At 66.0% G+C, this 43,872-nt stretch carries 49 protein-coding genes (1 of these 49 only partly in view); 32 read left to right on the top strand and 17 right to left on the bottom strand.

What is annotated here, in order from left to right; all coding sequences use genetic code 11:
• Both ACPEH1_RS10965 and ACPEH1_RS10960 read left to right on the top strand, forming a co-directional pair.
• Positions 1-1,085, top strand: a 1,085-nt coding sequence (locus tag ACPEH1_RS10965) for a transketolase-like TK C-terminal-containing protein (RefSeq protein ID WP_423715770.1), incomplete at its 5' end; no start/stop codon positions are given.
• Between the two features lie 170 nt (positions 1,086-1,255).
• A complete protein-coding gene (locus ACPEH1_RS10960) occupies positions 1,256-2,371 on the top strand; it encodes a phospholipase D-like domain-containing protein (RefSeq protein WP_423715769.1) in 1,116 nt (371 codons plus the stop codon).
• A 5-nt stretch (positions 2,372-2,376) separates the two neighbouring features.
• On the opposite strand, the gene ACPEH1_RS10955 is transcribed toward ACPEH1_RS10960, so the two are convergent.
• From ACPEH1_RS10955 to ACPEH1_RS10945, 3 genes are all read right to left on the bottom strand, one after another.
• Positions 2,377-4,053 (bottom strand): N-6 DNA methylase, encoded by a 1,677-nt coding sequence (locus ACPEH1_RS10955; RefSeq protein ID WP_423715768.1) that lies wholly within the window; start codon positions 4,051-4,053, stop codon positions 2,377-2,379.
• Positions 4,054-4,493: 440 nt separating this feature from the next.
• Positions 4,494-5,111 carry an HNH endonuclease gene (locus ACPEH1_RS10950; protein WP_423715767.1) on the bottom strand — a complete coding sequence of 206 codons (618 nt, stop codon included), beginning with the start codon at positions 5,109-5,111 and terminating at the stop codon, positions 4,494-4,496.
• Positions 5,112-5,362: 251 nt separating this feature from the next.
• The gene (locus ACPEH1_RS10945) at positions 5,363-5,569 is read right to left on the bottom strand and encodes a hypothetical protein (RefSeq protein ID WP_017356931.1); all 207 of its coding nucleotides are present in this window, start codon (positions 5,567-5,569) and stop codon (positions 5,363-5,365) included.
• A 333-nt stretch (positions 5,570-5,902) separates the two neighbouring features.
• Between ACPEH1_RS10945 and ACPEH1_RS10940 the strand changes: the two genes are divergently transcribed.
• From ACPEH1_RS10940 to ACPEH1_RS10885, 12 genes are all read left to right on the top strand, one after another.
• Positions 5,903-6,217 (top strand): SymE family type I addiction module toxin, encoded by a 315-nt coding sequence (locus ACPEH1_RS10940; protein WP_153164971.1) that lies wholly within the window; start codon positions 5,903-5,905, stop codon positions 6,215-6,217.
• Positions 6,218-6,417: 200 nt separating this feature from the next.
• Entirely contained in the window at positions 6,418-6,744 is a 327-nt protein-coding gene (locus tag ACPEH1_RS10935; protein ID WP_262072049.1) for a hypothetical protein, read from the top strand.
• A gap of 204 nt (positions 6,745-6,948) precedes the next feature.
• Positions 6,949-7,314 carry a hypothetical protein gene (locus tag ACPEH1_RS10930; RefSeq protein WP_423715766.1) on the top strand — a complete coding sequence of 122 codons (366 nt, stop codon included), beginning with the start codon at positions 6,949-6,951 and terminating at the stop codon, positions 7,312-7,314.
• Positions 7,314-8,018 (top strand): Tox-REase-5 domain-containing protein, encoded by a 705-nt coding sequence (locus ACPEH1_RS10925; protein ID WP_423715765.1) that lies wholly within the window; start codon positions 7,314-7,316, stop codon positions 8,016-8,018. Before ACPEH1_RS10930 ends, ACPEH1_RS10925 begins: the two co-directional genes overlap by 1 nt.
• The gene (locus ACPEH1_RS10920; protein WP_423715764.1) at positions 8,015-8,749 is read left to right on the top strand and encodes a hypothetical protein; all 735 of its coding nucleotides are present in this window, start codon (positions 8,015-8,017) and stop codon (positions 8,747-8,749) included. Before ACPEH1_RS10925 ends, ACPEH1_RS10920 begins: the two co-directional genes overlap by 4 nt.
• A 52-nt stretch (positions 8,750-8,801) precedes the next feature.
• Positions 8,802-9,491 (top strand): hypothetical protein, encoded by a 690-nt coding sequence (locus ACPEH1_RS10915; RefSeq protein WP_423715763.1) that lies wholly within the window; start codon positions 8,802-8,804, stop codon positions 9,489-9,491.
• Between the two features lie 180 nt (positions 9,492-9,671).
• A complete protein-coding gene (locus tag ACPEH1_RS10910) occupies positions 9,672-10,235 on the top strand; it encodes a hypothetical protein (RefSeq protein ID WP_423715762.1) in 564 nt (187 codons plus the stop codon).
• Positions 10,235-10,423 carry a hypothetical protein gene (locus ACPEH1_RS10905; RefSeq protein WP_423715761.1) on the top strand — a complete coding sequence of 63 codons (189 nt, stop codon included), beginning with the start codon at positions 10,235-10,237 and terminating at the stop codon, positions 10,421-10,423. The genes ACPEH1_RS10910 and ACPEH1_RS10905 overlap by 1 nt, the downstream gene beginning before the upstream one ends.
• A gap of 8 nt (positions 10,424-10,431) precedes the next feature.
• Complete coding sequence (locus tag ACPEH1_RS10900) at positions 10,432-11,154, top strand: hypothetical protein (RefSeq protein ID WP_423715760.1); 723 nt, start codon at positions 10,432-10,434, stop codon at positions 11,152-11,154.
• Positions 11,155-11,245: 91 nt separating this feature from the next.
• The gene (locus tag ACPEH1_RS10895; RefSeq protein WP_423715759.1) at positions 11,246-11,983 is read left to right on the top strand and encodes a hypothetical protein; all 738 of its coding nucleotides are present in this window, start codon (positions 11,246-11,248) and stop codon (positions 11,981-11,983) included.
• Between the two features lie 91 nt (positions 11,984-12,074).
• Complete coding sequence (locus ACPEH1_RS10890; RefSeq protein WP_423715758.1) at positions 12,075-12,809, top strand: hypothetical protein; 735 nt, start codon at positions 12,075-12,077, stop codon at positions 12,807-12,809.
• A gap of 269 nt (positions 12,810-13,078) precedes the next feature.
• Positions 13,079-14,221, top strand: a complete 1,143-nt coding sequence (locus ACPEH1_RS10885; RefSeq protein ID WP_136003474.1) for a YncE family protein — start codon at positions 13,079-13,081, stop codon at positions 14,219-14,221.
• A gap of 46 nt (positions 14,222-14,267) precedes the next feature.
• Here ACPEH1_RS10885 and ACPEH1_RS10880 read toward each other — a convergent pair whose 3' ends face one another.
• The 4 genes from ACPEH1_RS10880 to ACPEH1_RS10865 form a co-directional block, all read right to left on the bottom strand.
• Positions 14,268-14,741: a hypothetical protein gene (locus tag ACPEH1_RS10880; protein ID WP_153164960.1), complete on the bottom strand. Its 474-nt coding sequence runs from the start codon at positions 14,739-14,741 to the stop codon at positions 14,268-14,270.
• A 67-nt stretch (positions 14,742-14,808) separates the two neighbouring features.
• Positions 14,809-15,240, bottom strand: a complete 432-nt coding sequence (locus tag ACPEH1_RS10875; protein WP_136003478.1) for a DUF4123 domain-containing protein — start codon at positions 15,238-15,240, stop codon at positions 14,809-14,811.
• Entirely contained in the window at positions 15,237-15,638 is a 402-nt protein-coding gene (locus ACPEH1_RS10870; protein WP_229296518.1) for a PAAR domain-containing protein, read from the bottom strand. The genes ACPEH1_RS10875 and ACPEH1_RS10870 overlap by 4 nt, the downstream gene beginning before the upstream one ends.
• A gap of 170 nt (positions 15,639-15,808) precedes the next feature.
• The gene (locus ACPEH1_RS10865) at positions 15,809-16,000 is read right to left on the bottom strand and encodes a hypothetical protein (protein ID WP_262072057.1); all 192 of its coding nucleotides are present in this window, start codon (positions 15,998-16,000) and stop codon (positions 15,809-15,811) included.
• A gap of 152 nt (positions 16,001-16,152) precedes the next feature.
• Between ACPEH1_RS10865 and ACPEH1_RS10860 the strand changes: the two genes are divergently transcribed.
• Entirely contained in the window at positions 16,153-16,731 is a 579-nt protein-coding gene (locus ACPEH1_RS10860) for a hypothetical protein (RefSeq protein WP_136003483.1), read from the top strand.
• Positions 16,732-16,743: 12 nt separating this feature from the next.
• On the opposite strand, the gene ACPEH1_RS10855 is transcribed toward ACPEH1_RS10860, so the two are convergent.
• Positions 16,744-17,616 (bottom strand): class I SAM-dependent methyltransferase, encoded by an 873-nt coding sequence (locus ACPEH1_RS10855; RefSeq protein WP_423715772.1) that lies wholly within the window; start codon positions 17,614-17,616, stop codon positions 16,744-16,746.
• 228 nt (positions 17,617-17,844) lie between these two features.
• Between ACPEH1_RS10855 and ACPEH1_RS10850 the strand changes: the two genes are divergently transcribed.
• Positions 17,845-18,606, top strand: coding sequence for a hypothetical protein (locus ACPEH1_RS10850; protein ID WP_312710710.1), 762 nt, complete (start codon positions 17,845-17,847; stop codon positions 18,604-18,606).
• Here the strand turns inward: ACPEH1_RS10850 and ACPEH1_RS10845 are convergent.
• Positions 18,594-19,046: a hypothetical protein gene (locus tag ACPEH1_RS10845; protein ID WP_312710708.1), complete on the bottom strand. Its 453-nt coding sequence runs from the start codon at positions 19,044-19,046 to the stop codon at positions 18,594-18,596. The genes ACPEH1_RS10850 and ACPEH1_RS10845 overlap by 13 nt on opposite strands.
• Before the next feature lie 127 nt (positions 19,047-19,173).
• Between ACPEH1_RS10845 and ACPEH1_RS10840 the strand changes: the two genes are divergently transcribed.
• A complete protein-coding gene (locus ACPEH1_RS10840; RefSeq protein WP_136003489.1) occupies positions 19,174-19,743 on the top strand; it encodes an REP-associated tyrosine transposase in 570 nt (189 codons plus the stop codon).
• Positions 19,744-19,939: 196 nt separating this feature from the next.
• Here ACPEH1_RS10840 and ACPEH1_RS10835 read toward each other — a convergent pair whose 3' ends face one another.
• Complete coding sequence (locus ACPEH1_RS10835) at positions 19,940-20,341, bottom strand: hypothetical protein (protein WP_423715771.1); 402 nt, start codon at positions 20,339-20,341, stop codon at positions 19,940-19,942.
• 175 nt (positions 20,342-20,516) lie between these two features.
• Between ACPEH1_RS10835 and ACPEH1_RS10830 the strand changes: the two genes are divergently transcribed.
• Positions 20,517-20,840, top strand: a complete 324-nt coding sequence (locus ACPEH1_RS10830; RefSeq protein WP_423715757.1) for a hypothetical protein — start codon at positions 20,517-20,519, stop codon at positions 20,838-20,840.
• Between the two features lie 48 nt (positions 20,841-20,888).
• On the opposite strand, the gene ACPEH1_RS10825 is transcribed toward ACPEH1_RS10830, so the two are convergent.
• The gene (locus ACPEH1_RS10825) at positions 20,889-21,260 is read right to left on the bottom strand and encodes a MerC family mercury resistance protein (protein WP_017355668.1); all 372 of its coding nucleotides are present in this window, start codon (positions 21,258-21,260) and stop codon (positions 20,889-20,891) included.
• 67 nt (positions 21,261-21,327) lie between these two features.
• Between ACPEH1_RS10825 and ACPEH1_RS10820 the strand changes: the two genes are divergently transcribed.
• Entirely contained in the window at positions 21,328-22,659 is a 1,332-nt protein-coding gene (locus tag ACPEH1_RS10820) for a GTP-binding protein (RefSeq protein WP_423715756.1), read from the top strand.
• Between the two features lie 12 nt (positions 22,660-22,671).
• Here ACPEH1_RS10820 and ACPEH1_RS10815 read toward each other — a convergent pair whose 3' ends face one another.
• Positions 22,672-24,282: an ATP-binding cassette domain-containing protein gene (locus tag ACPEH1_RS10815; protein ID WP_423715755.1), complete on the bottom strand. Its 1,611-nt coding sequence runs from the start codon at positions 24,280-24,282 to the stop codon at positions 22,672-22,674.
• 175 nt (positions 24,283-24,457) lie between these two features.
• Complete coding sequence (locus ACPEH1_RS10810; RefSeq protein WP_423715754.1) at positions 24,458-25,360, bottom strand: LysR family transcriptional regulator; 903 nt, start codon at positions 25,358-25,360, stop codon at positions 24,458-24,460.
• 219 nt (positions 25,361-25,579) lie between these two features.
• Here ACPEH1_RS10810 and ACPEH1_RS10805 point away from each other — a divergent pair, with 219 nt between their 5' ends.
• The 3 genes from ACPEH1_RS10805 (at position 25,580) to ACPEH1_RS10795 (ending at position 29,007) form a co-directional block, all read left to right on the top strand.
• Positions 25,580-26,773 (top strand): serine hydrolase domain-containing protein, encoded by a 1,194-nt coding sequence (locus ACPEH1_RS10805; RefSeq protein ID WP_153164952.1) that lies wholly within the window; start codon positions 25,580-25,582, stop codon positions 26,771-26,773.
• A complete protein-coding gene (locus ACPEH1_RS10800) occupies positions 26,770-27,969 on the top strand; it encodes an MFS transporter (RefSeq protein WP_153164951.1) in 1,200 nt (399 codons plus the stop codon). Before ACPEH1_RS10805 ends, ACPEH1_RS10800 begins: the two co-directional genes overlap by 4 nt.
• 108 nt (positions 27,970-28,077) lie before the next feature.
• A complete protein-coding gene (locus ACPEH1_RS10795; protein ID WP_017355661.1) occupies positions 28,078-29,007 on the top strand; it encodes a polysaccharide deacetylase family protein in 930 nt (309 codons plus the stop codon).
• A gap of 13 nt (positions 29,008-29,020) precedes the next feature.
• On the opposite strand, the gene ACPEH1_RS10790 is transcribed toward ACPEH1_RS10795, so the two are convergent.
• Complete coding sequence (locus ACPEH1_RS10790; RefSeq protein ID WP_423715753.1) at positions 29,021-30,622, bottom strand: EAL domain-containing protein; 1,602 nt, start codon at positions 30,620-30,622, stop codon at positions 29,021-29,023.
• A gap of 496 nt (positions 30,623-31,118) precedes the next feature.
• On the opposite strand from ACPEH1_RS10790, the gene ACPEH1_RS10785 reads away from it, so the two are divergent.
• Positions 31,119-31,892, top strand: coding sequence for a lytic transglycosylase domain-containing protein (locus tag ACPEH1_RS10785; RefSeq protein WP_136003500.1), 774 nt, complete (start codon positions 31,119-31,121; stop codon positions 31,890-31,892).
• 23 nt (positions 31,893-31,915) lie between these two features.
• On the opposite strand, the gene ACPEH1_RS10780 is transcribed toward ACPEH1_RS10785, so the two are convergent.
• Entirely contained in the window at positions 31,916-33,439 is a 1,524-nt protein-coding gene (locus ACPEH1_RS10780; protein ID WP_423715752.1) for a hypothetical protein, read from the bottom strand.
• A gap of 149 nt (positions 33,440-33,588) precedes the next feature.
• Between ACPEH1_RS10780 and ACPEH1_RS10775 the strand changes: the two genes are divergently transcribed.
• The gene (locus tag ACPEH1_RS10775; protein ID WP_287248151.1) at positions 33,589-35,667 is read left to right on the top strand and encodes an NHL repeat-containing protein; all 2,079 of its coding nucleotides are present in this window, start codon (positions 33,589-33,591) and stop codon (positions 35,665-35,667) included.
• A gap of 9 nt (positions 35,668-35,676) precedes the next feature.
• Here ACPEH1_RS10775 and ACPEH1_RS10770 read toward each other — a convergent pair whose 3' ends face one another.
• Positions 35,677-36,051: a YciI family protein gene (locus ACPEH1_RS10770; RefSeq protein WP_017357123.1), complete on the bottom strand. Its 375-nt coding sequence runs from the start codon at positions 36,049-36,051 to the stop codon at positions 35,677-35,679.
• 325 nt (positions 36,052-36,376) lie between these two features.
• On the opposite strand from ACPEH1_RS10770, the gene ACPEH1_RS10765 reads away from it, so the two are divergent.
• From ACPEH1_RS10765 to ACPEH1_RS10730, 8 genes are all read left to right on the top strand, one after another.
• Positions 36,377-36,796: a YciI family protein gene (locus tag ACPEH1_RS10765; RefSeq protein WP_026070933.1), complete on the top strand. Its 420-nt coding sequence runs from the start codon at positions 36,377-36,379 to the stop codon at positions 36,794-36,796.
• A 30-nt stretch (positions 36,797-36,826) separates the two neighbouring features.
• On the top strand, positions 36,827-37,249 hold the full coding sequence (locus ACPEH1_RS10760) for a VOC family protein (RefSeq protein ID WP_017357121.1): 423 nt from the start codon (positions 36,827-36,829) through the stop codon (positions 37,247-37,249).
• Positions 37,250-37,271: 22 nt separating this feature from the next.
• The gene (locus ACPEH1_RS10755) at positions 37,272-37,679 is read left to right on the top strand and encodes a VOC family protein (RefSeq protein ID WP_017357120.1); all 408 of its coding nucleotides are present in this window, start codon (positions 37,272-37,274) and stop codon (positions 37,677-37,679) included.
• A 49-nt stretch (positions 37,680-37,728) separates the two neighbouring features.
• A complete protein-coding gene (locus tag ACPEH1_RS10750) occupies positions 37,729-38,982 on the top strand; it encodes an RNA polymerase sigma factor (RefSeq protein ID WP_136003505.1) in 1,254 nt (417 codons plus the stop codon).
• A gap of 70 nt (positions 38,983-39,052) precedes the next feature.
• Positions 39,053-40,702 (top strand): M28 family metallopeptidase, encoded by a 1,650-nt coding sequence (locus tag ACPEH1_RS10745; protein ID WP_423715751.1) that lies wholly within the window; start codon positions 39,053-39,055, stop codon positions 40,700-40,702.
• A gap of 196 nt (positions 40,703-40,898) precedes the next feature.
• Positions 40,899-42,158, top strand: coding sequence for a sensor histidine kinase (locus tag ACPEH1_RS10740; protein WP_136003508.1), 1,260 nt, complete (start codon positions 40,899-40,901; stop codon positions 42,156-42,158).
• Positions 42,148-42,921, top strand: a complete 774-nt coding sequence (locus ACPEH1_RS10735; RefSeq protein ID WP_017356522.1) for a LytR/AlgR family response regulator transcription factor — start codon at positions 42,148-42,150, stop codon at positions 42,919-42,921. The genes ACPEH1_RS10740 and ACPEH1_RS10735 overlap by 11 nt, the downstream gene beginning before the upstream one ends.
• 26 nt (positions 42,922-42,947) lie before the next feature.
• A complete protein-coding gene (locus ACPEH1_RS10730; protein ID WP_017356521.1) occupies positions 42,948-43,292 on the top strand; it encodes a hypothetical protein in 345 nt (114 codons plus the stop codon).
• Between the two features lie 39 nt (positions 43,293-43,331).
• Here ACPEH1_RS10730 and ACPEH1_RS10725 read toward each other — a convergent pair whose 3' ends face one another.
• Positions 43,332-43,872: the 3' portion of a hypothetical protein gene (locus ACPEH1_RS10725; protein WP_313241833.1), read on the bottom strand. It continues 74 nt past the right edge of the window; 541 of the gene's 615 nt are visible here — the last part of the coding sequence; its start codon lies off the right edge, out of view; it ends in the stop codon at positions 43,332-43,334.

Here is a 43,872-nt window from a genome sequence, read left to right as displayed (position 1 = left end):
AAGGCCTGTTCCGCCAGATCGGCATCTACGCCCCGTTCGGCCAGAAGTACAAGCCGGTCGACGCCGACCAGCTCATGTTCTACCGCGAAGACCAGAGCGGCCAGGTGCTGCAGCAGGGCATCAGCGAGCCGGGCGCCATCAGCTCCTGGATGGCGGCCGGTACCAGCTACTCGGTCTCCAACGTGCCGATGCTGCCGTTCTACATCTACTACTCGATGTTCGGCTTCCAGCGCGTGGGCGACATCGCCTGGCAGGCAGCGGACATGCGTACCCGTGGCTTCCTGCTCGGCGGCACCGCCGGCCGCACCACGCTGAACGGTGAAGGCCTGCAGCACGAAGACGGCCACAGCCACCTGTTCGCCGGCGGCATCCCCAACGTTCGCAGCTACGACCCGACCTTCGGTTACGAAGTGACGGTGATCCTCCAGCACGGCACCAAGGCCATGATGGAAGACCAGATCGATGAGTACTACTACATCACCCTGATGAACGAAAACTACACCCACCCGGAAATGCCGGAAGGTGCAGCGGAGTCCATCGTCAAGGGCATGTACCTGCTCACCGACGCCGGCAAGCCCAAGAAGGGCGAGCTGCGCGTGCAGCTGCTGGGGTCGGGCACCATCCTGCGCGAAGCCATTGAAGCGGCCGCGCTGCTGGAGAAGGATTTCGGCGTCACCGCCGACATCTGGAGCTGCCCGAGCTTCAACGAACTGCGCCGCGATGGTTTCGACGCCGAGCGTTGGAACCGCCTGCACCCGGAAGCCGACCAGCGCGTGCCGTTCGTGACGCAGCTGCTGGAAGGCCGCCAGGGCCCGGCCATTGCCGCCACCGACTACGTGCGCGCCTACGCCGACCAGATCCGCGCCTTCGTGCCGATGTCCTACACCGCCCTGGGCACCGACGGCTTCGGCCGCTCGGATACCCGCGCCAACCTGCGCCGCTTCTTCGAGGTGGACCGCTACTACATCGCGCATGCCGCGATTGCAGCGCTGGCCAAGGAAGGGAAGATGACCGGGAAGGATGTGGCCCGGGCGATCAAGCAGTACAAGATTGATCCTGAGAAGGCTAATCCTGTCGGGGTTTGATCAAGATTTTTATTTGTGGTAATCAGAAGGGCGGCCGTCAAGACCGCCCTTCTGCGATGTAGTGGGCGGATTATCGAGTAAGTGCAACTAGATAAGTGGGAAGGATTCCAATGCGCGCAACGCTTATAAGTCAGCCTGCGTCTCAGCTAGGCACAATCGTGGAGGGCTTCTTGTCCGAAGCCTTCCACTGTCAGCGGGCTACACTGGTTTCAGCTTTCGTAAGCCTGAGAACTGTTCTGCGACTGCGTCAACCCATCCTCGCCGCTCGAGATCGTGGCTGTGCTGTCAGTGTCATTGTCGGAATTGATCTCGATGGTACAAGTAGGGAGGCATTGCAGGAGTTAATCAGTTGGGGTGTGAATGCAAGGGTGTTTAGTAATGCGTCGCCTCGCTCAACTTTCCATCCGAAAGCTTATCTCTTCGAGAGCAGGAGGCAGGCGGCGCTATTTGTTGGCTCAAACAATTTAACTGAAGGTGGCTTCTACACTAATCATGAGCTCGCAGTTCGAATGGACTTCGATTTCCCGGATGACCGTGTTGAGTTCGATGCTCAGTCGCTGCTTTTGGAGCGGGCGCTTGCAGGCACTGGAGGTCTGATCAAAGATCTCGATCAAGAGCTCCTTGATGTTCTAACTTCCCGTGAACAGATTCCCTCCGAGAGTCAGCGAAGACAAATCTCGAGAAGGAGGCGCATGGATACTGGTGATAATGTCGCCCCGAATCCATTTGGCTCGGTTTCAGCGCCCCTGCCGCCATTGTTGTCGGGAGCTGCACGAGACGTCGACGCTGAAACGACAACGCAAGTGGCCATAGAGCAAGAGGTGCTGCTCCGAGGAGTCCGTCTCGTTTATGAGAAGAGCCTCGTCTGGAAAAAGGTACTTTCGAGGACGGACGCGCTGCAAAGTGGAGAGAGGGCCAACCCAGTCGGTGGAGTAAGGTTGACTCAGGCAGGGTTCGAAGCGCCTGAGGGGCGGCGCATTGACCAGACGAAATACTTCAGAGAGTTATTCTCGGATTATGTATGGCAACGCGAAATACGAGGGCATCGAGATCAGGAGCACGCGATCGTTCCAATAAGGCTGGTGATCGATGACAACGATCATGGGGTCTTGGGTTTCGAAATCAGTCACAAGCCATCAGGTGAGGCGGGCCAGGGAAACTATACGACGATCCTGCGTTGGGGTAAGGCAGCTGCGGTCGTAAAAGGATCGAATATCGCGGGAAAGACCCTCTCTCTATTCGAGACCAATAGTGACGCAGCTGCGTTTACTATAGAAATCGGCTAAACGCTTCACTTCACCGAGAGATCTCCGTTCACGTCTTCAAAATCGGATGAGCTTCTGTGTCGCCTGTTTCTCAATCTACGCCATCCATCAAAAATCATTTCCTGAGAGGTGGAAGAGAGGCCGATATCGCCCAAAACTCTGGCCGAATTTTGCTTGAGAACAACATCCATAGGTTCCTGCCGAATCAGCCTGTCCAGATCTGCAATATCAATTTTGGTCTTCTTCGAAACCGGAATCATTAACTTTCTGATTTCCGAAGGAACCAGTTCTAGCACGCCGCCACCATAATGACGTCCCTCTAGCTCTGCACTGAGAGACGTCAAGCTGTTTACAAAACCTGCTACGAGCTTCTGAGCGGAGATCCCTGGAAGGCTGCGGATTCTGTAAGCGGTATCTGTCGTGTAAGCGCCAAGTTTGTTGAGAATTAGGCGTGGTGTATCATGCGACCTCTTTAGCATGCCGATCTCGGTAGAGTACACAGAGGGCACCGTGTACCACGGAGATCTGATGCGGCACTTGTAGCGGTTGTGCAGAGATTCTTTCTCTCCAGCTTCAATGTAGCTGCGTGCCTTCTTGTACTTCATTGGTGAGTTGTCGGGGAACCAAAGGAAATTGGTTGGTTTGCCCCTTGAGGCGTTGGATAAGTGCTGCTTCTGATCGTAAATTATCCCTGGGCAGTGTTCGCTTCGGCCGAACATCGGGTGTGCCCATTGCTGAAGCTCGTTACTAATAACAGTTTCGTCTGTTACCAAAAAGAACTTGTTGGCACCTGTAACGATACCTACTTCAACTTTTGCAACTTTGTTGAACTCAAAAATATCCTTGTGGTCCTGTAGCTCGTCAAGTAGATCTCTGATGTCCTGGGCGAGAAAAGCCTTTGTCCATTTTCCTGAGACAGTACGCCCATTCATGGCTTGGGGCTTAGAAAAGACTGCTTTCGGGTCCAAAGAAAGGAACTCACGATCTCTCACTTCGTAGATGCCAAGACCATCGGTGTGGCCTACTGCTTCGCCATCGCCATGCTTCTCAGCAAGCAACAAGACAGCGCCCTGAAGTGTTCCCTCAAACCACAGCTGCTCTGGGTCAACAACTACAAGGCGGCGGCACTCCTTACCCAAATAAGTGCGTAGAGACTGCGCGTGCATGACATGGATGAGCTCTGATGGAACTACCATTGCGAGCCGGCCACCGGGGCGAAGCATGCTCAAGCTTGCAATGATGAATGGAACCCAAGCATTCGTGTGCTTAGTAAACGGGAGATCATGAGCACGAAACACCTGCTCGGCACGTTCTTGGAACTGAGCGGGGAGGTACTGATAGCGCACGAACGGTGGATTGCCAATTACGGCGTCAAAGGTGGGGCCTTGGCTGTTCGACGGTTGCAGTGCCCAGGAAAGGAAGTCTCCAGCTTGCACTCGACAGTTGAGCAGGCCGGTTTCTCTGGCGCTGGACGCCGCTTTCGCGGCCTCTTCCTCATTGAGCTCCATTGCCAGCACAGACAGGAGTGGATCCGCACCCGCCTTACCGAGGGCGCGAAGAAATGACCCGTCTCCGCAGCTAGGTTCGAGGACTCGAGTAGGTCCAATTTCAAGAACCCACCGACACAGAAACACAGCAAGATCGTCAGGGGTGTAGTACCCGCCGCGCAGCTTCTGTGCCGACTCGTTTGCCATAAAATTCATGATTTCAACAGTTCGGCTTGAGCGAGATAGAGGTAGTAATAATACTAATTGGCGTCTCGCAGTGTGAGACGCAGTTAGCATAGTTGGATATCAAATGGAAGCGCAGTCCCTGTGCATACTTCAGTGGTTTGGCTGCCTCGACATCCGTTGGCGCACTGGCGCCGCTGTCGGCGCGTTGACCTGCGCCATTGTAGTGCAGCGACTAAAGGATAGTGCGGAGATCCAAAGGTCCGGTGGCCCCGTCTACAGGTTAGGCGTCACGTGCACAGACATCGGAGCGAGAGCCAGACCTCGGGCGTGTGGGTGATTGCCGAGCGGATCGCCCTCAACAACCAGCAGCGCCCATGTCAGGCACTGAAGATGATGACGCCGGATGCGGTCTATGTAGGTACATCAACCGCATGAGCTGAGCAGAAACCGGAGGGTCATTACCGCGCGACCTACCACTCACACTGCGACCGATGCCACCGCAGAAGCTCTACGCTCACAGCCAGATGGTCCGCAACCGGCTGTGACAGCCTCAATCCGCCTAGCCGTCCGTACTCTGTGTCACGAAGAGTAGGGGTCGTCTGAACGATCTTTGTCTCCGGCTCCACACTGATGAGATACAGATCGAAGAGGGTATGGACATCGGCTCGGAGCAGAAGCCCGTTCGTTAAAGAGTTCGTCGCTGCACCCTGATAGGGGTACACGTGTGCGGCCTCAAGCACATCCAGGACGTTGCATCCGGTCATCACACACCTACCTGAGTAGGCTTCAAGCAGGGCAGCGCGGAACGATGCCTGACCCTGGCGGCGTACGATCGTCGCGAGCACTTTGCGTCGCTGGTCCTCCGCATCTGCAGGAGAAAACGCAAGTAGCTCTTCGGCGTAGCGCCTCTCTGCTAGAAGTTGGGTACGTGTGTCCCCAGTGGTTGCCGTGAGAGTTTCAGCGGGCGACGTGCCCCCGAGCAGCTTGATCAACTGGCCGGTCACCTCTGGGCCCACATTCGCAGCTGGGCGTAGGCCTGAAAGCCACGGCTGCTGTAGCTGGTCGAGGACGTGCGAGATGTTCTGCATCCGGTACTCCCATGCTTTCGGAGTACGCCCATGTTCCTCGGCCAATTCGCGATACACCTGAGCCTTGTTCAGCGCAAGCCCTTGCGCAGCCCTCTGTTGCATCATCCGGTATGCCCCCACTGCGGCAACCAACTGATCTTGGGTCCAATCGCTCAAGCCTGCCATCTCTCGTCCTATTGGAAGCGCCGCTTCAATAGGTTCTAAGTATCGCTCAGATCGCGTGGCCTTGACGCAATCAGCCGGTTAGCTGCTCACGGCGAGTCTTGTAAGGGCCAGAACGTATCCACTCGGCAAAGCTCGTAGTCGTGCCCAAACGCCAACGCGGCATCCCTGGCCGGCAAGTCCGAGTAGCGACCCAGGTCGGTCTGATCCATCCCAGCATCGGCATGGTCAATGGCAAAGAAGCTCAACATGGCGTCGTCGAACGCCTGGAGCCACTCCGAGTCAATTCTGTTCATCCACAGCCCTCCCGCTAGGCGAGCGAGGATGCGCGTACCCCGTCACAAAGGCCGCGACTAAGGTGGGTTGATTGCGCCACCCTGTAGGCGGCGTCAACCGAACACCTCAAAACCAACAGAAACAAGCGATTTCCCAACATCCGCACCAACGCGCATGGTGCACACCGGAGCGTAGAAACTCCTCTAGCAGGAAAATGTTGGACGTCCCACGTCGGGAGGGTGGCTAATACAACACCCCCTGTGGAAATACGCCCGCCGGTTCCTGCTAGACGGTTTCTAACCTCCCGACACCCTCGCCATCCCGGCGAGGGAACGCCATGCCGGAGGTCCAACATGCTGACGTCATTCATAGAGTTACCCGTCACCGAGTCGCCCGTCATCGAGCGCCCCAGGCGCAAGCCCTCCATCCGGCCAGCGCGCTCCAACCGCGTGGGTTCGTTGATGTATGCCACCCGCGAGGACTACGGCCGCAACGAGATCGTGCCTTATATCCGGCTGCGCGGCCGCTGGCTGGGCAGCCTCGGCTTCGATATCGGCGCCCTCCTGAAAGTGGAAGCTACCCACGGCAGCATCACCCTCACGGTGGTGGAGCGGCCCGTCGTGGTACCCCCGAAGATCCCCAGGAAGCTGCAGCGGCAAGCCCGCTGAGCGGCAGCGCCTACCTTTACGGTGGGCATCAGCACGGCCATCAACCGGGATACCGCGCGCACCACGCCGCCTTTGGGCAGCACGGAGTAACACAGCCCCGGCCGCGCAGCGCTGGCACCGGCACAAACCTATACGTCACTGCGCCTCGGGTGCGGCGCGCGCGTGCCTTCAACTTCACTACCCAGCAGTGGGAGGAACCCATGAACGAGAGTGTCTTCATGCAACTGGAGATGGACGCCGGCCTGCGTGCCCGCTTCCAGCAGGCAGCGGCGTGCGAACGTCGCCCCGCCGCCCAGGTGCTTCAACGCCTGATGCGCGAGTATGTGGCGCGGCAGGCGGGCCAGAGCGCCGCCGGCGCAACCGGAGCTGCTGAACCGGTCGAGCGCGCAGCCAAGGCAGCAGCTATCGATCAGTACACAGCCGGCACACCCGAGCCGCCGCCGCACGAGGACAGTGGCGAGCAGGACCTCGAGGCGTTGGCACGCCGGCAGCACGGCTGGAGCGCGTGTCCGTTTGGCACACGCTGATGGGGCCGCGCGTTCAATCCACCTGATCAGCGGGCGGCGCTGAGCCCGCGCATTCCGCGGGCTCACCCCGTGTACCGCAAAGCGGCACCTAGGAATCTGTGCACCGTACCCGAACCGTGATCCCACGCAAGCCTTCTCTGTGAGCCACATCAATAGGCGGGCTCAGAGCCACTGCTAGCCTGTCAGCCTCACGGAGGAGACCACATGCTGACGCTGGATGCACGACAGGAAGCGCTGTTGCGCCTGCCATACCCCGCAACGTTCCTGCCCCGATTGGCCGATGAAATCCGCCGCGACATGCCAGAGCGCGTGATCGGCCTGGACAACCGCACCTTGGCAGCCGAAACCGAGCGCTGCTACACCTACGCCGCCTACGAGCTGGGCATCACCCGCCTGCCGGTGCTGGTGCGGTGGACGAAGACCGACGTCGGCAGCGGAGGCGCGCTACATCGCGAAATGACGGTGGACCTGGCCATTCGCCAGGCAGACGACCCCAACCTGGCTGCCGCCGATCTGCTGGCGGCTCTGGCCGCCTCCCACCGCTGGCCCACGCCCCGGAGCGGTGCGTAATGGCTGCCACGCCGGCACCCGCCGTGGGAAAGGTGCTTGAGCTGCTCGGCAAAGCGGCTGCCGCAGCGGCGGCAGCGATGGGCATCAAGGAGACCGTGAAGGATCGGCCCGGCACCCGCGCGCGCGAGGCGGATTGCTCGGAGGTGTCCGATGACGCCGACTGCGACCAGTGCCTGCTGATCAACGGACGGATCGGGCCGCCGCCCACCCCGCGGTACATCGCCAAGAGCAACCGCATCAACTACGACTACCAGCTCTACGTCGCGAATCTGCACGCGGGGCCGGAGCGGTTTGGCTACGTGAGGGCTGGAGACAACTCGAACAGCATCGTCAACATCGAGCTGTCGATGCTTAAGGACTTCTTTGGCACAGGTGGGAAGTACACGACGTTGGAGTGGATGTTCGGTGGGATTGCGTTTGATGGCTTCTGGCGTAGCAAGTGCACAGTTGTGGAGAGCAAGGCGAACTACGGACATTTTCTCGGCGATGACGGCCTGCCCAAGTACCCATTTATGGAGCACGAGTTCCGTGGCTGGAGAGAAAAGTTCCTCTCCCAAGAGAGCGTAGTGGCGAGCGCAGGGTCGAAAGGCTCACTTGAATGGCACTTCATGGACTCGAAGGTCTACGAAGCCGCATTGATCCTAGCCAGGATTCCCGCGCACTCAGCAAAGCTCACGCCATTCGGCATAAGAATTCCGCGATGAACATCACCCTGATCTGCAAGACGCCGAGTATGAGCCTCACGCCAATCCAGGTGTACGAACAGGCGGCAAGTTGCATCTCGCGACTCTCTTTGGTGCATCCGGATCTAAGGAGCTGGTGGAAGCTTCCAGACGCACCTAACGTTCCCTTCGTCGATTTCCATGACTCGCACGCAATCCTCTCCTTCATCAAGGCGATGAGTGCGAAGCATCGCGCAGAATTTCCGATGCTTGCAGATAGAGGAAGCACAGGCCTGATGCTCACCAATGCCAGCAGCACGCTGCAGTGGCGGGAGCGGGGGAGGATTACCCTGTCTGTTCAGCCGGCAATGGGCGAGGTGACGTTCTCTGTCTACGGAGCGGAGCGAGTACTCGCTCCGGTGGGTGAAGTGGTCTGGTCACTGTTGAAGGCGCTTTCATCAGATTCGCGGGTAACGTATGCGAAAACGGATGTTCACGAGCGTGTTGATGGGAGGTCGCTGGTCTACAGCATGCATCGTGGTGTCTATCCGCATCGAGAGTTCCTTGGCTGGATGGGGTACGTGGATCAAGCGCTACTGCCAGCGCAGTTGCCAGAAGCCTCGCGGGTGGAGCGGCTTGGCGAGGGCACCCTCATCCTCGCCACTGACTTGCTGGACCTGTCCAGTTCTGCGGCCGTGGAGCAGGTAAACCGTGTCGAGATACGGCTTGCCGAACTTGGGCTCCTTCCTGTGACGGATCCGCGGCTGTCATGAGATCGGTAGGGCTCATTGCTGGCCGCGATGCTGTCCCATCGCTTCTGCACCCGTGAACATCACGTTGGTCTGCCACTCCCCACCCAACGACCTGACCGCCGCGCAAATGTGGGAGGACGCATCCACGTGGGTGGCGCGCATCGCCAGAACACATCCGGACTTTGAGGCATGGTGGACGGTTCCGCGAGGTCCACGAGATAACGCCATCCTATTGGCCCAACGGGAGAAGGTGGTCGCTCACATTCAGAAGGCGAACACCGCTATCCACCTGACCAATGCTGCCACAGACGCAGAGTGGGCGAAGCGTGGAAAGGTCTCCCTTGCGATTCACCCCGGCAGCGGCATCCTGAGGCTCAGACTCGGTCGCCTCCAGGAGCTCTATCCAACGCCGACGACGCTGGTCTGGAGCCTCCTCCAAGGCCTGACGTCCAACTCGCGTGTGACCTTCGCGCAGACAAATGTTCTGCAGAAGGTGGCCGGTAGCATCATGACGTACAGCGGCGACCGACGTGTGTTCCGTCACCGGGAGTATCTGGGGTGGATGGGGTATGTAGACGCGCCACTCGCGGCCGACCAGCTGCCTCAGGCGGCTCGCCTAGAGCGACACGGTCGCGGCACGCTCATTCTTGCAACCAAAGCCCTGGGCCTGGGTGATCGCGCGGCGGTTGAGCAGGCAAACAGAACTGAGATTGGACTTGCTGAGTTGAGTCTTCTGCCTGCTGCGCGTGGATCGTTGAAGTAGGTCATGAAAGCAACCATTCGATGCAAGATGAGGCCGCAGGTCCTTGAGGCCAAGCACCTATACGAACATGCCGGAGATGTCCTAAGCCGTCTTTCTTCTGCTAGTGCCGAATTCGGGAAATGGTGGTCTGTACCGAGCCAGGCAGGAGGCTCACCAATAGCGTTTGAGGATCGCGAAGGCATGATCGAGCTGATCGCAAAGCAGGAGAATGACTTCCGCGCGAAGTATCCAGGGGTCTCGTTGTCCGCGAGTAACGGGATACTGCTTGCAAACGCTGAGGGCGAGGAAGAATGCGCAGCGAAAGGAAGTGTTGCCATCGCCATCAATCCGGGTCCGGGCGAGATCCGACTTGATATCGGCAGGCTTCATGTCGCTCAGGAGAGGCCTGCGGAGTTGGTCTGGTCATTGCTTAAAGCGTTAACGGCAGATGCGCAGATCACGATGGCCCAAACCAACATCACGCAGACCGTGGGCAGAGAGCGACGGCTCTACAGCCTCCACTGCAGCGTCTTCCCGCATCGAGAGTTCCTGGGATGGATGGGCTATGTGGACCAACCTGTCGATGAATCTCAGGTTCCTGACGCGGCACGCGTGGAACGGCATGGGCGGGGAACGATGATCATGGCGACAGAAGACGCAGATCTGTTCAATGCCCGCTCGGTGGAGCAAATGAACCGGGTTGAGATTCGACTTGCAGAGCTTGGCCTTCTCCCAGTGACCGATGCGCACTTGGCGGGTAAGTAATGGCGACCATTACACCTGCCGTGTTGAGGTTGATCCAGTTGCTGGTCAAAGCCGCTGCAGTCGTGGCAGCAGCGATGCGTAACAGGGTGGTCCTTAAGGATTCGCCGGTCACCCGAACCCGCGATGCGGCCTGTCTGGACGATGCCTCGAATCGAACTGCTCCCTTTGCTCTGGGTATCAACCTGTGAAGATTGTCATGAACTGTTACCTGCCCTCGACGCGCTCTGACTCACTGGAAGTCCATCGTCAAGCAACTGAGTTGGTTGGACGGTTGTCCAACGTGCACACCGACTTCAGCAAGTGGTGGGTTGTGCCCGACGGACCAAAGGACCCTTACATCTCTCTTGACGACGCCGATGCCACCTCAGCGTCAACTCAACGGTCTGATAGGAAGCTCTTCAAGGCCTTTCCCAATGCGGAGTCCGACGGCAGCATCGGTGTTCTGCTTACGAACTCAGAAAGCGACAAGCAGTGGCGAGAGCGAGGAAAGGTGTTTCTTTCGGTAAAGCCCGCATCGGGTCGCATCTGCCTTGAGATATCGCGAGTAAGCGAGTTGTATGCCACACCCCGGGATGTCGTCTGGTCGCTGCTGAAGGCGCTCTCGTCCGATACTCGTGTGACCTTTGCAAACACGAACATCGTACAAAGGGTTGCGGAGGAGATCGTTCTGTACAGCTACGATCGGTCCGTCTACCAGCACCGAGAATTCCTGGGGTGGATGGGCTACGTGGACAAGCCGCTGTCCGCCGATCAATTACCACAAGCGGCGCGCATGGAAGCACAGGGCCGCGGCACGCTGATTCTTGCAACGGAAGTGCTGGATCTTGCCGATCACGCAGCTATCGAGCAAACGAATAGAACTGAGATCGGCCTTGCCGAGCTTGGCCTTCTTCCTGTTCTTGATCCGAGTCTCAGGTAGCCCACTGCATGTCGTACATAGAGTTCCATTGCCCTCGGTGGGCATCCTCAGAATATCGGTTTGCCACCACCACCGCAAAAGGCGTTCTACGGTGAAAGTCACGCTTGTCTGCAAGGAGGTATCAGCAAAACTGACACCAGCCATGATCTACGAGGAGGCGATCCGACGGGTAAGCACGCTGGCCACGGTCCATCCACACTTCGAACAATGGTGGCTGATGCCATCCTCCGCTGATGAGGCGGACATTCCTATGTCCGACCGAGAGCAGATCATCACGCGCATCGAAGCCAGATGTGCCTACTTTGACAAGCAGTATCCAGGCACGAGTTCTCTCGCGAACCATAGCATTCTGTTGACGAACGCGCCGGACGAAGCGAGCTGGCGTGAGCGAGGAAGTGTTGCGCTCTCGATCAGGCCGGGAATGGGCGAGTTGAGGCTGGAGATCAATCGATTAGAGCAGATCTACGACTCCCCATGCGACGTAATGTGGGGGCTGCTCAAGGTGCTCACGTCCAGACCGCAGGCGACCTTTGCGCAAACCCATGTCCAGCAGGCAAAGGGAGGAGAGAGGCGACACTACAGCAGCCAGCTGGCGGTGTTTCAGCATCGCGATTTCATCGGCTGGATGGGGTACGTAAACCAGCCCGTCAGCGCCCAGCCGATTCCCGATGCGGCGCGTATAGAGCGTCATGGTCCAGGGACACTGATTCTGGCCACGGAGTCGATAGACCTTTTCGACGCGCGCTCAGTTGAGCAGGTCAACCGCGTCGAAATCGCAATGGCCGAGCTGGGCCTCTTGGCGGTGAGAGGAGCTGGTCTTGGAGGGTGATGCGGTGCTCTCGCTGGCACGCGGGCGTTTGAAGCGCCGAATCCGCTGACGCATCTATCCAGACGATCTACATCCCAATGAGGTACGCCACATGAACATCTCCATCTCCTGTCAGATAGTGCCGTGCGTTCTGACCGCGTCTGAGACGTACGATTACTCGGCGGGTCTGATCGCCCGCCTGGCGGCAGCTCATGTTGGCTTCCAGCACTGGTGGTCAATGCTTGCCAAGCCTACCGACACGCGCATTGCGTTTGATGATCGGGCGCGGATGACAGCCTGGATACAGGCAGGCAAGGACGCGTTCCAGCTCGAGTACCCGAGCGCACCTATTTCCTTGAGCGGCGGTGTCCTGCTCACGAACGTCACGAGCGAGGCAGAGTGGTTGGCGCGTGGCAGCATTTCACTTTCCATCAATCCGGGGCCCGGAGAAGTACAGCTTGAGATCAATCGTATTGAACAGGTCTTTCCCTCGCCGACTGAACTGGTATGGGCCTCACTACGTGCACTAGCGCACGATTCGAGGGTCAACTTTGTGAACACCAATGTCCAGCAGGGCTGGGGCAAGGAGAGAAAGCTCTACAGCCTCCACTGCGGCGCCTTCCCGCACAGAGAGTTCCTGGGCTGGATGGGCTATGTGGGTCGGCGGCTCACCGCCGACCAGATTCCAGAGGCCGCCCGCATGGAACATGCTGGTGAGGGCACGCTGATCATGGCAACAGAGAACCTCGACTTGTTCGACGCAAGCGCCGTAGAGCAGGCCAATCGCGTGGAGATACGTCTGGCCGAACTTGGGCTGTTGCCTGTTACTGATTCACGGCTGTTATGAACATTGCGCTCATATGCGCGACACCAAACATGAGTCTCTACCCTGAGCAACTACATGGCACCGAATCCGCAGCATGTTGGTGCCGATGGTCGGGGCGGAATGAGTGGGGTGGAGCGGTGATGGGGCATGGGTCTGCGGCGGGGCTCGGCTTCCTGTTAACATCCTCGGGCCAGCCAGCCTCCCCACCTCTTCACAGTGTGGGATTGGCCGCGTCACGCGGTCATGCGAGCCAAGGACTTCTCTTCCTGACTGTCATCAAGGACGCCTGCATGAACCCTCGTTCCCTTCTCCGTTCGGCCACCCTGGCCCTCGCCGTCACCCTTTCGCTGGGCGCTCCCTCTGCCTTCGCCGTGGGCGAAGCCGCCACGCCGGCCAGCACCGAGGCCGCCATTCAGCGCAGCGTCCTTGCCAAGGGCCTGTACGAACTGGCCTACAGCCCCAAGGTGGATGTCGTGTATGTCGCCTCGTCCGGTGGCTTTGGCGATAGCGCCGGCCAGCCGCAGCTGCTGCTGCTGGACCCCACCAACCTCGATCTCGAGGCCCAGATCCCGCTGGAGCGCAAGCCGTTCGGCATGGTGCTGGACGACGCCAACAACCGCTTGTACCTCGGCAACACCGTGGATACCTCGGTCACGGTGCTCGATACGGCTACGCACAGGGTGCTGGGCATTGTGCAGTTGATGGAGAAGAAGGTGGGCAAGGATGGCAAGGCCGCCTACACCCACGACCTGCGCGAGCTGGTGGTGGATGGCCCGGCCAACCGCCTGTACGTGACCGGCCACTCGGGCGAGGGCAGCGTGCTGTTCGTGGTGGATACGCAGTCGCTGAAGGTGATCGACACCATTCCGGGCCTGGGTAATGCCAAGGCACCGGGCCTGGCGCTGGATGCCAAGGGCAAGCGCGTGTACACCTCCAACCTGCTGGCCGAGCTGGTGGTGGTGGGCACCGACAGCGGCATGGTGGAGCAGCGCTTCCCGATCAGTGCCGAGCAGCCGATGAACATCGCGCTGGATCCCGCCGGCAAGCGCCTGTTCGTTACCGACCAGGGCTCGGCGATGATCCGCAAGTACCAGGCCAGCAGCTCGGGCTTTGCGTCCAAGCACCCGGGCAACCGTGTGCTGGTGCTGGACCGCGCCACCGGCAAGGAGCTGGCCAGCATCCCCACCGACGCCGGTCCGCTCGGTATTCTGCTGGATGCCAAGCGCAAGCGCCTGTACGTGACCAACCGCGAAGCGGGCACGGTGACGGCCTACAACAGCGATAACTACAAGCTGCTGAAGACGTACTCGGTGCCGACGCATCCGAACAGCCTGGCGCTGGATGCCAAGAAGAACGTGCTGTACGTAACCATAAAGAACGGCGACAAGGATGCCGAGGGCAGCCGGGAGAGCGTGGCGCGCATCGCGCTCTGACGCCTTCGGGTATCGGGCGCGCAGTGGGTCACTGCGCGCCCCTGCATCAATGGCAGGCGCTCACGTAGCCTGCCAGCCGCCAGTCGTTGTGGCCGGTGTAGACCAGCTGGTAGCTGTCCGCGCAGCCCGCCGCGCGCACGGCCAGGTGGATATCGCGGGTTTCCGGTGCCACCGGCGCCTCCGCAGGGCGGAGATGGGCGGCAATCGCCTCCGCGTGCGTGGCCTGCAGGGTGGGCAGGGGCACCGCGTTGGCAGGGCGTGCGGGGGCATCTGGCCCCGCGGGTGCGGCACCCGCTCCATGCGCTCTCAGATAGTCCTGCGCGCCTTCGCTGTCGGGGCGGCACAACAGCGCATCCACGAGTGTGGTGGCTTGTTCACCATCGGTGAGTTGCGCGGCGGTGTCGGCCCAGGCGCGGGCGAAGTCGCCGGCGCAGGCCAGCGGCACGCGCGCCGGAGTGGCCGCTGCCATCGCCGGCAACACGACAAGCCATGCAAGGTGCCAGGACGTTACAGGCAGCACGTTTCCTTCCTTGGCGCGCAGATGGTGGGTCCATTCTGCCGCACCCGGTGTGCACGTGCGCGCTCCCTCACTCCGGCAGGTATTGCCCGCGGCAGGTGCGCCAGCCGGTGAACGGCGCAAACAGGGCATGCCGTTGCTCGGCGGTGAGCACCCGGTGCAGCTGCTCCATCACGCGCGGGTCGTAGTAGCGCAGCAGGCCCGCACCGCCGCCGGGGAGGCGCAGCGTGAGCAGCCTCTGCAGGTGCGCGAACACGGTCTCGAAGGGGCGCATGCTGGTCAACAGGGTGATGCCGTTGGGGTGCTGGCGCTCTACCTCGGCCAACCACTGTGCGAGCTGCGGCGCATCGGCGGGTGCGAGCAGCCACGGCCCGGAGGTGGAGGCCGTCGCATCGGGAGTGCCCAGGAACAGTGAGCGGTAGCTGGCCGGGGGGGCAAGGCGCAACAACGCCTCGGGCGTGTCGGGGCGCACGGCGGCGTCGAGGATCACGTAGGCGATCATGCGGCACGCGACAGAAAGGCCGTGCCCCGCTCGCCGGCACTCCGCAGGCAGCGCTCGCAGATGGGGGTGGTCTGCTGCGGGCGCGCGGGTGCGTTAAATGCCGCCGGTGCCTTCGCCACGGCAGTGGTCGCGGCAGGGCCATCGTCGACATGGACCAGGTGCTGCTGCCCGGCGGTCAGGCTGCAGCCACAGGCCAGACGATCACCCTCGCGTGCCACCGGCTGGCCATCGATGATGAGGGTGGTGTCCCCGGAAACGATCGGAAAGGCACCGCCATGCGCGGGGCAGGTGGCGTAGTCGTTGATGCGGGCGAGGGGCTTGCCCTCGATGTCGGTGAAGGGCGAACCGGTGATGACACGGCCGCCGCTACTGGTGCGGTCGCCCACGACGATGAGCATTCGCATATGCATACCCTGGGTTGGACGCGGGGGAGTCTTCTAGCACGCTGGCCGCTGGCGACGTGCCGTTCTGCAACGGTCCTGCACAGTGCGTCACGCAGTGCGTGCGGAAACGGGTTGAACGCGACATGTGTGGGCAGCGTCGATGTCTGTGGATGAGGCTGCATGCGTCACTTCGCGCAGGCAACGACGGGTACGACCGCGTGGTCAGCCGCAAACTGACGCGCCGCCTGCGCACCGCTCAGATGGGCGTAGCGGGCGAGCAGCACCGTGTCGAGCCCGGCGATGTGGTGATCCAGCGCGTAGACGCGCCACAGCTCCTCGTCGAAAGCGAGCAGCCAATCGTGATCGGGCGAGGGCATCGGAGGCTCCTGAAGGACGGAGCGCCAGCCTGCCAGCGCGGGGCGCGTGTCCGCACGGAATGGCGTCTCAGTTCCGCATGCGCGCTGCGCACCGTTGCGATGGGTGCAGTAGCGTGCCGGCGTCGTGGGGCCAGGCAGTTGCAACCGATCCAATGGTCATCGCGTACGGCATTTCCAACAATCGCCACCGAGAACCGGTTGGGAGTACAGGTGTGGATGCATCGATGTGGTGGTCGTCGTGGGCGGGGCCGATGCTGGGCTGCGTTGCGGCCGGTGGCATGGTGGGCCTGGGGGTCTTGGCTGCCACGCGCGTGCCGGATATCTCCGGCGTATGGACCATGACCACCCGTCAGCAGAGCTCGCTCGCGAGCGAGACGCCTGGTATGGATGTGACGTATCTGGTGATGCTGTCCCAGCGCCGTGGGCGGGTGGAGGGAATCGCCGAGCGCGTGCGCGACGTGCATGCCGATGGCAGCGTGCGCAACTACACCGGCAGCCATCGGCAGCGTGCGGAGATCAGCGGCGGGCTGTTGGGCGGGGTTTTCGAGCGGCGCCAGTTCCAGCTGCTGTTCCGTGAACATGGTGCGCATCGCAGCCACGCCACCACGCACCGGTTGGAGCGCCGCGTTGGCCGCGGCGAATGGCGGGGGCAGTTCTGCTCCAGCGCGGCAAGCGTGGCGGGCCAGGCGCGCTGGTCGCGCGGTCTCGGGAGTTTCAGCTTCAGGCGGTAAATGCGCCCGCGTTCAGCGCTTGATGGCCAATACGCCATCCAGCGCAAGCTCGGCCTTGAAGCCGGCCTTCTCCAGGCGCTTGGCCACTTCGCGCGGCACATCGCGGCCGCTGGTGAGTCTGTTGGGTGCGCCGGTGTAGTGGAACATGCGGCCGCCCTTGCGGATCACCCGGGCGAGCTGGTCGTAGAACACCTGGGAGTACAGTTCACCGGCGATGCCGAAGCGCGGCGGGTCGTGCAGGATGGCGTCGACGGAGGCGGTTTCCAGCGTTTCGATGGCCTGCGATACATCGGCATGGGTCAGCGACAGGCGACCGCCGCTGCTGGCGGCCTCCGGATCCGGCGACCACGGGTTCAGCGTGCGAAGCCACAGCACATCGGCATTCTTCTCGAACGAGAGAAGGCGGGTGACACCGCCTTCCAGGCAGCAGGCAGCGAAGTAGCCGAGCCCGCCGCAGGTGTCCAGCACCGTTTTGCCCGCCGGGGCGATCAGCGCGACCTTGCGCCGGGCATCCTCGAACGGCGACACCTGCGCGCTGGGCAGCATCTTGATGCCGTCGATCTCGAAGGTGGGCGCGTCCCAGTCGGTGGGCACCAGTTTGATGAGCGCTGAGCCGAAGCGCGAGATCGGCGCGAAGTCCTCGCCATCCCAGTAGTAGAGCGTGCGGTCCTTGGTCTTGCCGGGGTAGGCGTAGGACTGGCCGTGCCAGCGCCAGCGGTCGGCCCCGAGAATGGCGGTGCCGGTGCTGCGGCCGAGATCCAGCGAGCCGCTCCATTCGCCTGTGCCGGCATCGCGGGCGCGGAGCAGGGCATCGGCGAGCGGGCGGGTCAGCAGGGGGCCGGTGTAATGGGGCACGGGATCGGGGGCGCCGGTGCTGCGGGGCAGCCGGGCGACAGGGCAGTCAAGGGGTGGGCATCGTACCCGAGAACGCGGCCGGGCCGTGTGACCGGGATGCGCTGCCGCAGGATGGCCGGTCTACAATCGGAGCGCACCATGTGGGTGGAACGCCCAGGCATGGCACGAGCGCTAACCTCCGGGCGGACCATGAACGCAGCCATCGAGCAGTCCCGATTTCCTTGGCATTCCCGGGCGGGCGAGGGGGTGGGAGCCGGCGTGATGCTGGCCGTGCTGCTGAGCCTGACCGGCTGTGGGCAGCCGGACGATGTGGGGCCGCCAGTACGCCTGCACGAGGTGGCGAGCATCGAGATCACGTTCGTACAAGGCCCCTTCGAGGACGTCGAGGAGGTGCATCGCCTGCAGCAGGGCGCCGGGCATCGTGTCTTTGAACGCACCTCCGAAGTGACGTGGCGCGGCGGCCCCGCGACGGTCACCACCGGCACGGTACCGCCGCAGCGTGTGGCCGAAGTGCTGCGTGCGGCGGCGGCACCGGTGTGGTCCCGGCAACGTGCGGTGGACATGGCCGCGCGACGGCTGCGTCCGGACGCCCTGATCGAGGACGTGGTGCCGCGGGACATGGCCTCTCCGGGCTGCAGCGCGGCGGACCTCCGCAAACGCATGGGCGCGGCGCTGGGCGGTGATGCGTTGCGCGCGCAGTTGCTTGCCTACTACAGCGATGCCTATGGCTGGACCGATGATGCCCCCTCACTGCGCATGACGATCCGCTACGACGACGGGACGGCGTCGGTGGTGCAGTCCACGTCGCAGAAGGTGCGCATGTTGCCGTGGCAGATGGGGGGGCCTTCGGACACGCCACGCCTGAACTGGTCGGTGCCGCTGACCGAGGCCATCGCCCGGGTGCTGCCGCCGGCCTCGGCCGCCGCCGAGCGGCTGGAGAGCACCTCCTACCGGCACATGACCTCACGCCTGCTGCTTGCCGCGCAGGCGGAATGCGCCGCCGGCCATCAACCGCCGTGACGGAGATAGTGCCCGCGCGCGAACAGCCACTGGCACCGTTTCTTTACCATCAGCCGCGGACGGCCGCGTTCGATCACGACCGGGTTTCCTGCGCTGGCCTGGCCCTGGAATGTGGCATCCGGCTTGAGCAGCGCAACTCCGTTGAGGCCATCGGGCGTCAGCAGAATGTCATCGATGCCGGCCGCATCTTCCGGGCTGAACCGGGTGGCGATCTGGGCGTCGAGGGCGGTGCCCAGCGGGGTATCGACGCGCCGCCAGGGCTGGCCCTCGCGCAACGACATGACATAGGCCCCGTTCTCGCGCACGACCTTCACTGATTCCTTGGCACGGGAGGTGTCGGCATAGCAGCCGATCAGCCGGCCCTGGCCGGTGCTGTGGCCATCACGGCAGGCACCGAGCAGCAGGATCAGGGAGACCAGCAGAAGTGGGGGGCGGCGCATGGCGTGACCGAAGGGCGGCAGAGGTCAAGTGTAGGCAAGTCCCTGACGCGTTGGTGCGGCGCATTCCCGGTGCGAGCTGCGGCATCCCCTGATCGCACCGGCGTGGTGGGATTCGCACACTGGCCGCATGTCCCCGCCTACCCGCCCTTGGTCGCCCGGTGCCACGTACTTCTTCAGTGCGCACCTGCGTGATGGTCACAGCCAACTGCTGGTGGAGCACGCCACCTACCTGCGGCTGGCGTTCCGGATTGCGCGGGTGGTGCGCCCGTTCCGCATCAACGCCATCGTCGTGCTGCCCGATCACCTGCACGGCGTTTGGACGCTGCCGGAAGGGGACACCGAAGGGCATCAACGCTGGAGCCAGATCCAGGCCGTGTTCGACCGGCACCTGCCGGGCAACCCGCCTCGCGCCGTCCTGCGCCGTGACCGGCAGGTGCGTCCGCTCTGGCACAGCGGGTTCCGCGAGCATCGCATCCTGGACGATGCGGATCTGGCGCGTCATGTGGCGTACGTGCATGAGAACCCGGTCAAGCACGGGCATGTCCGCGATGCCCGGCAGTGGCCGCTCAGTTCAATCCATCGGGGCGTCGGGCGGCCGGTGGCGGGGTTTGGGGAGTGCCGGGAACCGGGAACGGGCAGCGCCCTGGACGAAGACGCGGCCAGTGGGATGGATCAGGAGGATGCAAGGGGATGCTGAAGTATGGGCAGGGAATGCCGGTGGGGGCCGTGCAGGTGGCGGCGATGCAGGGGCGTGACGGCTGGGGAGTCGACGACACGCCACATGGGCGGGCACCCGGCGAAGCCATGACGCCAGGTGGGGAGCGCCAGGGTTCCGCACAACCGGGGGGCGGAACCGCTGGCGCTGGGCCGCTACCCGGGGCGGCAGGGGACGCTCAGGGGCATGCGACCGGATAAATGGGGCCGGCGCCGATCAGCAGCAGGCCCATGTAGTCGCTGTCCGATGCCTTGCCTTTGAGGGTGGCGCCGGCATTGAACTTGAACAGGCCAAAGCCGCCGCGGGGGCTGACCAGTGCCTTGCCGATCTGGTCGGCGTCGTCCTTGAAGAACCGCGCGATATCGGCGCGTGTGGATTCCTGCAGAGGCGTCGGCTCACGCTGCCATTGATCGTCGCGCTGGAAGGATACGTAGTAGCGGCCCTGCTGCTGCTCGATGCGGAACTCCGCCGGCTTGCGCGGGTGGGTGGCGTAGCAGCCGAGCATGGGATCGGCGGAAAACACGTTGGCGCTGTTGGTGCCGTTTCGGCACGCCGTGAGCGGCAGCGCGGCGCGGAGCATCACGCTGTAGATGGACGGGCGGAGAGAGTGACGCATGGCGGTTCCCTGTAGGCCTTGCAGCATTCTAGGACGAGCGTGCAAAGACGCCGTGCAGGCCGTGCGCCGTGCGGGCGGCAAGGGTGGCTGCGACGCCGACAGGTGGTGAAGCGTGGAGGCTCGCCCTGGGAGAACGCGAGTGAGCTCCGAACCATCGTTGACTACCGCGCCGCGTCCAGCGCGGACCGCACGCGCGCCGTGGTTGGGGTTGGCCAGTTTCCTTGGATTGCCGCTTGGCGGTGCAGCCGGTTACGTGGCGGCACACCTGGGCAGTGCCGCCGCCACGGCGGAAGGCACCACGGGGGCGGCCATCGGTGTGCTGGCCGCGGCGGTGATCGGCCTGATGGCCACGGTGGGCGCGCGCGTGCGCCAGGAGCGGTGGCCGTGGCTGGGCATCGTGGGCGCGGTGGTGAGTGCCGCGCCGCTGGTGGTGTTCATCGCCGGCATGATGGTGATGCGCTGAGCCATGCGCGTGCGGTAGACCGCGCTGCCACAGGCGGCGTGCCGGAGGTCAGTGTCGGTGCCGCCGCCACGCGTTCCAGACATGGGTACTGGCCAGCAGGAGGCTGCCGGCGACGGTCAGGGGCGTTTCGCTGTCGTGCGTGGGCCAGCCGAGTGCGCCGGCGAGCAGCAACAGCAGGCCGGCGGCGGCGCTGATCAGCGCTGCCGCAGGCAGGGGCCGCTGACGGTGCGCGCGCCACAGGGCCACACCGGTCAGCGGGACGGCGATGGCCACGAACAGCGCGTGCACCCACTCGGCCTCGGCCCATACCCCCATCAACGGAAGGGTGGCGGCCAGCAACGGCAGGGCCAGGCAGTGCAGGAGACACAGGCCGGAGAGGGCGAGGGCACCGGCATCGAGCAGGGCGGAGGATCGCTTCATGGCGGGGGGCCTTGGTTTTCGAATGTTATATAGTAACATTTCGGTTCTCCTTGCTGCCTGCCCTGCCATGACTGCCTCCCGTCCTTCCCCCGATTCACGCCTGCCGGTGACGGTGCTGTCCGGCTTCCTTGGCGCCGGCAAGACCACGCTGCTCAATCAGATCCTGCGCAACCGCGAGGGACGGCGCGTGGCGGTGATCGTCAACGACATGAGCGAGATCAACATCGATGCGCAGCTGGTGCGCGATGGCGGCGCGGCGCTGAGCCGCACCGAAGAGACGCTGGTGGAGTTCAGCAATGGCTGCATCTGCTGCACGTTGCGCGATGACCTGCTGCAGGAAGTGAAGCGGCTGGCGGCTGCGGGGTGCTATGACTACCTGCTGATCGAGTCGACCGGCATCGCCGAACCGATGCCGGTGGCCGCCACCTTCCAGGTGCGCGATGCAGACGGGTTCTGCCTCAACGACATCGCCCGGCTGGACACGCTGGTGACGGTGGTGGACGGGCAGCAGTTCCTGCGCGACTTCGGCTCGACCGACCGCCTGGCCGACCGCGGCCAGCAGGTCGGGGAGGACGATGCACGTGGGGTGGTTACGCTGCTGGCCGAGCAGGTGGAGTTCGCCAATGTGATCGTGGTGAGCAAATGCGACCTCACCGATGACGACACGCTGCAATCGACATTGGCGGTGCTGCGCGCGATGAACCGCGACGCGCGGTTGCTGCTCGCGTCGCGGGGGGACGTGCCGCTGCATGAACTGCTGGACACGCGACGCTTCGACTTCGTGCGTGCGCAGCTGGCACCGGGCTGGATGCAGGCGCTGCGCGGCGGGCATACACCGGAGACCGAGGAGTACGACATCACCAGCTTCGTGTACCGCGCGCGGCGACCGTTCCACCCGCAGCGTTTCGCGCGGGTGCTGGAGCATGGGCTGGGCAGCGTCATCCGCAGCAAGGGTTTCTTCTGGCTGGCCAACCGGATGGACTGGGTGGGTGAGCTCTCCGGCGTCGGTCCGGCCATGCAGACCCAGGCCGCTGGCTTCTGGTACGCCGCGCGGGAGCGCGTGGCGGACGGGCTGGAGGGCACGGCGCCGGTGTTGCCGCCCACGCCGGTGCCCTACACCGACGTGGGGTGGGCGCGCCAGCAGATGGCATGCTGGACAGCGCCGATGCCCGCAGTGGACGAGGTGGGTGACCCGGGCGAGTACCAGGCGATGCGCAGGCTGTGGCACCCGTGGTGGGGCGACCGCCGCCAGGAGCTGGCGGTGATCGGGGTGGCGATGGATGCGGCCGCGGTGCGCGCCGAACTGGATGCGTGCCTGCTCAACGATGACGAGATGCGTGCCGGGCCGCTGCTGTGGCAGGTGCTGCCCGACGCGTTCCCTGCCTGGGCGCGCCAGTAGCCACGGTAGCGGTCAGCGGGCATGCAAGACCCAGCCGTGGTCGCCGGCGTCGAGCCGATGGGTCAGGTGCAGCGCGTCGAGCAGATCGGGATCGTGCGAGACCACGATCAGCGTGCCGGGATACTGGTTGAGCATGTGCTCCAGCGCCGCCAGTGAGGGCAGGTCGAGATGGTTGCCGGGCTCGTCCAACAGCAGCAGCTGTGGCGGGTGCTCGGCGTACAGCAGGGCGGCCAGCGCCGCCTTCAGCCGTTCGCCGCCGCTGAGCGCATGCAGCGGCCGCAGGCTGCGTCCGGCATCCAGCCCAAGCAGCGCCAGGCGCGTGCGCAGGCTGCCCTGATCCTCGCCGGGGTGCGCGCGCTGCAGCCATGACAGGGCACTGTCATGCGCCGGCAGCGCGGACAGCGACTGATCGAGCAGGGCCGTTCGCGCAGAGACGTCCACGCGGCCGCTGCAGGGCGCGACAGTGCCGGCCAGCAGACGCAGCAGCGTGGATTTGCCACTGCCGTTGCGGCCGCTCACGCCGATGCGCTGGCCGCGTTGCACTGTGAGGTCGAGGGTGTGCCACGGTGGCGCGACCCACGGCAGCCCGGCGGCAACGAGGTTGGCCACGCGTTGCGGGCCGGGATCGTCGAGCACCGGGGGCAGCATTGCGATGGCGGCCTCCCGTTCGACGTCGACGGCAGCCGCGTCCACGCGCGCGTCCAGTGCGGCGCGCCGTTCCGCCTGCTGCATCTGCAGGCGGCCGGCACTGTGTTCGCTGCGGTTCTTCATGCCGCCAAGCAGGATGGGGGCCTGGTTGGCGGTGCGTGCGTCGCGCTGCGCGCGCGATTGCCGGTGCGCCTGCCGCTCGCGCTGCTCGCGCAGGACCTCGTGCTGCTGGCGGCGCTCACGCTTGCGCCGCTCGAGCAGCGCCTCGGCGGCCTTGCGTTCGTCGTGCTTCCGCGCGGTGTAATGGGCGTAATCGCCGCCGTAGCTGCGCAGCCCGGTAGGCGAGAGTTCGACGATGCGCTGCATGCGTTGCAGCACGGTGCGGTCGTGGCTGATGACGATGAGACCGCCGCGCCAGTCCGCCATTGCGTCCAGCAGCCGATCGCGGTGCCAGGCGTCGAGGTGGTTGCTGGGCTCGTCGAGCACCAGCGCGTCGGCGTTGGACAGGAAGGCACCGGACAGTGCCACCTGCATGACCTGGCCGCCGCTCAGCGTGGCGGCCGGGCGCAGCGGATCGAGCGCGGGCAGGCCGAGGCGATGCCACTGCGCCTGCAACCGGTCGCGCAGGTCCCAACGGTCGCCGACGCAGGCGAAATCCTCGGGATCGACACTGCCCGCCTCGATGCGGGCCAGTGCGTCGAACACCGGCCCGACACCGGCAAGGTCGACGATGCGACCACACGGAACGCCGCTGAGCTGCGCCAGCCGCTGTACGTGGCCGTGGCGCTGGATGCGTCCGGCGGTGGGGGCCAGCTCGCCGCTGAGCAGACGCGCGAGCACACTTTTACCGACACCGTTGCGCCCGACCAGGCCGGTCGGCGTGGTGTCGAAGGAAAGGGAAAGATCGGAAAACAGCGCACGGCCGTCGGGCAGCGTAACTGCCACGCGGTCGAGCGTAAGGGCGAATGCGGTCATGCGACCTCCATAGATGCCGTGAACTCCTCCCTGCCGGGCAGGGTGGTGAGGAGACAGGCCGTCAGACGACGGCGGCATCAATGGCGCATGCGGGCATACCTCGGCAACTCAGGCGACTGGCTGTCGCGAACCCAGTATACGGAGGCACCGGTGGCCAGCGATGAACGCGCGCTGCTCAGCAGTCCACGCCGGTGAGGCGGGCGCTGACGAAATCGATGAAGACGCGCAGTTTGGGTAGCACGTGCCGGCCCGATGGCCAGAGCAGGTAGAAGGTGCCGCAGGCATGGATCTGGTCGGCCAGCACCCGCTGCAGGCGGCCGTCGGCGAGTGCGTCGCGCGCGGAGTGCTCGGGAAGGTAGGCGATGCCGCGCCCTGCCAGGGCGAATGCCAGGCGTGCTTCGATGGTGTTGCTCACCATCGACACCGGCAGGTCCAGCGGGGGCTGGCCGGGGGCGACTGGCACGGGCCACGGCTCCAGTTTGCCGGTGCTCGGGAAGCGGTAGTGCAGGCAGTTGTGCTGACGCAGATCGGCCGCGGTGCGCGGGGTGCCACGGCACGCCAGATACTCCGGTGCGGCGACCAGGTAGCGCGGGAACACGCCCAGTCGGCGCGCGCTGAGGCGCGAGTCGCCGGGGTCGCCGACGCGCAGCACGGCGTCGAACCCTTCTTCGACGACATCCACCAGGCGGTCATCGAAGTCCAGCTCGAGCCGGATGCCGGGATAGGCGGCCATGAATTCGGTGAGGATCGGCAGCGACAGGTCGCCCACCAGCGGCAGGCCAAGCCGCAGCACGCCGACCGGCGCGGCGGTCTGATCGGCCAGCTCGGTGCGGGCGGCGTCGCGCTCGTCGAGGATGCGACGGCAGCGCACCAGGAAGCGCTCGCCTTCGGCGGTCAGGGTGATGCTGCGCGTGCTGCGGTGAAACAGGCGCACCCCCAGCGCCTGCTCCAGGCGGGTCACGCTCTTGCCGGCGGCCGAGGCGGTGATGCCCTGCAGGCGGCCGGTCTCGACGAAGCTGCGGGTGTCGGCAACCTGCACGAAGGTCTGCAGGTTGCCCAGATTGTCCAAGGCTGACATGGGCGGGACACGGGCGGAAAGCCGCACTGTAGCGAGTGCGGGGGGGGCGGGGGCGGCCGACAGCAGTGGCGCGCCGGCCGGGGGGCGGGAAACCCTTGCGGGGACTGGGTGTTATGCAATTGCGGAACAAACTGTCCGGAATGTGCGGAGCGTTACCGGGCTTTTTGCCGCTGCGGGCAGCGCCTACCGTGGCGCTCCGATTCCACTGGCACTGCCCCGATGACCGTCTCCTCCCCTGACGCCCTTTCCGCTACGCCCCGGCTGCCTGCCGTGGATGCCCTGCTGCGCCAGCAGCACCACGACGCGCGCCTGGTGGGTGCGGTGGTGCTGGTACGCCGGCACGGCCAGCTGCTGCACGCCGATGCCACGGGCTGGGCGGATCGTGAGCAGCAGCGGCCGATGTCGCGCGGGACGCAGTTCCGCCTGGCCTCGGTCAGCAAGCCGATCGTGACGGCCGCAGCCCTGCGCCTGGTGGCGAGGGGCGTGCTGTCGCTGGACACGCCGGCCCATGCGCTGCTGCCCGACTTCCGCCCGGCGCTGGCCGATGGCACCCGACCGGCGCTGACGTTGCGCCATCTGCTCAGTCACAGCGCGGGTCTGGGATACCGTTTCCTGGAAACCGATGCCGACGGGCCGCTGGCGATGGCCGGGGTAAGCGATGGCATGGATGCATGCGCCCATAGCCTGCAGGAGAACGTGCGCCGGATCGCGCAGGTACCCCTTGCGTTCGCGCCGGGCCACGGCTGGCACTACTCGCTCGGGGTGGATGTGGCCGGGGCGATGCTGGAGGCGGCGACCGGCCTGCCGCTGGCCGAGATTGTCCGTGTGCAGGTCACCGCGCCGTTGGACATGCACGACACCGGCTTTCATACGGACACGCCGACGCGGCTGGCCACGCCCTATGTCAGCGATCAGCCACGGCCGCGCCGCCTGCGCGAAGGCGAGGTGGTGCCGGTGTTCGACGGCACGGTCGGCATCGCCTACAGCCTCGCCCGTGCCAGCGATCCGCTGGCATTTGCCTCGGCCGGTGGCGGCATGGTCGGCACGGCCGACGATGTGATGCGGCTGCTGGAGGCGCTGCGCGGCGAAGCGCACCGCGATTGGCTTGCGGCCACGCACGTGGCGGAGATGACGCGCGCACAGGTGGGTGAGCAGGGCCCGCCGGACCCGCCAGGCTGGGGCTTCGGGCTGGGCGTTGCGGTGCTGCGCGACCGGATCGCGGCAGCCACGCCGCAGGCCGACGGCAGCTGGCGCTGGGGCGGTGCGTATGGGCACAGCTGGTTCGTCGATCCGGCCTGCGGGCTGAGCGTGGTCGCACTGACCAATACGCTGTACGAAGGCATGCACGGCGCCTTCGTGGATCGCCTGCGCGACGCGGTGTATGCCGACTGCGCCGTGGCGGTGGCGCCATGAGCGCGCCGGCCGAGGCCTGTCAGGGCGTGGCAGCGACCGCAGTCACGCGGCTGCCGCTGGGGGGCCTGCTGGCCCTGGCCTGCGCGGGCTTTGTGACGATTCTGACCGAGGCACTGCCGGCCGGTCTGCTGTCGCCGATGAGTGTCGACCTGGGCGTGAGCCGGGCGCTGGTCGGACAGCTCGTCACCGTGTACGCATTGGGCTCGCTGCTGGCGGCGCTGCCGATGACCGCATTGACCCGGCGCCTCCCGCGTCGCCCGCTGCTGCTGGCTGCGATTGCCGGCTTCGCCGTGGTCAACACGCTTACCGCGCTGACCCACGACTACACGGTCATGCTGGTGGCGCGCTTCGTGGCCGGGATCAGTGCCGGTCTGTTGTGGTCGCTGGTGGCCGGCTATGCGAGCCGCATGGTGGTGCCGTCGCTGCAGGGCCGCGCGATCGCGGTGGCGATGGTGGGCACGCCGCTGGCGCTGTCGCTCGGCATTCCTGCCGGGACGTTGCTGGGGCAGACCATCGGCTGGCGCTGGGCGTTCGGGGTGATGTCGCTGATCAGCGTGGCGCTGCTGGTGTGGGCACGGCTGACGCTGCCCGCGCTGTCGGCGCCCGGTGCGGCTGCCCGCCAGCCGCTGCTGACGGTGCTGAGGCTGCCGGGGCTGCGCACGGCGCTGCTGGCGATGTTCCTGTTCGTGCTGGCGCACAACGTGCTGTACACCTACATCGAGCCGTTCGCAGCGTTGGCCGGCGCGGCCGGTTGGCTGGACCGGCTGCTGCTGGTGTTCGGCGTGGCGTCGCTGGTGGGGATCTGGATCACCGGCGTGTGGGTGGATCGCGGCCTTGGCCTGCTGGTGGTGGCGAGCACGCTGGGCTTCATCGTGGCCGCCCTGGCGCTGGCCTGCTGGCCAGGTTCGCCGGCGGTGCTGGTGGCCGCCACGGTGGTGTGGGGGCTGGCCTTCGGCGGCGTGGCGACGCAGTTCCAGACGGCAGTGGCGCGGCGCGCCGGTGAGGCGGCCGACATCGCGCAGTCGTTCGTGGTGACCGGTTGGAACCTGGCGATCGCGCTGGGTGGGGTGGCCGGTGGCGTGATGCTGGAGACGGTGGGCGAACGCTGGCTGCCGGTGGCGCTGTTGGCGGTGCTGGTGGCGGCGTTGGCGGTGGTGCTGCGACAGCCACGCGCCTGGCAGCCGGTGCTGCCGTGACGCCTGCGGAGCGGGCGATCGCGCACCGGTATGCTGGTCGGCATCGACCGGGAGGAGATGCAGGTGCAGCGAGGTTTATGGAGTGGATGGGGGCTGGCGCTGCTGTGCATGGCCGGCCTGGCGCAGGCGGCCACGCCGGACCGTCGCATCGCGATGACGATCGACGACCTGCCGTGGCAGCGGCTGGACACACGTGCCGAACCGGAGCTGGCCGAGCGGCACGCGCAGTTGATGGCCGCGCTCAACGCCACGGGCATCCCGGTGGTGGGCTTCGTCAACGCGGGCAAGCTGGTCGAGCAGGGCGAGGTGGTGCCGGCGCGCGTGCAGATGCTGCGCGACTGGCTCGACGCCGGTGCCGAGCTGGGCAACCACACCTGGGGTCACGTCGATCTGCACGCGGTGGGCCTGCCAGCGTATACGCAGGACATCCTGCGCGGCGAAGACACGCTGCGGCCGCTGCTGGCCGAGCGCGGGCAGTCGCTGCGCTGGTTCCGCCATCCGTACCTGCGCGCCGGTCGCTCGCCGGCACAGCGCGACGCGCTGGCGGCGTTCCTGCAGGAGCACGGGTACCGCATCGCTCCTGTGACGGTGGACAACAGCGAATGGGTCTGGGCGTTCGCCTACGACACGGTGCGGGTCAGCGACCTGCCGCCGGCCGAACGCGAGGCGCGGCTGGCGCAGCTGCGCCGCGGCTACATCCCCTACATGCTGAACAAGCTGGACTACTACGAAGCGCAGTCGCAGCAGCTGCTCGGCCGCCTGCCGGCACAGGTGTGGTTGATGCACGCCAATGCGCTGAACGCGGCAACGTTCGAGGACCTGGTGGCGGCCACGCAGCGCCGTGGCTACCGCTTCATTTCGCTGGAGCAGGCCCTGCAGGACCCGGCCTACCAGCACGCCGATGGCTACAACGGCGACAGTGGCATCAGTTGGATCCATCGATGGGCGATGGCCGATCACGTGCCGCGCACGTTCCATGCCGGTGAACCGGTGGTGCCGCGCTGGGTGCAGGCGTTGGCCGGAGTGGACGCCGACTGAGCCCGGCAGTGGCCTAGTCGGTGATGCTGTGGTTTGGGTTCTGCATGTTCTCGCGGGCCTTGCCGTACTGTTCCTTGCGCTGCCAATGGAAGGCGGCGAAGGCCTCCGGTGGCAGCGGTTTGGAGAACAGCCAGCCCTGACCGAACTCGACCTGGCGCGATTGCAGGTAGGCGAGCTGGGCAGGTGTTTCCACCCCCTCGGCCACGGTGAACAGGCCCAGCGTTTTCGCCATGTCGATGATGTGCGAGGTGACCGGGCTGGTGGCGCTGTCGGTGCCGATGGCATCGATGAAGGACTTGTCGATCTTCAAGGCATCCAGCGGCAACTGCTGCAGGTACTGCAGGCTGGAATAGCCGACGCCGAAGTCGTCGATGGCCACGCAGTGCCCGGCACGGCGCGTGGCGGCCAGGCTGTTGCGGGCGCGCTGGATGTCGATGAAGCCGCGTTCGGTGGCCTCCAGCCAGATCTGCTGGGGATGGATGCCCGTCCCCTGCAGCTTCTGCGTCAGCACCTTCAGTGCGCGGCCGCTGCTGACGTCCTCGGCGGCGAGATTGATCGCGATGTGGGCGCTGCGGTCCTGTACCAGCAGGTCGCGCATGTCGGCGATGACGTTGTCCATCACCTGGTCGGTCAGCGCCTCGATCAGGCCGGTGTCCTCGGCCAGCGGGATGAACAGGTCCGGGCGCACCAGGCTGCCGTCGGGCCGCTGCCAGCGCACCAGTGATTCGGCACCGATGCAGATGCCGGTGTCCAGCTCGATGATGGGCTGGTAGTGCATGAAGAACTCGCGCCGCCGGACCGCCGTGGCCAGCTCGGCGCGCAGCGACAGACGTCGGCGCGACAGCCACACCGCCAGGGCGATCGCGGCGGCAGCGCCAAGCGCGCCGGCCGGGGCGAACTGCCAGAGCAGCGGGCGGATGCTGGCCACCAGAGGGGTGCGTGGCGCCGTGGCGATGGCCAGCCATTGCTGGTCCTGGGCGGTGGCAAACAGGGTGCGTGCATCCATGCCGCTGCGTGGCGCGCGCAGCAGATCGAGCATCAGCTGCGGATCGGCGATCGGCTGATGGGCGATCAGGCGTCCGTCCGGGCTGGCCACGGCCAGGCGTACGTCCGGGTCGGTGATGACGTCAACCAGCCGTTCGGGGTTCATCAGGATGTCGTAGCGGCCGTAGTACAGGGCCAGCAGCGGCACGCCATTGCCGGCCAGCGGGCGCACGTCGAGCTTGATGCCGACGCCGTCGGCGGTGAGGTGGTCCGGCTCGGGGCGGCGGATCGGCGCCTCCATCGGCCCCCAGGAGGTGCAGATCAGCCGGTCGTCCTGGAAATAGCCCATCTGCTCGGCCGAGACGGTATTGATCACCAGGCCGCGCATGAGTTGCAGGTGGGCCGCCGAGCAGGGTTCGAGCGCGCTGGCATTGGCCTGGCGGAGAGCGGTCAGCCCGGCTTCGTAGGCGCGGTGGGCGCGCAGCAGGGTCCGTTCGGCCGTGAACTGCAGCCGATCCCGCGCGGCATCGTTGGCGCGATTGACGTTGAAATAGAGCAGGGTGGCCATCGGCACGAGCGCGCCCAGCAGGGCGAACAGCACGGTGACGGCGATGTTCCGGGTGCGGTTCAAGCAGACCTCGTGCCAGCCGGCCCGTGGCCTGGAAGCCCTATCTCACCACCTGCGCGCACGGAAAGGAACAGGAAAACCCCGCGTTCGTGGTCGGACAAGGCCCAGGCGGGTCTCCGCCACGGCAGCAGCGGGTGAAACCCGACAGCCGCGCGCACTGCGGCCACCGCGGGCACCTCGCACCTGATCCGGGCGGGCGGCCGCGCGGGCCGTCTTCGAGGGTCAGAACACCGCCGGCGCAGCCTCTCCAACGGCATCGGCACCCGACCGCCATCGGTACCGGCCTGTTCCGGGGCTCGGGCAGGACCATCAGCCTGGCCGGCCCGCCCATCGTGCCGGTCTCCCTGATCACCGGCGATGCTGTCCTTGGTGAGGCGGTCTTCGCGCCCGGCGTGACGCTGCGCGGGCCTGCCCTGATGCCGGGACCGGCATTCACCTTCGGTTCGCAGCCGTGGCCGGATGATCGCGCCGCACGACTGACGTGCCCCGCACCGAGCCCATGAACCTGTCCCTGCCCGCCGCGCTGGTTGTGCTGCTGTTGCTGATGCCCGGCGTTGCAGGCGCGCGCACGGTGTATCGCTGCGTGCAGGGCAATACGGTGAGCCTGGCCACCGCGCCCGAGCCGGGGTCGACATGCACCCCGCGGCAGATCGACGACAACGCGGTGCAGACCCCCAACCTGTGGGGAAACATGGGGGTCTTCAGCGGCACCCTGTATGAGCGCGAGCAGGACGGCACGCGGGTCTACTCGACCCGCAATCTGCCCGGCTCGCGGGTGTTCCTGAAGTTCACCGTTGCCACGCCGCCGGGCGAGCCCGCGCATGAAGGGCTGGGCAAGGTCGGTGCGCCGCAGTTGAACCGGCATGCCAGGCAGTTCAAGGCCGCCGCGAAAGCCACCGGGGTGGACGATGCGTGGCTGCGGGCGATCGCGCACGCCGAGAGTGGTTTCGATGCCGGCGCGGTATCACCCAAGGGGGCGCAGGGCGTGATGCAGCTGATGCCCGATACGGCCACCGAGTTCGGCGTGGCCGATCCACTGTCGGCCGAGCAGTCGATCAACGGCGGCGCGCGCTACATGAAGACGCTGCTGCGCCGCTACAACGGCGACCGCGTGCTGGCCGCTGCGGCCTACAACGCGGGCATCGGTGCAGTGACGCGTTACAAGGGCGTGCCGCCCTACGCCGAGACGCTGGCCTACGTGGAGAAGGTCAGCGCGCTGTATGTGCGGTACCGCGAGGCAATGGGGTTCCGCGTGGAAACGCCGGCGAAGTAGGCCGGCGAGCCGCGCGGCACCGCTCAGCGGGTCGGGTTGGAACCAAACAGGTCAACGCGTTCGATACGGCCAACCGCCTGCACCGCGGCACGCACGTCGGCACGCTGCTTGAGCTGGCGCCAGCGCTGGTCGCGCACGGCATCGCCGGGCAACGACGGCAAGGTGCGGTAGTTCTGCAGCGACACCAGCGCATCGCCGCGCTCCTCCGGGGCGCGCAGCTTGGCGATCAGGCGGGCCGCCGCCTCGTCCATGCGATTCTCTTCAAGCAGGACGTCGAGCAGGATCAGGTCGGCGTCGTCGGGATGGCCCAGCAGCCAGTCGCGTGCGGCATCGCCCTGGGTGCGGTCGTCCAGCTGGCGGAACGCAATCAGGCGCAGCCAATGGCGTCCGAACTCCCAGAAGCCCAGCTCCGCCGGCAGCACTGCCAGGGTATCCAGGCCCTGCTGCGGTCGCTGCAGCGACATCTGCCAGCCAGCGAGCAGCAGGTGCTGAACCGTGTTGGGTGCGTCTGAATCGTGGAACCGCAGGGCCTGCGTCTGAGTGGCCAACGCCGCGTCCATCTCGCCTAGACGCCGCTGCGCGCCTGCACGGTAGGACAGCAGCCACGCCAGGTTGTCGGCGCCTTCGTAGGTGCGCTGCGCCGTCGGGTCCTGCGCCTGTACCGATGCGGCGATGCTGTCGGTCATGGCGATCACGGCAGCGTTGTCGCCGGTCATCAGCAGGGCGTCGGCCATGCGCACCGGCAGGACACCTTCCTCGGGCCGCAGCAGTGCGGCCACGCGCAGGGCGTCGGTATGGCGCCGTGCCGCCAGCGCCGGATCGAAGCGTGGGCTGGCGCGGTCAACGACCCGGTCGAACCGCTTGTCGCTGCGCAGCGCGATCAGCTGGACCGGGTCATCGATGCGCGCGATGGTGTCGGCCAGCCGATCCTGCTCGCCGGCCTCGGCCTGCAGCGTGGCCAGCGAGCGCCACAGGCGTGCCGGCTCCGTCCCCTTGTTCTGCCATTTGCGATCGAACAGCGCCTGCAGCAGGGTACGGCGGGTGGCGGGATCGTCTTTCAGCTGATGCAGCAGATAGCCGATCAGATCGACGTCGATATCGTCGTTGAAGCGGTCGGTAAGCTGCAGCGAACGGGCCAGGCTGAGGGCGGCATCGCGCGGCTTCTGCTGCTGCACCTGCAGGCGGCCGAGCAGGTACACGGCACGGGGATCGTCGTCGCGCGCGGCCAGCGCCGTGCGCAGGTAGCGCTCGGCATCGGCCTGCTGCCCGCTCTTCAGCGCGGTCATGCCGGCCGCCACCCAGGCATCCTGACGCGCATCTGCCGGCACCTGGGACAGTGCCGGGTCGGCGAGCACGCGCTCGAACACGATCATTGCGCCGAGCGTGTCGCCGCGATCGGACTGCATGATCGCCTCGGCTACCGAATCGACCAGACGCTGTGCATCCGCATTGAGCGGCGTGTCGGAGGCGACGCTGATGGCGGCCGACGCAGCGCTGCTGGCCGCCAACGCGAGCAGCAGTGCAAGAGCATGACGACGCAGGGGCATGGTGGGGTCCTTCCGTGGCAACAACAGGGATTGAACCCGGGATGGCCGATCGGCACAAGTCGCGCGTGTGCGCCACTGACGATGCGGCGGGTTTGCATGCGCGCGTGGAGCGACTATCGTCGTGGCCCCGACATCAGACAGGAAGCGGCATGGCGCGTGCGTACTGGGCAGCAGGAATCGCCGTGGTCACGGCCGCGCTGCTGGCGTGGACCTTTCTGGACGCGCCCGCGCCGCCCGCGCCTCCGCCGGGTCCGCCGCCCACCGTGCTGGGCTGGACGGCGCGGATCGAGGCGCTGGCCGGCGACGGTGTCGCCGGTGCGCGCGAAGGTGCGGGCATGCAGGCCCGCTTCGCCGATCCGAACGGGATGGCGGTCGATGCGCAGGGCGTGGTGTACGTTGCCGATGCCGGTGACAACAACCGCATTCGCCGCATCCATCCGGATGGTCGCGTGGACACATTGGCGGGTCAGGGGGAAGGCTGGCGCGACGGCCCGGCGCTGCAGGCACAGTTCCACACGCCGTCGGCGATCGCGCTGGACGCCGCTGGCACGGTGTACGTGGCCGACACCGGCAACCATGCGATCCGGCGCATCGCCCGCGATGGCACGGTCAGCACATTGGCGGGCGATGGCCAGCGTGGCTTCCGCGACGGCCCGGCGGGCCAGGCCCGCTTCGATGCGCCGATGGGCGTGGCGGTGGATGCCGGTGGCCGCGTGTTCGTGGCCGACACCTACAACGACCGCATCCGTGTGATCGAGACCGACGGCCAGGTGCGCACGCTGGCCGGTGGCGAGGTGCCCGGTCACATCGACGGCGCCGGCATCGGTGCACGGCTGGATACGCCGGTGTCGCTGACGTTGGATGGGAAGGGCAACCTGCTGATCGCCGATCTTTTCAACAATGCGATCCGCCAGCTTGCCCCGGATGGCACGCTGACCACCCGCGTCGCCAGCGGCGGCCTGCTCAGTGGCCCGTTGTCGATGGCGGTGACCCATGACGGGGTGATCTACGCCAGCGACATCAACGGCAGGGTGGTGCAGATCTCGGCACACGGCCATCAGCTTGCGCTGGCCGGTGTTCCGCCGCAGCCGCGCTTTGCACGCCCGACCGCGCTGGCGCTGGACGCCGAGGGGGGGCTGTATCTCGCCGATGCGGCCGCCTACCGCATACACCGGCTGCGTGCGCTGGGAGAGGGGAAGGTCGCGCCACCGGCCCTGGTCGGCCCTGCGCCGGACGCGCCGTTGCCGGCCACCGGCGGGCGCTGGCCGCTCGCCCCGCAGGATGGCTGGCACGAAGTGGTGGGCACGCTGGGCGAAGTACGCGGCAACTTCAGTGGCGAGAGCCGCCACCACCTGCACGGCGGTTTCGATATCCGTGGCGATGTGGGCCAGCCGGTGCTGGCGATTGCCGACGCCAAGGTCAGCAGCCCGGCCGCAAGCTGGGCAGTGGGTGGGCAGGGCGAAGGTCTGGCGCTGGACACGCTCAAATACATCCACATGAAGGTCGGGCGCGATCCGCGCGACCGCCCGCTGGATGCGCGCTGGCAGCAGCTGCGGGATGCGGACGGCAACCTGGAACGCATCCGCGTGCGGCGCGGCACGCGCTTCCAGGCGGGCGAACCGCTGGGCAGCATCAATCGCATGGCGCATGTGCACCTGAGCGTGGGCGCCAGCGGGTTCGAACGTAATGCCGTGGCGCTGGGATTTGTCCACTATGCCGATACGGTGGCTCCGCGCATGACGGCGGTGAGCCTGCTGGATGATCTGGAGCAGCCGCTCGCCGCCGGTGCCGACGGTCGCGTGGCAGTGCCACGGCAGGGGCCGGGCGTGCAGATCGTGGTGGAGGCGTGGGATCAGGTGGACCGCAACCTGCCACGGCGCCGGTTGGGCCTGTACCAGGTCGGCTACCAGATTCTCGACGCGCAGGGACACCCCCTGCCGGGCTACGAGCAGCCCCGCTTCAACATCGTGTTCAACCGCATGCCGCCGCAGGACAGTGCCACCGTGGTGGCCTATGCACCGGACAGCGGCATCACCGTGCATGGCAGTGCGGTGACCCGCTTCCGCTACCTGGTCACCAATACCGTCCGCGACGGGCTGGTGGAGACCGGACGCTGGCAGGCCGATGCGCTGCCCGCGGGCGACTACGTGATCCGTGGCAGTGCGCGCGACTACAGCGGCAACGAGGCGACCGGCCCGCGCGACCTGAAGATCACGCTGCTGCCCTGAGCTGGCATCTCAGGCGCCGACGCGCTCGCGCTCGGCGTCCATGTCCGCCAGCGGCCGCACTTCGATGCTGCCGAAGCGCGACCACGGGAACTGCTGGGCGATGCGCATCGCCGCGTCGCGGTCGGGGGCGTTGATCAGGTTGAAGCCGGCCAGCAGTTCGCGGGTTTCAGCGAAGGGGCCGTCGGTGATCCGCGACTGGCCCTGGCGCACGCGAACCGTCTGCGCGCTGGCGACCGGTTCGAGCTTCTGTGCCAGCACCAGCGTGCCCTCGGCCTGCAGGGCATCGGCATGCTGCAGGCAGTCGTGCATCAGGCGATCGTACTCCTCGCCGGGCAGGGCCTGCAGCAGGCTTTCGTCGATATAGATCAACAGCAGGAACTGCATGGCCGGGTCCGTGTCGGCAGGGGGTGTCCATGATGCCCCAGACGCCGCAACGGCCGTGTTGCAGCGCCGCAGCGGATGCCGCGCCCGGCCGCTCGAGCGCCGGTTGCCAAGAGGCCCCGCAAGCTGCGGCAGCGCGGGCGGAGACATCAGGCGCTATCCGCAACGGCCCTTGGACCAGGACGCCCTCCCGCTGTCGGCAATGGCCTGAACAGGCGGAGGGAAAGGAAAGACGAATTTCTTTTCGCCGACGTGTCGATTTCCGCCCCGCTGCGACGTTGTATCCATGAAGGGCCCGCCAACCGGACCCGCACCGAAGGAGACACCGATGAAAGTCATGGTACTGGTCAAGGCGAGCGCGGCGACCGAAGCCGGTCAGATGCCGACCGAGGAGGAGATCCGCGCGATGGGCGCTTACAACGAACAGCTGGTGCAGGCCGGCATCATGCTGGCCGGGGAGGGCCTGCACCCCACCTCGCGCGCCCGGCGCGTCGCCTTTGGCACCGATGCGCCACGGGTCATCGACGGCCCGTTCGCTGAAACCCGCGAACTGGTCTGTGGATTCTGGCTGTGGCAGGTACGCTCGCTGGATGAGGCCACCGAATGGCTCACCCGCGCCCCGTTCGCCGCCGGCGATGTCGTCGAGCTGCGGCCGGTTCTCAGTGCCGAGGATTTCGGTGCGGCCTTCACTCCCGAACTACAGGCGCAGGAACAGCGTCTGCGCGACCAGATCGGCAACGCCGGCTGACCATCCCCCCGCATCCCCTGGAGCATTCCCATGAAACTGATTCCGTTCCTGAGCTTCAACGGCCAGACCCATGAGGCGATGGCCTTCTACGCCAAGGTTCTCAACGGCAAGGTCACCTCGGAAATGAAGTACCGCGACATGCCGCCGATGGAGAACACCGACGGCTGCGGCGAGATGCCGCCGGAGACCCTGGACCACGTGGCGCACAGCCAGCTCGAAGTAGGCCAGGCCATCCTGATGGCCGCCGACAGTCCGTCGGGTGCGGGTGAGGGCAGCACGACCATCAACATCGACGTCGCGTCGGTGGACGAAGCCGAGCGCGTGTTCGCGGCCCTGGCCGAGGGCGGCGAGGTCAGGATGCCGATCGGCGAGACCTTCTGGGCGCATCGCTGGGGTTTCCTGATCGACCGCTACGGCAAGCCGTGGATGGTCAACTGCATGAAACAACCCTGATCTCCCACCAAGGATACCGACCATGACCGATTCGCCGCAGATGATCTTCGTCAACCTGCCGGTGCGCGACCTGGAGGCCTCCAAGGCCTTTTTCGCCGCGCTGGGCTACACCTTCAACCCCACCTTCACCGATGACAACGCCGCGTGCATGGTGGTGAGCGACAGCATCTTCGTCATGCTGCTGGTGGAGTCGTTCTTCACCCAGTTCACCCACAAGCCGATCAGTGACGCGCGCGCGCAGACCGAGGTGATCACCGCGCTGTCCGCACCCAGCCGCGCGGCGGTGGACGCCACGTTGGACAAGGCACTCAAGGCCGGCGCCAGCGAACCGCAACCGGCACGTGACTACGGCTTCATGTACCAGCGTGGCTTCCAGGACCTCGACGGTCACCTGTGGGAGGTCGCGTACATGGAGGGCCAGCCGGGATGAGCCGCCCGGTGGCTTGTGCGATGCGCGGGGCGATGCTCTGATCGGCGGCATGGACACTGCTCTGACGCACCGGCTGGACACCCTCTGGCGCATGGAAGCGCCGGCCCTGATCGCACGCCTGACCCGGATGCTGGGCGGCGATGTGGGGCGTGCCGAAGAACTGGCCCAGGACACCTGGCTGGCCGCGCTGGAGCGCTGGCCGCAGCAGGGCGTTCCAGACAACCCCGGAGCGTGGCTGATGACCACCGCGCGCAACCGCGCCATCGACGTCCTGCGCCAGCACCAGCGGGTGGCGGGCCAGCATGCACAGTGGGGCAGCGCGCTGGAACCGCAGCCGCTGCCCGCACCGGATGACACCGCCGCGCTGGAAGATGACATCGGCGATGACCTGCTGCGGCTGATGTTCGTGGCCTGCCACCCGGTCCTCGCCGCCGATGCACGGGTGGCGCTGACCCTGCGCCTGTTGGGCGGCCTGACCACCGATGAAATCGCCCGCGCCTTCCTCACCCCCGAGCCGACCATCGCCCAGCGCATCGTGCGGGCCAAGCGCACCCTCGCGCAGAAGCAGGTGCCGTTCGAAGTGCCCCGGCAGGCTGCCTTGCCCGAGCGGCTGGCGTCGGTGCTGGAAGCGGTCTATCTGATCTTCAACGAGGGTTACACGGCAAGCGCCGGCGATGACTGGATGCGGCCGGCGCTGTGCGAGGAAGCGCTGCGCCTGGGGCGGGTGCTGGCGCATCGCCTGCCCACCTGGCCGCAGGTGCACGGCCTGCTGGCCCTGATGGAGCTGCAGGCGTCGCGTACCGCCGCACGGACCACGGCCGAGGGTCGTCCGGTCCTGCTGCCCGACCAGGACCGCACGCGCTGGGACTGGCTGCAGATCGCGCGCGGCCAGGCGGCACTGCGGCAGGCGCAGGCACTGGGTGGCAGCACTGACGCGTACGTGCTGCAGGCGGCCATCGCCGAGTGCCACGCCGGCGCGCGACGCGCGCAGGACACCGACTGGCCGCGTCTGGCCGCGTTGTACGCCACGCTTGCCCATCATCATCCCTCTCCGGTGGTGGAGCTCAACCGGGTGGTGGCGGTGGCGCGCGCGGACGGTGCCGAGGCGGCCTGGGCGCTGCTGCAACCGCTGCAGGACGATCCACGCCTGCGTGGCTACGTGCCGCTGGCGGCGGTGCGTGGCGATGTGCTGCAGCAGCTGGGGCGCCCGGCCGAAGCGCGGGCGGCGTTCGAGGAAGCCGCCGCGTTGACCGCCAATGCGCGCGAAAAAGACCTGCTGCTCGCACGCGCGGCCGCCCTGTAGACCGGCACTGCCGCAAACCGCGTCGGCTGTCCTACACTCGGGCGATTGTCGTCCCGTACTGAGGTGCAGCGTGAAGCGAGTGGTAATCAGCCTGTTGGCGTTGTCGGTGTCGTCGGCCCTGATGGCGGCCACCCCCAAATTCGATGGCGCGCGGATCTCCGCCGACGTCAAGGAACTGGCATCGGACGCCTATGAGGGCCGCTCGCCGGCCACCGCCGGTGAAGAAAAAACCGTCGCGTTCCTGAGCAGGCAGTTCGCTGCGGCCGGCCTGCAGCCGGGCGGCGACCTCAAGGACGGCAAGCGCCTGTGGACCCAGGCCGTGCCGCTGCTCAAGGGCGATATTGTGGGTACCCCGACCCTGTCGCTGAGCAGCAAGGGCACGCCGCAGGCCCTCAGCCAGGGCAAGGAAATCGCGGTGCGCGCGGCCATGAACGGCGCCAGCGAAGTGGATATCCGCAACGCGCCGCTGGTCTTCCTCGGCTACGGCGTCAAGGCCGATGAGCGCAACTGGGACGACTTCAAGGGCGTCGACCTGAAGGGCAAGATCGCCGTGGTGCTGATCAATGATCCCGACTTCGAGACCGGTCAGGGCGATTTCGACGGCAAGGGCATGACCTATTACGGCCGCTGGACCTACAAGTACGAGGAAGGCGCACGCCAGGGCGCGCTCGGCGTGCTGATCGTGCACGAGACCGCACCGGCGTCGTACGGCTGGGCCACCGTGGCCGGCTCCAACACCAACACCATGTTCGATGTGGTCCGCGACAGGCCGGCCGAGGCGCATCCGCTGCTGGAAGGCTGGATCCAGCGCGATCTGGCGGTCGAACTGTTCAAGCGTTCCGGCCTGGATTTCGAGGCGCTCAAGAAGCAGGCGCAGACCCGCGACTTCAAGCCGGTGGAACTGAAGGGTGAAAGCTTCTCGGCAAACTACGCGGTCAAGACCGAAGTGATCACCTCGCACAACGTGGCCGCCCGCCTGGAAGGCAGCACGCGCCCGGACGAGACCGTGGTCTACAGCGCGCACTGGGATCACATCGGTGTGGGCAAGCCCGATGCCAACGGCGACACCATCTTCAACGGCGCGCTGGACAACGCCAGCGGCACCGCCTCGCTGATCGAGCTGGCGCGCGGCTTCGCCAAGGGCAAGCGCCCGGAGCGCTCGGTGCTGTTCCTGGCGGTGACCGCCGAAGAAAAGGGCCTGCTTGGCTCGGAGTACTACGCCAGCCATCCGCTGTACCCGCTGGCCAAGACGGTGGCGGTGATCAACATGGACGGGATGGCGCCGTTCAGTCCGTCGCGCGATTTCGGCATCTACGGCTCGGCCAAGCTGGAACTGCTGGACCAGCTCAAGGACGTGGCCAAGGGCTGGGATATCCGCTACACCCCCGATCCCAAGCCGGAAGCCGGCCTGTTCTTCCGTTCCGATCATTTCCCGTTCGCCAAGCGCGGTGTGCCGGCGGTGTCGTACTCGGCGGGCCAGGACTGGGTGGACGGGGGTGTGGCGGCCGGCAAGAAGGCCTCCGACGATTACACCGCCAAGCGCTACCACCAGCAGGGCGACGAATGGCAGCCGGACTGGACCTTTGCCGGCGCGGCACGCGATCTGGAAGTGCTGTACACGCTGGGCAACCAGTTGGCCAACTCGAACGCCTGGCCGAACTGGAGCGCCGATTCGCAGTTCCGCGCCCCGCGTGACGCCAGCGCGGCCGAGCGCAAGTAACGCTGCACGCCCCGCCGGTCACGCCGGCGGGGCATCCCGGCAGGCCGGCCGCAGGTCGGCTGTCGTGGCAACCGTTCCGACAGCCAGACCCGGCTGATCCCCCTTCATCCTCCCGATTCCCGGCTTCGTCGCATGCGGCTTGTCCTTGCGGGCGGCAGGGCTATGCTCGCTTCACCCCTTTGCCGGAAACGCCGCCGTGCTTGCCAGTCTCGCTCTGATCGTCCGCATTCTGTTGGCCTGGACCGCCGCGGTCATCGTGGCCGGCTTCGTCTGGAGTGGCATCTTCAGCGGCATGCGCGACGGCCCTGGCTGGGTGTTCGGGCTGCTGGCGATGTTCCTGATGGTGACCGCTCTGGGCAGCTGCATCACCCACATCCGCCGGGTGTGGCTGGTGGCCGGACGCCTGGACGGCACCACCCTGTCCAGCCGACAGCGCCGGCAGATCGAACTGCCGATGGATGCCGGCCCGGCCTTTGCGCTGGTCGAGGCGGCGCTGGCCGAGCTGCCCCGCGTGGAAGACATGGAGAGCGCTGCCGGCAGCCTGCAGGTGCGCGCCTACGTGCGCCGTGTCGACCCCTACAACGGCCGCCCGCCGTCGCGCTGGAATCTGCCCGCGCGCCTGGCGATCAAGCGCAACAGCGTACTGGCCACCGTCACGCCGGGGCAGGGCACCAGCAGCGTGACCCTGCTGTTCGAACCCGACGCCGGTGTGTGGGCCGACCTGCTCGCTGTCGATGAAGGCAGCAACTACGAGAACGCCGAAGCAGTCGGGCGTGCGATTACCCGCCGCGTCGCCGAGCAGCGCCGCGACGAACAGGCCGCCGCCGCGCAGACCGCGACCGAGAAGGAACTGAGCGTGGCGCGGTTGAACCTGCTGCACGCGCAGGTGGAACCGCATTTCCTCTACAACACGCTGGCCAACGCCCAGGTGTTGACCCGCACCGATCCGCCGCGCGCGGACCAGATGCTGGGCCACCTGATCCAGTACCTGCGCAGCTCGCTGCCCCGCGTGGACGAGTCGATGTCCACGCTGGGCGTGGAACTGGAGCGTACCCAGGCGTACCTGGAGATACTGAAGATCCGCATGGGCGCACGCCTGCTGCTGCAGGTGGACGTGCCGCCGGCACTGAACGTGCTGCCGCTGCCGTCGATGGCGCTGCAGACCCTGGTGGAGAACGCCATCAAGCACGGCCTGGAACCCAAGCCCGGCGGCGGCACGGTATGGATCATCGCGCGTGCCTTCGATGACCATGTCACCCTGACCGTGGCCGACGACGGATTGGGCTTCGGCCACACCACCAGTGGCACCGGCATCGGGCTGAAGAACCTGCGCGAGCGCCTGCGCCTGACCTGCGGTGAACACGCCGGTGTCGCGATCGTGGCCAACTTCCCCAGCGGCGTGGCGGCCACCATCACCCTGCCGTATGACGCACGCGAGGCAATCCATGCAGCTTGATGCCCTCATCGCCGAAGACGAAGACCTGCTGCGCCAGTCATTGGTCAGCCAGTTGCAACGCCTGTGGCCGGACCTGCGGCTGGTGGCCGAATGCGAAGACGGCGCCAGCGCGCTGGAGCGGTTGGCGGAGCTCAAGCCGGACCTGGCGCTGCTGGACATCCGCATGCCCGGCATCAGCGGTATCGAGGTGGCGCGCGCGCTGCCCGAGATCAGCCCGCGCACCCAGGTGGTGTTCGTGACCGCCTATGACCAGTACGCCATCGATGCGTTCGAGCAGGGCGCGGTGGACTACCTGCTCAAGCCGGTCAGCGACGAGCGCCTGCTGGCCACGCGCGAGCGCATCCTCACCCGCATGCAGGCCGGGCGCCCGGACAGTGCGATGCTGGAACAGCTGCTGCAGCGGCTGGGCCAGCAGCCGGCGGCACGGTCCACGGCCCCGCCGCTGGCCTGGATCACCGCCAGCAACGGCCGCGATACTCACCTGATCATGCTGGAGGACGTGGTGTACTTCCGCGCCGACAGCAAATACACCACGGTGGTCACCGCGCAGGGCGAAAGCCTGCTGCGCACGCCGCTGCGCGAGTTGCTGGAGGTGCTGGATCCGCAGCGCTTCCGTCAGGTCCACCGTTCCACCATCGTCAACATGCAGGCGGTGGCGGCGGTGAGCCGTGATGACACCGGACGGGGCCAGCTGCGGCTGAAATGCCGGCCGGAGATCCTCAACGTCAGCCAACCGTTCATGAGCCTGTTCCGCGGCATGTAAGCCGCTCCCGCACGGAGTCGTCCCGTATGCGTACGCCCGCTCTTGCCGCTGCCTGTCTGCTGCTCCTCGCGGCCTGCCAGCAGTCCGGCAACACCTCCGTCACCCGCGTCAGCGCCAACGGGGTGGATACGCTGTACAGCCGCACCACGGTCATGGATGGCGTTGCGCGCTTCGCGTGCATTGCCAGCCGCAGCGGGCAATGCCACTACCTGGTGCTGGATCCGCGCTGTACGCTGGAGGCGGCGTGCGCGCGGCCGCCACTGCAGCAGTTCGCGGTGGCGGTGGGGCAGACCCGGGCGATGCCCGACCTGCCGACCGGTTTCAAGCTGTGCGTCAGCGAGGTCCGCAAAGAACGATGCCACCGTGACTGATCACGGTGGCATCGTGGCTCCCCCCACTTCACGGGCCGGTCAGAAGGCCGGCTGCAGGTGCAGATTGCTGCCGGGGTCCTGCTCGCCGACATGATTGAGGCGGCCAACCAGCTCGGAATGCTGATGCATCCGGCCGATCTCGCGCATGATGCGGATGTCTTCGTGGCGCAGCTCGCGCCGCGCGCTGACGACCTGCTTGTAGTTGAGCACTTCCGGATAGTGCTGGGCCATCTCCAGCGCATCGGCCACGCACTCGACGCTGTCGGCATCGGCGGTGATCCGCTCGCGGCTGTTGAACGCCTTCATCCAGCGCTCGAAACCGGCCTTGTGGTCGAACATGTTGGCCATGAACCAGATCACGAACAGGATCGAGACCCAGGAACCGAACACGATCACCACGCGGGTGAAGGTGATATGGAAGTCGTCCTTCCACAGGTAGTTGCTGATCAGGCCGAGGATGAGCAGCGAGGACGCCTGCCACCCGACGATTGAAGCCATCAGCCATTGACCCTTGGCCTTGGCGAGCACGGCCACTTCCTCGCGGATCTGCTGCTCGCTCTTGTTACGCCAATGCGCGACC

Origin of the sequence: Stenotrophomonas sp. NPDC077421 (assembly GCF_049545505.1) — a bacterium.
Classification (GTDB): Bacteria; Pseudomonadota; Gammaproteobacteria; order Xanthomonadales; family Xanthomonadaceae; genus Stenotrophomonas; species Stenotrophomonas nematodicola.
The sequence above is the reverse complement of the archived record's forward strand: the minus strand, read 5'-3'. Positions and strand labels throughout refer to the sequence as shown.

Coding starts and splice junctions, on each gene's coding strand:
- ACPEH1_RS10955 (WP_423715768.1), bottom strand. CDS start 4,053: ATGAATTTTATGGCAAACGAGTCGGCACAGAAGCTGCGCGGCGGGTAC.
- ACPEH1_RS10950 (WP_423715767.1), bottom strand. CDS start 5,111: ATGCAGAACATCTCGCACGTCCTCGACCAGCTACAGCAGCCGTGGCTT.
- ACPEH1_RS10945 (WP_017356931.1), bottom strand. CDS start 5,569: ATGAACAGAATTGACTCGGAGTGGCTCCAGGCGTTCGACGACGCCATG.
- ACPEH1_RS10940 (WP_153164971.1), top strand. CDS start 5,903: ATGCTGACGTCATTCATAGAGTTACCCGTCACCGAGTCGCCCGTCATC.
- ACPEH1_RS10935 (WP_262072049.1), top strand. CDS start 6,418: ATGAACGAGAGTGTCTTCATGCAACTGGAGATGGACGCCGGCCTGCGT.
- ACPEH1_RS10930 (WP_423715766.1), top strand. CDS start 6,949: ATGCTGACGCTGGATGCACGACAGGAAGCGCTGTTGCGCCTGCCATAC.
- ACPEH1_RS10925 (WP_423715765.1), top strand. CDS start 7,314: ATGGCTGCCACGCCGGCACCCGCCGTGGGAAAGGTGCTTGAGCTGCTC.
- ACPEH1_RS10920 (WP_423715764.1), top strand. CDS start 8,015: ATGAACATCACCCTGATCTGCAAGACGCCGAGTATGAGCCTCACGCCA.
- ACPEH1_RS10910 (WP_423715762.1), top strand. CDS start 9,672: ATGATCGAGCTGATCGCAAAGCAGGAGAATGACTTCCGCGCGAAGTAT.
- ACPEH1_RS10905 (WP_423715761.1), top strand. CDS start 10,235: ATGGCGACCATTACACCTGCCGTGTTGAGGTTGATCCAGTTGCTGGTC.
- ACPEH1_RS10900 (WP_423715760.1), top strand. CDS start 10,432: ATGAACTGTTACCTGCCCTCGACGCGCTCTGACTCACTGGAAGTCCAT.
- ACPEH1_RS10890 (WP_423715758.1), top strand. CDS start 12,075: ATGAACATCTCCATCTCCTGTCAGATAGTGCCGTGCGTTCTGACCGCG.
- ACPEH1_RS10885 (WP_136003474.1), top strand. CDS start 13,079: ATGAACCCTCGTTCCCTTCTCCGTTCGGCCACCCTGGCCCTCGCCGTC.
- ACPEH1_RS10875 (WP_136003478.1), bottom strand. CDS start 15,240: ATGATCGCCTACGTGATCCTCGACGCCGCCGTGCGCCCCGACACGCCC.
- ACPEH1_RS10870 (WP_229296518.1), bottom strand. CDS start 15,638: ATGCTCATCGTCGTGGGCGACCGCACCAGTAGCGGCGGCCGTGTCATC.
- ACPEH1_RS10865 (WP_262072057.1), bottom strand. CDS start 16,000: ATGCCCTCGCCCGATCACGATTGGCTGCTCGCTTTCGACGAGGAGCTG.
- ACPEH1_RS10860 (WP_136003483.1), top strand. CDS start 16,153: ATGGTCATCGCGTACGGCATTTCCAACAATCGCCACCGAGAACCGGTT.
- ACPEH1_RS10845 (WP_312710708.1), bottom strand. CDS start 19,046: ATGCGCCGCCCCCCACTTCTGCTGGTCTCCCTGATCCTGCTGCTCGGT.
- ACPEH1_RS10840 (WP_136003489.1), top strand. CDS start 19,174: ATGTCCCCGCCTACCCGCCCTTGGTCGCCCGGTGCCACGTACTTCTTC.
- ACPEH1_RS10835 (WP_423715771.1), bottom strand. CDS start 20,341: ATGCTCCGCGCCGCGCTGCCGCTCACGGCGTGCCGAAACGGCACCAAC.
- ACPEH1_RS10825 (WP_017355668.1), bottom strand. CDS start 21,260: ATGAAGCGATCCTCCGCCCTGCTCGATGCCGGTGCCCTCGCCCTCTCC.
- ACPEH1_RS10820 (WP_423715756.1), top strand. CDS start 21,328: ATGACTGCCTCCCGTCCTTCCCCCGATTCACGCCTGCCGGTGACGGTG.
- ACPEH1_RS10815 (WP_423715755.1), bottom strand. CDS start 24,282: ATGACCGCATTCGCCCTTACGCTCGACCGCGTGGCAGTTACGCTGCCC.
- ACPEH1_RS10810 (WP_423715754.1), bottom strand. CDS start 25,360: ATGTCAGCCTTGGACAATCTGGGCAACCTGCAGACCTTCGTGCAGGTT.
- ACPEH1_RS10805 (WP_153164952.1), top strand. CDS start 25,580: ATGACCGTCTCCTCCCCTGACGCCCTTTCCGCTACGCCCCGGCTGCCT.
- ACPEH1_RS10800 (WP_153164951.1), top strand. CDS start 26,770: ATGAGCGCGCCGGCCGAGGCCTGTCAGGGCGTGGCAGCGACCGCAGTC.
- ACPEH1_RS10795 (WP_017355661.1), top strand. CDS start 28,078: ATGGCCGGCCTGGCGCAGGCGGCCACGCCGGACCGTCGCATCGCGATG.
- ACPEH1_RS10785 (WP_136003500.1), top strand. CDS start 31,119: ATGAACCTGTCCCTGCCCGCCGCGCTGGTTGTGCTGCTGTTGCTGATG.
- ACPEH1_RS10780 (WP_423715752.1), bottom strand. CDS start 33,439: ATGCCCCTGCGTCGTCATGCTCTTGCACTGCTGCTCGCGTTGGCGGCC.
- ACPEH1_RS10775 (WP_287248151.1), top strand. CDS start 33,589: ATGGCGCGTGCGTACTGGGCAGCAGGAATCGCCGTGGTCACGGCCGCG.
- ACPEH1_RS10770 (WP_017357123.1), bottom strand. CDS start 36,051: ATGCAGTTCCTGCTGTTGATCTATATCGACGAAAGCCTGCTGCAGGCC.
- ACPEH1_RS10765 (WP_026070933.1), top strand. CDS start 36,377: ATGAAAGTCATGGTACTGGTCAAGGCGAGCGCGGCGACCGAAGCCGGT.
- ACPEH1_RS10760 (WP_017357121.1), top strand. CDS start 36,827: ATGAAACTGATTCCGTTCCTGAGCTTCAACGGCCAGACCCATGAGGCG.
- ACPEH1_RS10755 (WP_017357120.1), top strand. CDS start 37,272: ATGACCGATTCGCCGCAGATGATCTTCGTCAACCTGCCGGTGCGCGAC.
- ACPEH1_RS10750 (WP_136003505.1), top strand. CDS start 37,729: ATGGACACTGCTCTGACGCACCGGCTGGACACCCTCTGGCGCATGGAA.
- ACPEH1_RS10735 (WP_017356522.1), top strand. CDS start 42,148: ATGCAGCTTGATGCCCTCATCGCCGAAGACGAAGACCTGCTGCGCCAG.
- ACPEH1_RS10730 (WP_017356521.1), top strand. CDS start 42,948: ATGCGTACGCCCGCTCTTGCCGCTGCCTGTCTGCTGCTCCTCGCGGCC.